Here is a 57,671-nt window from a genome sequence, read left to right as displayed (position 1 = left end):
AATTGCGTTAGATGAAGCATTAAGAATGGCAACGCTTTATCCAGCAAAAGCAATTGGCGTTGATAAACAACTTGGCACCATCACCGAAAATAAAATTGCCAACTTGGTTATTTTTGATCGTGATTTTTCAAACGTGAAAACGGTTGTTAATGGAGAGATGACCCGCTAGAATGTGAGATAGTTAATGAAAGTATTGAGATAAAATATGACCTTTAATTATCTACACCTAGTTGGTAATGCTGAACTAATCAAACAATTAAATTATGCAATGATTTACCGTTTGGTTGTTCAGCAAGCCCCTGTTTCACGCATTCAACTCGCCGAAATTAGTCAATTAGCACCAGCCAGTATCACCAAAATTACTCGCCAACTTCTTAAAAAAAACTTAATCAAAGAAGTTGATGCACAGCAATCAACTGGCGGACGACCTGCCGTTTCAATACAAGCAAAATTTGCTTACTATCAAACTATTGCTATCCAATTGAGTCGTTCGCATGTCACCATTGAACTTTATGATTTTGGCGCTAACAGTTTAGTTTCCGAAGTTTATCCATTAACCTCATTTACTCAGCAATCAGCCGAAGAGTATTTAATTGCGTTAATTGATCAATTCATAGAGCAAAACAACAAAAAAGTAAAACACCTTGTGGCGATATCAGTAGTATTACCTGGTTTGATTGACTCTGTACGCGGAATTATTCGTTATACCCCCCATATTCAGGTTAAAGCATGGCCTTTAGCTGATGTCTTGCGAGAAAAGTTCAAGGTTTCGATTTTTATTGGCAATGATATTCAAAGTTTAGCTTTAGCGGAAAGCTATTTCGGTTCAACTCAAGATGTTGATGATTCCATTTTGATTCGTGTGCATCGAGGTGTGGGTTCCGGTGTAATTGTTAACCAACAATTGCTAACTAACCATAACCAAAGTGCTTGCGAAGTTGGTCACATTCAAATTGATGCGTTAGGTGAACGTTGCCATTGTGGCAATTTTGGCTGTTTGGAAAATCGAGTAGTTAATAAAGCGATTGAGCTTCGAGCTAAACAGATGATTGAGCAGGGTTATCCAACTAAATTATGTTTGGATGACTGTAATATTGCCAATATTTGTAAATATGCTAATCAAGGTGATGAACTGGCAATTAAGTTGGTCAAAGATGCTGGTGAAAATTTGGGTAGAGCAGTTGCCATGATGGTCAATATTTTTAATCCACAACGAATTGTATTGGCTGGCGAATTAACTAAATCACCAGACGTATTGTTGAATGCGGTAAATAGCGCGTTAAATGCCCAAAGCTTAGAAGAGTTAAGAAATAATCTTACCATTAATTGTTCAGCACTTAATGACCGTTCAGCAATTGGGGCATTTGCCTTAGTACAACAAGCGTTATTTAACGGTTCACTGTTAATGACCTTGTTAGAAACAATCTAATAAAACGAGTTTCGTTTGATAATAAAAAATAAAAGCCCATCAACTGAAGTGACCCCCAATAGTTGGACACTTTGATTAAGCGGCTTGTAAGGCCTGATTTCGAAATTCAACCGGAGTCAGGCCTTTTAATTTGGCTTTAATCCGTTTGGTGTTGTAGTATTCTATATATTCTTCTATTTTTTCAATCAATTCATCTGCATCTTGAAAGCATTGTCCATGGTACATTTCTGATTTTAATAGACCAAAAAAGTTTTCAGCTACCGCATTATCTAAACAATTTCCTTTTCTGGACATACTTTGTTTGATGCCATTATTAGCTAGTAGCTTCTGATAATGGCAATTTCTATATTGCCAGCCTTGGTCACTATGTAGTAACGGTTTTTCACACTGTTTTAATCGTGATATCCCTTTTTTAAGCATATCTGTCACCAAGGTCAAACGTGCATTTTTAGCCACTTTATAAGCGATTACTTCTTGATTATATAAATCGATAATGGGCGATAGGTAAATTTTCTGTTCATTTACCTTAAATTCTGTGACATCCGTTACCCATTTTTCATTTGGTCTCGATGATTCAAAATCTCTTTTAAGATAATTAGCTACTGTTTTACCTGTCTCTCCACGATAAGAACGATATTTTTTAGGTCTTACTGTCGATTTGAGATTAAGCTGACCCATTAAGCGTTGTACCGTTTTATGATTGAGCTTAATTCCTTCATTTATCAACGTTAAATGAATTCGCCGATAACCATAACGCCCTTTATGTTCATGGTAAATCGATTCTATACGTTTTAACTCATTTTCATAAGCAGATGGGTTTTTCAACCTATTAACATGATAATAAAAAACACTTTTTGCCAGTTTTGTTGCTGATAGCAAATGTTTTAAAGAATACTGATATTTAAGAGCTAAAACAACTAACGTTTTTTCTTTGTTTGTTGTCGTTTTGCTTGCTTCAGCTCTTCTAACTTTTTTAGAACAGCATTTTCTGCTCGTAAATAAGCAATTTCCTCTTTTAATGCTTCAATTGTTTTTTCGTCATCACTGTGAGTGGGTTCAATACGGGGGTGCTTCATACAGGGTCTTCCTCTGGAACGATATTCAAGCCCTCGGAAACCTTTTTTATGATATCTATCAAGCCAAACAAATAGAAGCCCGGGGGAACTTAAATTAAGCATAGCACTAGTGTGCCCGAGAGACCAATTATTTGTCCACATTAATTTTAATGCTTGTAATCTTGCTTCGGCATGACGTAAATGAGGTGTTGGTTGAAAGGCGTTATCACCATGAATCGCAACCACTTGGGACCAATATCGAATCTGACGAGAAGATATCGCATATTTTTTTGAAAGAATTTTCGATGATTCACCTGATAAGAATTCACTAGCTATGATAATTTTTAAATCTCGACTATATTTTGACATAAAAAGACCCCCTGTAATTGGTTGTCCAACTATTGGGGGTCACTTCACAACTGGGCTTTTATTATTCATCATTAAGCTAAGATACGAAGCATTCTTCGTAATGGTTCGGCAGCACCCCATAATAGCTGATCGCCAACCGTAAAGGCAGATAAATAGTCTTTACCCATATTCAGTTTACGTAAGCGTCCTACAGGAGTAGTTAATGTACCTGTAACCGCTGCTGGAGTGAGTTCTCGCATTGAAAGCTCACGATCATTAGGAATAACTTTAACCCAATCATTATGTGCCGCCAGTAACTTTTCAACTTCCGCAACACTGATATCTTTTTTCAACTTAATCGTGAACGATTGACTATGACAACGTAATGCCCCAACTCGTACACAAAGTCCATCGACTGGAATAATTTGACTCGTTCCTAGAATTTTATTGGTTTCCGCTTGACCTTTCCACTCTTCACGACTTTGGCCATTATCAAGAGCCTTATCAATCCAAGGAATTAAGCTACCCGCTAATGGCACACCAAAATTATCAGTTGGTAAACTACCATCACGCATTTTTTGCGTGACTTTGCGTTCAATATCTAAGATAGAAGAGTTAGGATCTTGGAGTTCTTTAGCCACTTCGGCGTTTAACATTCCCATTTGAGTAAGTAACTCACGCATATGACGTGCACCACCACCGGAAGCCGCTTGATAAGTGGAAACCGAAATCCAATCAACTAAGTTTTCAGCAAACAATCCACCAAGTGACATCAACATTAAACTTACCGTACAGTTACCACCAACAAAGGTCTTTATTCCTTTGTCTAACGCGGTCTGGATATTCGCTTTATTGACTGGATCAAGAACGATGATTGCTTCATCTTCCATTCTCAAGGTTGAAGCCGCATCAATCCAATAACCTTGCCAGCCAGTTGCCCGCAATTTTTTATAAATATCAGAAGTATAATCACCACCTTGACAGGTCACAATAATATCTAATGCTTGCAGCGCATCAATATTATCTGCGCTTTGCAATGTTCCTGTTTTACCGCCAAAAGTAGGCGCAGCTTGACCTGCTTGTGATGTAGAAAAGAAAACAGGATTGATATAATCAAAATCATGTTCTTCAACCATTCGTTGCATAAGAACAGAACCAACCATTCCTCGCCAACCAACAAAACCAACATTTTTCATAGTTTATTTCCAAAGGTAGATGTTATATAAAGAAATATTTACTGACTATTAAAACAAAATATCATCATAAAACAAGTCAGATAAGAATTATTTTTGTAGTCGTGGATATGATAACGTGATGTTATATATAATTTTATAGACAAAACTGAAGGTGGCACAAAAACTAGCTCATCATAAACTAGTCACTAATATTTGTTTTCCACATAAAAAACACCATCATATCGACAAAATAATTAATAAAATGGCCATCTTCTTGGTTAGCTATAATAAAGACGTTTTCATTTTGAGAACGATTTATCTCACCGAGTCGGGCCGCAAATTTGGCACTCTGCCAAGGAGATACTCGTGCATCTTGTAAGCCAACTGAAAGCATCACTGGTGGGTAGTTAACACCTTCACGTAGATTAAGATAAGCATCGATAGTTTGCAGATTTTTAAATTCCTGTTTATTAAAAGGCGAACCAAATTCAGCAAAATTCACACTACCAATTGGTATTTGATCTAAACGGCTCATATTCAACATACCTGAGGTAATTGATGCGGCGGCAAAAAGTTGCGGATCTCTGGCTAATGCAGAGCCAATTACAATACCACCTGCACTCGCGCCACTTATAACTAGCTTGGATGAATTGGTGTAACGATGATCAATCAGGTATTTTGCGCATTTAATAAAATCATTGACTGAATTTATCTTATTTTTTCCTTTTCCATCAAGATGCCATTTAGGTCCTAGTTCTCCACCACCTCGAATATGGGCAATGGCAATAATTCCACCTTTCTCAAGCCAAATTAAACGAGCTGTATCATAATAATTAGGATAACTATTTTCGCCATAAGCGCCATAAGCCGTTAACCAAGTTGGATTATTGCCATCAAGTTTAATTCCTTTTCGATGAATAAGTGTAAGTGGAATCAGTTCGCCATCATTGGATTTAACCCATTTTTGCTCTGATTCATAATCTGCAAATAGTGATACGTCAGTTTTTATTATTTTAGAATCTTCAATTAACTGACTATCAGGGTCATATTGCCATATTTTTGGTGGTATATTCCAATTTTGTTGGGTAAATAAAATCTCTTTATGATCTGAACTAGAAAAAATAGCCGTTACCTCGTTACCATCACTAATAGGAATCGATTTGCTGTTATGCAGATCAGCAAAAGGAATAGCCACGAATTTATACTTTCCAGATTCATAATAAGCAAGATAAATAGCATCTTTACTGACTGTAAACCGAGTCAATTCGCCTTTTTTCCATTCAATTATTTTTTCTTCTGGAGAATCGATATGATTAAGATCTAATCGCGAAAGAGTATAACCTGAAAAGTTATTATATTTAGCCAAATAAAGCCAATTATCTCGCAGCAAAAAATTGGTTACTTTTTGTTTTCTATCGATGATTTTTTTCCAATGTTTGTTTTCCAGATTAAGAGAAGTAGAGTCGGTTAAATACAAATCTATGGTATCACCGGATATTGAAGATTCTACTGAAGCAACTGCCCAATTGGCAGATAGCGATAAGTAGGTATATTGGTCAATATTAGCTTGATAATTCTCAATATTAGCTTTACCAAAAATAGCCAAATCCTTGTCACTATTGGAGCCTAAACGATGAAGATAAAGTTCCTCCGTTCCTGACTTTCGATGACCGGAATCAGCAAAATTATTACGATGATAGAAAAAAGATAAATTATCATTCGCCCATACTAAATTTGAGACGGTTATGCCGGATAAGCTATCGGCTAGATGTGCTCTAGTTTTTACATTAATCACTTTGATTGATGAAATTTCAGAGTCATTTTCAGAAATCGCATAAGCAACATACTTACCATCATTTGAAGGGTACAAATTATATATATAGCCAACTGGTGGGTCGACTAATAATCTTTCTTTGCCGAATCGATCTTTAACAAACAACCGGTTATAAGGATGCTCGCTTGTCCGTTTCAAGTAAAAAGTATTATTGCCATTTAATTTAATACAGCAAATTATTGGTTCAGTTCCATAAGCTGTTAACTCTCTGTATCGTTTTTCAATAGAAGCTTTCCATGGCAGGGCATCAAGTATTTTTTCGCTTTCCTGTGAGTTTGCTAATAACCATTCATTGGTGCGTACTTGATCGGTTTCCATCCAACCATAATTGTCAACTGATGAATAAGAGTTGTTAGATACACAACTTATGCAGTTCACTAATGATAAAAAGACGATAATGATAAAAAAAGATTTTTTTAACCAGAACATTATTGATCTCCTTTCATCATGCTCTATAAAAAATAAAACCAGAATAATTATCTAGTTCTATCATTTATATCTTAATATATCAAATGATGATTATTCATTGGTATTGGCTTACGCTTCATCTAAAATAGAGATTATTATGGCAATTTAGATAATTGTTTTTTGATAAGACAAAGCCCGAATTATCGGGCTTATTTTAGTTTGGCGATCGGTCGATTCTAGAAATCTTCATCACTTGGTTGGTCTACAGCCATTACCGCCATATTATACCGCTCAATCCCTTGAGTGCCTGCTTGTATAATATCTGGTAACAATGTTGCTAGATTTACCTCACTGCGTTGCATAAAAGTTTCTAACAGCATAGGCACATTTACCCCAGTGACTATTTCTATATTAGGAAAATCAGCCATCAATCTAACTAAAGTGTTAAATGGTGTGCCACCTTTTAAATCAACAAAACAGACAATTTCTGAGCCAAAATCTTGTAACGCTTTTAGCTTTTGTTGCAGTTGCTGTTGAAAATCATCGGTTGATTGTCCCATAGCAAACGAAACAGCTTCACACTGAGATTGTTTACCACAAATCATTTCCGCCGTTTCAATTAAACCTTTCGCTGTTGAACCATGAGTACTGACTAATACAGAAATCATCGAGTTAAGTTCCTATTTTAGTAATCTAAACAACGATAATAACGACGGATTGTCATTGGATGACGATTGAGATGTTCAACATAAGCATCGATACGATTATTAATAGCTCGGAAGACAAATGGTGAAAGATTTCCACGATATTTTTCCGATATACCTGGTAATTCATAATCTTTAGTATCAATAATAGTGTAATTGCCACAGATTTGCGGTAAGAACTTAGCTACTCTTTCACTTAATGGCCGTTGGGTATCTTCACCAACATAAACAGTGACTGCTGTGTCACGGTCGATAACTTCTAACGTACCATGGAAAAACTCTGCTGATTCAATTGATTTTGATCGTAACCAGTGTTGCTCTTCCCAATAACACATAGCATGAGAATAAGTTGCTCCCCATTGATTACCCGCGCCAACAAAATAGTGCATTGAGTCATTATGATGTTTTTCAGCAACTTCTTGACCAAATTTATCGGCTTTTTTGGCAACAGCTACGATATTTTGGGCAAAATGTTGATCCATTTGTTGGTAAAATTCATCATAATCTGGGAATTCTCCGGCTAAAAACATTAAACGATCGGCTGTCATAAAGAATTTTAATTGTTCATTCATCGGGTAAACAACCTCATAATCGGCCATGTTGCCTAATGTGGTATCGGCTTTATCTATAAAAGCAAATACCGTTGAACCCACTTCTTTTTTAATTTTATCAATAGCAGCAACCACTTCCTGTGTCGTACCTGTCACTGATGAAATAATGATAAGCGTATCTTTAGTAATACGTTTATTGCCAGTGACTAAATATTCTGCCGCATGTTGCACAAAAGTTTCAATCGCTGTTTTTTCTTTCATATGGACAACTGCTTGCATTGATGATGCATAGGTACCACCAATACCTAACCAACAAACATTGCTATAACCACGCTCGTGGATTTTATCAATAAATTCATTAATTTTTGGTCTTAATGCTAACGCACCATTCATGCTGTCTAATTCTTTCTTTTCGTCATATTTTCTCATTTTTAAATCCTCTTAATTTTCGAGCTAGTTATTTCATCAAATTCTGGATAGGTTGATTTTTCAAGGTTATGACCTTTTAATTTTGAAACTTGGTAACTTAATAGATGAACGGGTATCGTCATAAATAGTGATGCGTACAGTTCATCTATATCAATATTAAGACACAAATCGTCTGGTTTAAGATTGCTACTGTTATTGGCATAAATAGTCGAAATATTTTTAACATGTTTAGTCAAAAATAATTTTAACAATTCAGCACGGTCAGATAATACGCCATGCGGCTCAAGGAAAACGATATTATCATCCTCATCTAATCCTAAATATGGGCCATGCATATACTCTTCGAGCTCTTTACCAAAAGCACTATTTCGTACAGTTTCCGTGAACTTGGTTTCACCTTCTCTGGCGGTGCCATAAGTTGCACCATAGCCAATAAATATGACCCGTTGCGAATGATTAAATTTGTGTTGACATTGATCTACCCACGTTTGGGATTGTTCGATAACTTTAGGTAGCAAGCGTGCAACTTTTCGAAGTTGATCGAAGTAACTGGCAAATTGTTGATCATCCATGCTGCCATTTTTTTGTGCAATGACTAAAGCAATTAAGATCAAATCAAGAATCGTAACGCTATAACCCGCACTGACATAAGGCATTTCCTCAATCGGAATACCCATAGATAACACATTATTACTAATTTTATATAATGGGCTATCAGGGTTACTGGTAAGCGTATAGATAGTTTGGTTGTTCCTAATAAACTCTTCAACTAAATGAATCGTTGAGTAGCTTTCGCCTCCTTGTGAAATAGCAAAATACAAGGTATTAGGATCGCTGTAATGTAAATAATTAGCAGCGATTGAAGGATCTTCAATATAAACGGGAACCTTTAAGATTTTACACATTAAAGGTCTTGCCCCATAAGCTGCGTTAGAACTTGAACCAGTAGCAAAAATAACTATTGAGTTAAATTGTTTAACTTGGCTTAAATCAATAGTATCAACAAACAATGTTTGATAATTGTCTAAAATACTTTGATAGTATTCAGGTTCTAATGCTACATAATCAGCAATACTTTTCATTACATATTCCTTTTTATAAACCGAGTAATCCACTCCAAGCACCAAAGATACCGATACCGGCAATCATTAATAAGATCCAAGGTGCTTTCAGACCTTTTCTATCTAATAAAAAGATAAATAGAGTAAATAGCAACGGTAGTATTTGTGGAACAATGCCATCAAAAATGGCTTGTAATGATGTTGCATCATCGCCAGATCCTATTGTTAATGGCATATTTAGTGTCACCATCGTCGCTACCATAGCGCCAACCACCGAGAGCCCCAAGATAGATGCTCCATAAGATAATTTATCCATCAAGCCAGTTTTTTGCACTTTTTCAATAAAAGATGCACCAATGTTATAACCAATAAATAGACCAAAATAACGAGCGATAATGGCTGGAATATTGAAAATTAATAAAAATAGCAGTGGGCCTAGGATATTCCCTTGCATCGCCAGTGAGGTCCCAATACCTGTGGCAATAACCCGTAATGTTCCCCAGAAGAATGAATCCCCCAAACCACTTAGTGGTCCCATTAAGGCAATTTTGACGTCATTTATTGAACTTTCATCAAAATCTTTATTTACGGCATTCTGCTCTTCCATGGCAATGGAAATACCTAATGGGAAAGTAATTAACCATGGCGTAACATTATAAAACTCTAAGTGTCTTTGATAGGCAGTGGTTAATTGTTCTGGTTTTTGGCTATAAATTTTTTCTAAAGCAGGACGAATCGCAAAAGAATAACCTAGATTCATTTGCCGTTCATAGTTCCATGACCACTCAGCAGTGAAAGAGCGCCAAAATGTTCGCATTAAATCCTTTTTAGTAATTAAATTAGAATTCTTCATCTTCATAATTGATCTCCTGTCCTACTAAAGCCTTGCCTGATTGATTATTAATTTCTTGATTGTCTGAGGTGGTAAATTTTTTGCCGGTAAATGAAGAGTAACCGGTAAGAATTAACGCCATACAAGCGCCAAAAACGGCAACACCAGTGACAGGTACTTTCATATATACTGCTACAGCGAAACCAAGAATAAAGAATGTTGCATTGGTTTTTTTGATCATAATCTTCATTAACATGGCAAAACCAAATGCCGGTAATAAACCTGTGGCAATTCCTAAACCGTTAATAACAAACTCAGGAATAACCTCAAGTAAGCTTTTTATCGCTTCACTACCAAATAAGTATGAAAAACCGACTACTAAGCCAATTGGTAAATTGATGGAAAAGAAACCGCCAAAAATATTCATGCGATCAACACCTTTACCATTACCTTCACTAGCATACTTATCGGCTTTATGCACAAAGTAAGGTAAAATAAATAAGAAACATAAGTTTTTAACGATTAAAACCAAAGAGGCAATTGGAATACCTAAAGTTAGAGCAACTGCGGTACTTTTACCGGCACCAATAGCAAAAGCGGTGCCTAATACACTACCTGAAATAATTTCTGGTGGTATAGACGCCCCAATAGAAAAAGAACCAACAAACGCTAACTCTAATGTTGCACCGATGATAATCCCTTGTGTAACATCGCCCATTACTAGCCCCGCTAAGGTACAAGTAACCAAAGGTCTTGATAACATTGATGAACCTAAAAAGTATTCACCATTGGCTAACATAGCTATCAAGGCCAAAATAATTGCTGTAATAACAATACTCATTTTGTATTCCTTTTGGTCTATTTTTCAAATTTTTGCCTAGATTCACTTGGGATCTGTTGTATATACACATCAACACCATCTTGTTGTAATCTAGCTAAAAGATCCGCTTCTAAATCGGTCAAATTAATTGTTTTAGAGTAATTTTTGGTTCCTTCACGTGGTTTAGTTCCTCCTAAATTAAGGCTAGTTATCTGTTCTTGAGTCCCCCGAATGAGTTTTTCTGCATCTTCTACCGATTCCACCACAATTAACATCTGATATTTATCTGTTACACCAGAATTAATAGCACCAATACTGTCATCAATTGACTTCATGACTAGTTTGGCATTTTCAGGTTTAGCTAATCGAATCGCTGATTTCCGAAATTCATCATTAGCGACCGCATCATTGGCAACTAAAATAGTATTAGCTCCAACATTATCGAACCATGAAACAACAACCTGACCATGCAATAAGCGGTGATCGACACGTAACAATTTAATCATTGGTTTTCTTCCTCCTAGGTGAAATCCACCACATATTTGGTATTACTAGCGAATTTGTATTCAATGGCAATCGGTTCGCTATTTATATCAAAATAGTGATTAGACACTTTAAATAACGGTTCATTGATTTGGCAGCGTAGTTGTTTGGCTAATTCAGCATTGGCGACAATAAGCTGTAAATCTTGTTCTAATTTATCGACTTTTTTCTTACCTGAATTGGTGATTTCAAGTGCAGACAGCACTTTTATTATTGAAACTTGAAAATCAGGAAAATGGTTAAGTGGTAAAATAAAAATTTCTTTCACGACACTATTTTTTGCTATTTCTAAAAAACTAATGTAATAAATCAATTCTGATGGTTTTATTTTCAGTAATTGACTGTAATAAAGACCCGCTTGTCTTAAATAAGCTTCTTTGATAATTTTTTTGTGATGTTGATAAATACCCGGTTTAATAATACCGGTCATCTCTAAAATATTTTGCGTAGAAAGCATTGGCGCAACAAATAAACCAACGCCTTTCTTTCGAACAACCATATTTTTTTCTACCAATAGATCAATGGCTTTGCGCACAGTTGTTCGGCTAACATCATAATCTTTCTGTAATTGGACTTCTGGAGGTAATTCCGAACCCACACCATATTGGCCGGTGTTAATTTTCTCGATTAAATGATCAGCTATTTTTTCAAACAATTTCATTATTTTTTTCTCCATAATTGAAGATATTTTTAGCCGATAGATGATATTTAAATCGATTGCCTACTAGATATTGTTCGGTATGTTCAAATGGTTGAAAATTATCATCAAAATTATTACTAGAAACTTTGTAAATGGGTGTGCCATCAATAACTTGTAAATATTTAGCCTTATCTTCAGCTGCTAACTCATAGGTTATTTCTTCACGGCCATGACTAGGTTTAACTGGATAATGATCTTTTAAAAATTGATAAAGAGAGACATTATTTAAATCGACTTGCTCTAAACCTTTGAACTTATTAGATGATAAATAGGTTATTTCGTAAGAAAGCGGGGTTTTGTTTAATATCCTTTGTCGAATAATTCTAATCAATTTTTCGTTTGAACCAAAAAAGGCTCTTAGTTCAGCCGGCATATTAATAATTTGATTGCTGAGAACTTTTATATTAATGTCAATATCATTTTCTTTTTTAACTTCTTCACTAAAAGAAGACATTTTTAACATGTTAATCTCAAAAACTTTATGCTGTTCCAAATCAGTCTCAGCTTGGAAAACATAACCTTCCATAGCTAAATCATTTAAAGCATTTCTTATTGTTGTACGACTTACACCAAAATGTTCTGCTAGTGCCCGTTCTGTCAATTTTTGACTGACAATAGTCGGATTAGCTTTAATTTGTTCTTCAACATAAGTTTTCGAAGCAATTTCACGATATTCCAAAAAATCATACTCCATGGTTGGACTTTTTTATAAAACAGATATACGTTAAACCAACGTAACTATTGTTAAAAAATAGTCAAAAAGATACATGTTGTCAATTTTAAGTACCAAAACTGTTGTGTAGATCACAATTTTTATTATTAACTTAATTAAATCAATAGAATAAATACCAATCTAGGGATTTTAGGGGGGAAGTAATTAATATCAGAATAAATATAGAGGTAAATATACTCAGAAAGTTGCTTTGTCTCGCGGTGCGAGATTTGTAGCAAATACCTAATTGCATTAATAAAAAAAAGTCTACTCAATAAGCAGACTTTTTTATAAACTTAGTCGACTAGAGGCGATTAACTGGCATCTTATGTTCATCTTGCTGATCGTTGTTAAAGTAAAAAGTAGTCTCGCTGCACTCATCGCAAACCGCAGAAAGGTTTTCATCGTCTTAGTTAGTAAAGTTTCACCATGAGAGACGATTTCTCATGGCTTTTTGGTAGTTTCCCGGTGTTACTCCGAAATTTCGTCGGAAAATAGCAATAAATCCACTAATATTGTCATAACCTAAATACAAAGATATTTCGGTGATTGGTTTTCCCGCAGCAAGTAATTCTAACGCTTTTAACATACGCAGTTTTTGACGCCACTGTGTGAAATTAAACCCAGTTTCATTGGTAAATCGACGGGTTAATGAGCGCCGGGAAATGCCAGCCCAAACGCCCCAGTCATTAAGATTTCTATCATCGCCAGGATTATCAGACAAAGCTAAAGCGATTTTTAACAGACGCATATCTTTTGGCATTGGAAGTGCTAGCTCGATTTGGGGCATGGTTCTAATCTCATCAAGGATTACGGCAATTAATCGCTGCTGTTCCGGTTCTAGTTCTGAATTATGCCATGACATGGTTCGGGTAATTGCTTCGCGCAATAAGCCAGATAACGCTAAAATGCATGGTTTGACAGGTAGTTCAATGCATGCGTTTTTTTGTATATAGATGCTCCATCCCTCGAAACCCCCATGTGATCCAAGAAGACTATGTTGTACATTTGGCGGTATCCAGACCGCATGAGTTGCCGGCACTACCCATTGACAACTTTCAGCTGCAATTGAAATTAAACCCTGTAATGTGCCGAGTAATTGCCCTCTCGAATGACCATGACGCTGAGTTACTCTTTGGGAAGAGTGGCTGACTGTCGATATGATCATCGGTTCACTATCAGAGGAAGCGAGCTGTGGAGAGATGAGTGGCGTATTCATTTATGTGGCCCCGATGGGATATTTTGTGGCTTAAATTGGCTAGTAAAAGGCTATTCTACTGGCTATCCTAAAGTCCTCTTAATTAAATTCAAGATAACAAGTTAGCAATAAATAGATAAGTTGTAAATGAGCCAAATAATCGTTTTTTATACGCATTAATGAGTAATTTGCAAATTTATTCATTGTTTAATAATCTGGTTTTGAGAAGGTAACAGAGGCATGAAAGGAAAACATAAAAATTATAAAGAAGTGATGCCAACAACCTTTAATGGCATATATACACGCGGCGCAACTAAATATCGTTTAGAGAGAGTTTGTCATGAAACAAACCCTTGAGCTGACAGCCACCGAAAGAAAGTTAGTGTTTGCTATGACGCTATCTAGCGTGTTGCCATTATTAGATAATAGCATTGTTAATGTTATTTTATCCGCAATTTCCAATGACATTAATACCTCTTATACTTTCATACAATGGGCGATGACTGTATATATGCTGGCCTGTGCTATGGGTATATTACTATCTCCTTATATACATGAAAATTTTGGACTCAAAAAAGCATGGCTATACTCAATTATCATTTTTCTTGTTGGCTCTGTATTGGTTGGCTTCTCATATAATCTAGTGTCTTTGCTCTTATTCAGAGGTATCCAAGGTCTTGGTGCGGGGATTTTAATTCCAATTACTCAATCAATAATAGCGACTTATTTTGGTAAACAGAGACTAAAATCAATTATGGCATTAGTGGCTATTCCGTCAGTCTTTGCTCCTGCACTAGGACCAATTTTTGGCGCGATTATTTCTGAACAGTTAAATTGGAGAATGGCCTTTTTTATTAACGTACCCTTAGTGCTTCTGGCTATTTTCTTTGGTAGGACGACAGTACCTGATAATAAAACGTCTAAATACAATATGAATATTTATGTATTTATGACATTTCTAATCGCTTTAATATTATTTTTTATCTCGATTAAAAATATCGCTTCTGGCCATTTTTTTGATATGCCTAATATTATTATGCTGGTTTTAGGGATTGGCTTGATGATAGTTTCGCTTCTTGTTAATAGTAGGTCGGCTATTAAACTGGTCGACTTAAGTCCCTTTAGTTGCGCTCAATATTCACTGGCAATAATTATGGGATTTCTGACGTCGCTTATCTTTTTTGGTTTCATGATTTTTTTTCCTTTAATCCAAGCTATAAATGATAATGTTGCTATCACGTATATTGGTTTGCTACTTGCTTTACAGGGTGTAGGTGCCTGGTTAGCTAGAAAATTTATTTATCAAAGTTTAAGTGAGATAAATTCATTTTTAATTATTGGCATTGGATTAATATTCTCTGCCATAAGTATATTAATAATTCAAATCGGCGGAAACTTATCAGAAATTATTGGTTTTATTATCCGAGGTTCAGGGTTGGGTATTGCGACGATTGCGGTTCTCTCTTCTCCATTCGAATTTTGCGATAAAAATCAAATCAAGGACACGAGTGCTATCACGCGTGTTGTACAGCAGATTGGCGGGGCATTTGGGGGTGTATTATCAGGAATGCTTATCTATCTGACGCAAGCTCAACTAATTTCAATTAACAATGGTTACTATATCATGTTTTTGCTCTCTCTTGTTTTCGGTGTTATTGCCGTTATTGCCTATATTTTCTTTGGTCGAGAGAATAAAATTGCCTCCTAATGTAAGAGTTGATTGATTTATATGAATTTTGCGAGCCAGTTAACGAACCTGTTGCCGTGCAACTAGTGCACAGATTAACTAAAAACGCCGCCATCTTGCCAACTAATCGTCTGTTAATGTTATTGCTAAATCACATTGTGGCAAAATGGACTTAGCAATTTGTCAGCTATAAATTTACCTTGCTTTGTATCAAGAGAAGACACTGCATCAAACCAATCAAAGTTTTAGTCTTTACCAAACCAGATGAATGTAAAAATGACCCTAAGATTTTTTTACCTTTGCTCAAGTCTCAGGGTAATCCTCCATAAAATTTAGAAAACGGCAGCAATCCTTATGCCAATCGAATATACCAAAGGGTTCGTTAAAACATGACCGTGGACGAGCGTCGAAACATATCGGCTGTAATTTTTTCACAATCTATCAATAAGCTAAAAAAATTTTCTAATATAGTACAGTTAATGTGCTGCTTAAGAAATATATTGCTAAGCCAGATCAATCTGATAATTGCTACCCACATCACAGGAAGACCTTATCATGTTAATCATTACTATTCATATAAATCATATAAAAATATCTAATAAAAACAAAGAAATGCTTACCATAGACAAATGATAATAGTTATCATTATACTTGATTGTACTTTTTTTGAAGATTTTGTACACCAGCATTATCCAATTTCTATTTTAGAATGGGTTTTTGGCTCCAAAAAAGTAACAGTGGCTAATAATTGATGAAAAAAACTTTGTACTTTTGTGGTATTTTTATATTTAATGGTGGCGTTCTTTTGAAACTTATATTTGCAATTGGCTCATTTTATTTTGTTCAAACATTAATCGGTGGTATTGTCTTTCAAGCGATACCGGCTTGGCTACGGAGTCATAATGTGGATTTGTACACTATTGGTTTAGTGTCACTTGCTATGATTCCTTGGACACTTCGAGTACTCTGGGCGGGTGGCGTTGAGCGTTATAGAGTCACTGCATCCGGAAAAATCCGCAGCAAACAAATTGTCATTGCCGGACAAGTGGCTCTGGCGATGATATTAATTGGCCTATCATTCATACATGAAAATATGTTCATCACACTAATCTCACTATTAATTTTATTATCATTAGTTTGTTGCACGAGTGAGATTGCTTGTGATGCTTATATGATTGAGAATTTAAATTCAAAATCATACGGTATCGGCAATGGATTACGGATTGGATGTGGTTATTTAGGAATGGCAGTAGGCGGTGGCGGGTTAATTTATCTATATGATAAATGGGGATGGCAATCCTCCTTACTTGTTTATAGTGGATTACTACTCTTTTTATTGCTACCTTTGTTATTAGCGCCGAGTATCAATCAGCTTCCTGTTACAGAAAAAAGCGATCAGAGACCATCTCTTATTAAAACACTAAAGCAACCAATGATGCTAAAGGCGATCGTTTTAGTCTTTTTCTTTGAGATTAGTGGTCGTTTAATTTCATCTATGCTATCTCCTTTTGCGATTGACGCTGGGCTTTCTCTAGAGAATTTAGGCAAAGTAACCAGTTTTGGCGGTGCTGCTTGTGGGATGCTAGGCACTTTATCAGGTATGCTCTTTATCCGAATTATAGGCTATCGCTGGGCACTCTTATTGGCGACCCTATTTAAATGCTTGTCAATCAGCTGCTTTATCATATTAAGTCTTCAGCCTGATATAAATCCACTATGGCTTATTGTTAGCTATCTGTTTTTTAACTACACTTTTTCTGTGGGCTTAGTTTGTCTTTACTCGTTCCTAACCACACAAGCATCGTTGAAGCAAGCTGGATTAGATTTTACACTATTTCAATGCGGAGCAGCGCTTGCTACCGGATGTTCTGGTTATATCGGTGGTATCGTTGCTTATTATATGGGTTACGTTACACTCTTCAATCTTACTTTAGGCTGTGCTTTATTCGTACTTATTTTTTTGTATCGAAGCTCAATTTTAAAAGCAGTATAGATTTTGGATTAATTGCAACGATAAGCATGAGGTGTGACACCAAACACCTCAACAAATCGTCTGGAGAGATGACCAGCACAGGTAAAGCCACATCGAATTGCAATGTCACTAACGGTTAATGTGCTTTCATTAAGTAATTTTGTCACCTGTTGCAAGCGATAGTTGATAATATAGCGGTGTATACCAACATCGAACACCTTTTTAAAGTCTCTATTCAATTTAGACTCACTCACACCAATAACTTTAGCGATATCTTTTATGATTAAATGAGTTTGGAAGTGCTCGTGTATAAATAATTGTGCATTGATTACATTTTTGCGATCACGACCAGTTAAGCTGCTCTTTATTGGTTCGCCATCTGTCGATGAGGAGTACTTTAACTGCTCTAATGTTAACCACAGCGCGTTAAGGCTTAATCGCTGTATATTGAGCTGCGATAAAGCATCAGAAGATCTTCTGGCGGTTTGCAATCGTTGTGCTATATCTTTGAGCACCGGTGTAAGTGTTAACCGCCAAATACAGAAATTTGGTGAAGAAAATTGCATATTCGCCCGATAGCTATTTAGTGGGCACTCATTGAATATCTTTAATAGCTCGTCCGGACGGAATTGTAACAATATGATGTTATAACTGTAATTAGCAGGGAAAAAATCGGTGCCATATATCGTATCGTGTGAGTAAGAGAGATAAACCTTATTGGGTTGATAAGACACGACTGATTTGGAGCCATGTATATGATGATGCACAGCGCCATTGAGCATAAATACGAGCGATAAATGCTTACCAACCTTTGTATTCTTTCGAATATCTTGTAACGGCGCCATTTCTACGAAACCAGCATTAAGCAACCCTTGTATGTTAAACCATTCAGTACTTTCAAATAGTTTTTTGTCTTTGGTTGCCAGTTTGCGAGTATCTTTACTATAGCGAATGGTTTTCATCCATCACCTCTCTATCCATAACGAAATGATAATAATTATCATTATACTTAATTATACTTTTTTTGAAGATTTTGTACACCAGCATTATCCAATTTCTATTTTAGAATGAGTTTTTAGCTCAAAATAAAAGTAACAGTGGATAATAATCGATGAAAAAAAAACTTATATTTTTGTGTATATTAGGCTTGTTATATAATGAAGAATTGCTGGCAGAATCAATAGCTAAACAAAGCGATCAGAAAACTGACTTTGATACTATTATTGTAACTGCAAGTAAACAATCTAATAAAGCAGCCTCTTCACGCAATGTATCTTCTAATACCATTTCCCAGGCTAAACTCGAAGCCGCGGGGGTAGATGATACGAAAAAACTCTCTCGGGTATTGCCCGGTTTGAATATACAAAACAGTGGTAATTTACTATTTCCTGCAATATCACTAAGGGGGATCTCTTCTGCTCAGGATCTTTATTCGCCGGCAATCACATTTTATGTTGATGGTGTACCACAACTGTCGACTAATTTAGTCCAGTCTTTGATCGACGTAGATCATATTTCCATGATGAAAGGCCCGCAAGCCACTCTTTATGGTCGCAGCGCGCAGGGTGGTATAGTTAATATTAGCACTGCAAAGCCTAATAACCTATTTCATGGTTATATTGATGGTGGTGGTGCTAGCCGAAAAGGTTACCATAGCCGTTTGAATCTCAGTGGTCCACTAGTAGAGGATGTATTCTATGGTAGCGTCACATTGTTGCGCCAATCACAACCAGGTGCATTCAATAACCCATCCACTGGTTCGCACAGATTGGGGGGATCAAATGAAAATACCGGTAATATTAAATTCAGGTTAGCGCCAATAACCACACCTTGGGAAGTCAATTTTAGTGCAACAGAAGATAGAACTCACTCAACTCAGGATACGTATTTAGACTATAAAAATACCCACAGCCGCAAACTATTAACGTCTGCGGGTAGTATAGATCCGCGTATGCATCGTCGTACACATAGTCAAACTCTAAATGGAAGTTATGATTTCGGCGATTGGTTACTGACTGCTAGTAGTGCCTGGCAACAACTGAAATATGAACGTCGTTTTCCTTATGGTCCTTACTCAGCCCAATCCTCAGAGCATTGGGATCAAAATACCCAGGAAATTCGCGCAGCAACACAAGGAGATGACCGTTTATGGGATGGAGTATTTGGCTTATACCGACTGGATATTGATGAAAGTCGCCAAACGAGTACAACCGATTCCTCAGTCACCTCGCAATCATTAGCCATGTATATGGATGGAACCTTACATGTTTCCCAATTTGATCTGGGAGCTGGTTTACGTGCTTCTCATGATAAAGCGAAGACGCATTATGGTAATAATCGAGCCTGGTCCGCCGGGAATAATAGTGATAATCAGGTATTAGGTCAGTTTTCAGTTGGTTATCGTTTAACACCGGATTGGCGTATCTATACGCGCGTTGCACAAGGATATAAGGCTGCTGGCTTTACTATTACACCACAAGCTGGTACCCGAGCGGAACCTTTTTCTGCTGAAAAATCGATTAACTATGAGGTTGGCTCACGCTATGAAATCAACGATTTTCAGCTTCAAAGTGCTGTCTACTATACCCATACTAACAATATGCAGCTTTACTCTGGTCCTATGGGGTTTCAAACATTGAAAAACGCAGGTAGTGCAAATGCCGTTGGTATTGAGGCTGATGCAAAATGGTTATTTACCCCCGGATGGGCTGCAACCCTAAATGGCAATTTAACTCACTCTAAGTTTGCCAGTAATGTAACTGCTGATGATTATGCTAATAATCGAGTTCCGTTTATTCCTAAGTATGGTGCTGGGTTTAGCGTAGATGGCTTGGTTGCAACGTCAATGGGCGCTCTAATGCTTAGAATAGCGGTGAATATGACTGGTCCTCTTTACTTTGATGGTAGTAATCAACTACGTCAAGGTAGTTACAGTACAACTGATATAAGTCTTGGCTGGCAAACCAATGAACGGATTACTGTGACTGGTTATATCAACAATATTTTTGATAAACGCTACCGCACATACGCTTACGCTCGTGGTAATAATGCTTTTGCGCAATTTAACGAAGGCCTAACTGCCGGCGTTAACATAAAAGTTGAGTTATTTTAAGTTTAGCTTAGATAAGTTCGAGGAAGGTTATGAACATTTCTGAACCACTTCGTTTTATTCTATTAGTAAAGTTAATGGGTAAGGCTTTTTGGATATCAATACTAACAGCAATCATCTCAACCATTATGACGCTAGTACCCATTTGGATACTTTACCTCATGGTAGAAGAACTGACTGTTGCCACATTGTCTCTTGAACTTATCTATTCATGCTTGGCAGTGGCATTCATTGCAATGTTGCTTCGCTGGGGATTAATTGTGATTAGTCACGTTAGTGCTCATCATGGCGCATTAAAGCTAGCTTATCATTTAAAGTTGCATTTAACCAACAAACTGGGATTAGCTCCCTTATCGTTTTTCAGCTCTCATACAGCAAGTGATTTACGTAAAGTAATTAATGATGATATCGCCGCATTAGAAGCCTTTCTGGCGCATTTTTTGCCCGATGTTGCTTCAGCTCTTACTCTGCCAATTGTTGGATTATCATTGTTACTTTATATAGATGTACAGATGGCGTTTGTTGCTATTCTATTATTGCCAATCGCGTTTTGGTGCCAATGGTTATCTATGCGACACAGTGCCGAACAATCGCGTCAGTGGGGAGAATTACAGCTCAATATAGCCCAAAAAGTAAGTGAATACATCCGAGGCATTGCAGTAATTAAAAGTTTTGGACTGAGAGCTGATTCTTTTCGTCAACTCAGTCAGACAATCCGTAATGTCGCACCTTGGATAGAAAACTACTGTAAAAAGAATATGTTTGGCTGGAATTGTTTTAATTGTTTACTTTCAAGCAATTTAATCTTGGTGGCGCCTATTGGAGCCTGGCGCTGTTTTCATGAAGATTTAGCGCCAGTTGATTGGTTACTGTGTTTATTGGTTGCTCCAGTAATAGTTCAACCATTTTCACGCCTTGTATTTGCGTTATCGGAACAAGCCCAACGGCAAGGGTCGTTAGATCGTCTTAACCAGATAGTTAATGCATCACAGATGACAGTATCTCATGAGATTGATAAAGAAAGTTTACCAACGGGAAACCTTGTACTGTCATTTTCTGGCGTTTCTTACCGTTACGATCAGCAAAAAACAGCTCTTCAAGAGGTAACCTTTAATACATTGCCACATGGATTAACAGCGATTGTTGGACCCAGTGGCGCGGGGAAAACAACGATTGCCCGTTTAGCAACACGATTACTTGACTGTGATCGCGGTGAAATCACCTTGGGTGGGCTCAATATCCAGCATTGGCCCTTAGAAGAGTTGTTTAAACAGATATCCATGGTATCTCAGAATGTATATCTTTTTAATGGCACGGTTATAGAAAATTTATTACTCGGCCGACCGGATGCCAATATTGATCAGGTAATTGCAGCAACACAGGCAGCTTGTGCTCATGAATTTATTCTCTCTCTACCACAAGGATATGACACTCAAATTGGTGAAAATGGCACTCGCTTATCGGGAGGTGAACGCCAACGACTTTCCATTGCCAGAGCACTATTAAGGGATGCCCCTCTTTTAATTCTAGATGAAGCAACTGCCTATGCAGATAGTGAAAACGAGTGGCTTATTCAACAAGCTATCGCCAATCTTTGCAATGGGCGAAGTGTGCTAATGATTGCCCATCGCCTCAAAACGATTATCCATGCAGATCAAATAATCGTTGTCGATCAAGCAAAAGTGGTTGGTCAGGGACGTCATGACGAACTGCTTCTGAATTGTCCCTGTTATTGTCAACTCTGGCAAGATATCGAGTTGGATGGAGAGAAAATATATGCTCATTAAATTTATGCGCGCCGGTTATCAGTTGGCTGGTTATCAAGATCGTCGGTTAACCAAAGGATTATTTCTGGCGACACTTGATGGTTGCTTATTGACAGTAAGTTATTACATTGTTGCACAACTTATCCTGTCCGTTTTCAATAAAACTATTTCGTTACCGATAATCCTATTAAGCGTGGTCGGTTTATTGTCCTGCCTGTTGGGGCGAATTTATTCAAGTAATTTGGCATTAAGCCACGTTTTTGGTGGGACTTATGCCATGATGGCTGAAACTAGAATTCGAATTATTAACCATTTACACGCTTTACCACTAGGTTGGTTTTCAGCAAAACGAACGGGGGATTTAAGCGTTCGTTTAACATCCGATCTTGAGCTAATCGAATGGCTGTGGTCGCATTTTTTAGCTGTCTTTACCAGTACAATAGTCACGATGTTATTAATATTGGCACTTCTATGCTGGATTGATCTCTTTTTAGCTTTGCTAGTCATTATAACTATTCCCTTTTCATTTTGGGTTATGACATTAACGCAGCGTGTCATTAGTCGTTATGATGAAAAAATGTTGGATACTGCCAGTGATGCACAAGCAGAGTTATATGATTATATACAGGGCATTAACGTTATTCGCTGCTTTGGCCAGTTTGGTACAGCCTGGAAGCGTCTTTCTAATGCATTATTTCAACAATATCAAGCGCAGCTGAAGTTGGAAACTAAACCCTCTGCATTAGTCGCACTATTTGGTTTTGTCAGTGAGTTCAGTTTTCTACTATTACTTGTATCAGGCGGATATTTGTTGTTTCAGGAACGTTTAGATATTCAGCACTTTATCCTACTCAATTTTTTCTCACTGATTGTCTATCGGCAATTACAAACACTTGGAGATGGGTTAATAAAACTTCGATTTAGCTCACGCGCCATGGAACGTATCAAAAAACTACTGAGTGAAACATCGGTGGCCACATATAATGATGGGAACGCCTCTATAATCTCTAGCTCAAATGAAATTACTGTAAAGCAGCTCAGTTTTACCTATCCTGAGCAATCCTGTCCAGCCTTACAAAATATTGACTGCCACATTCATGCTAATGCGATAACGGCTATTGTTGGCCCAAACGGTTCAGGAAAAAGCACTTTGTTGCAACTGATTGCGCAAATGTGGACACCAGACTCTGGTCAAATTCTTTGGGGTGAATATGAGACTAAAATAATCGCTAGTGAGATCTTAGATCGCAATATTGCCATGGTATTTCAAGATGTGGTTTTGTTTTCGGCATCAGTATTTGACAATATTTTGATGGGTAATCAAAGCGCAACTGCTGAGGAAGTTATTCAGGCAGCTAAATTAGCTCAAGCTGATGAATTTATTCAAAAGTTACCGGATGGTTATCAAACAATTCTTGGTGATAATGGTTACTCATTATCAGGCGGAGAACGGCAACGACTTTCAATTGCCAGAGCATTATTAAAAAAAGCCCCTATCATCCTATTGGATGAAGCGACTGCCAGTGTTGATGCGTCTACCGAAGTGGCAATACACCGAGTATTAGAAAACTTATCCCAGCATTGTACTGTTGTAGTTGTTGCTCATCGTTTAAACACAATACAAAAAGCGCAGAAAATACTTGTTATGCACACTGGATGTTTGCTGGAACAAGGGGATCATGACACCCTGCTTCGCCAAAATGGTCTTTACGCTCAATTGTGGCAACGTCAACAGCAATCGCTTTCATGGCAGCTTACCCCCAACAAACAAGGAATGACAACGTGATGGCTACTTCAACACAGGCAAAATTAAACAATTTTACACAATGTGATTATTATATCAGCCGGCACAATAGGCGCCCCAAGATTAATTCAGCCAACACATTCTGATTATGCTCATTTTTCGATGACCGCTGCAACAGTATACTGGTATGAAGACAGTGTGTATCTTGCCGTATTGCCATATTGCCGTATTGCCGTATTGACACAATTTTATATTAGGTTCTCTGGATATATTAAGGACACTTTCTGTTGATGGTTGTGCGGTATTGGTGTTTGTCTCGTGGTACTCGGCTCGTACCTCTTATCGCATCGAATTAAATATAGAGTAGTAATAATAAAAAAGCCCACTCAAATGAGTAGGCTTTTCTATTAAATTGGTCGGCGAGAGAGGATTCGAACCTCCGACCCACTGGTCCCAAACCAGTTGCGCTACCAAGCTGCGCTACTCGCCGTTAGAGTTGCTTCATCTATACGATATAAAATGGGGTGGCTAATGGGATTCGAACCCACGACAACTGGAATCACAATCCAGGGCTCTACCAACTGAGCTATAGCCACCATAGAAGCAGGACGGAATATTACGCATAAAAAATAATATTGTCCAGCATATTTTTTAAAAAAAATACTGATTGATTATATTAACAGCGTTAAAAGCTTAATATTTTACCACTTTGGGTGAAATTAAGCTTTATGCGACATGATATCTATTATCTGAGTGTCGGTGGCTTTCATGCTATTACTGACAATCGCCCCTAGATTATTAATGGTGGTTTCAACACTATCACAGACAATACCTTCATTACCCGTGACTCGAATTCGATTTACCGCCATCAATACCGCTTTAAATCCTGATGAAACTGATGTTGAAACTTTCATTGCACAGCTATTCGACGCTCCATCACAGATTATTCCCGATAAATCACCAATCATATTACATATTGCCATATCCACCGGTTCATATTGACCTTTACCTAGCAACCATGCCATACCTGCTGCCGATCCCATTGCAGCGGTGGTTACGGCACAAAGTGCCGATAACGGAGGAAATTTACTATGTATATAAATGGCAATAGTATGAGATAAAATCAGTGCTCTTGCTAATTGTTCAGGCGTAGCCTCTAAATAATCAGCAACCACCACCACTGGCATAGTTGCAGTTATCCCCTGATTGCCTGAACCTGAATTACTCATTGCCGGTAATGTCGCACCGCCCATTCGAGCATCTGATGCCGCAGTGGTGCGAATAATCACTTTGGATAATAGATCGTCAGCCAACAATCCTGTTTTTGTTTGTTGATGTAATGTAGCGGCTATACTTAATCCATACTCTCGTCGTAATCCCTCTTGAGATAATGCGTCATTTAATTCTGCAGAGTGTAATATAAATTCGATATCTTCAAAATTAGCTTGAGTTGCAAAATCATATATCTGTTTGACTGACATATGGTTTATGATCGATTCATTGTTAGACTCATCTTGTATTTTGCTATCGGCTTTAAAAATATTTTCGCCATTTTTTTCGATCAAAATTACATTAGTGTGTGAATTTTCAATGCAGACCCTGACATGATCGCTACTCGTATAAACATTGGCTTCAGAATAAATCGCCTTATCGTTATCCGCAATTTGTACATTAACTTTGTGTTCACTAAGAAGCGTTTTAGCTTGGTTAATTTGTTTTGGTGTGATGTTTTTTAAGACTTCAAGACCAGCCTGAGCATCACCACCAATTGCGCCAATTGCCGCTGCAATAGGCAATCCCACCATACCTGTACCAGGAACAGTAACCCCCATGCCGTTTTTCATAAGATTGGGTGAAACGTAAGCCTCAATACGATTAATCTTATTTTTATTAAGATATTTACTGGCAATAGCCGCCGCTAAAGCAAGCGAGATAGGTTCGGTACAACCAAGAGCCGGTAAAACCTCATGTTTCACCAATTTAATTAATTGTTGCCACATTACTTGTTGTTCCATTTTTTATCTCCATATAGCTAACAATAAATAGTGAAACTTTCAGTTAATTAATAAAACAGCTATTTTATTCTATTTAACTTGAAAACTGAATGTACCGTTCACATATTAGATTAAACGTTAGGTAAATAATATTAATCAAACACTGATGTTATTAATAAATTACACTACGACTAACAGCTCCTTATTTAATCGTTTTTTGATTGAAATGCACACTGTGAAAATAGCGTAAATCTAAAATTTCTATACTTGGTTGCATAGTAAATAAATTAATCAGGAATAGAGCAAAATATGTAATATTTTAGTAAATCCACCTGACTTTTTTTTTATTATTGCAATAATAAAACTATCTAAAATTAAATAATAATGGCGACATATGATAAATATTTTATTAATTGATGATGATGTAGAATTATCACAAATGCTTAGCGAATATTTAACCAATGAAGGTTTTAATATTAAAAGTGTTTACTTAGGTAAAGATGGTATTGATGAAGCTCTATCAGGTAAATATCGTGCAGCAATTTTAGATGTAATGTTACCTGATATTAATGGAATTGATGTCCTTAAAAGCATTCGTCAACAATGTAATATGCCAGTTATTATGCTAACTGCCAAAGGTGATAATATTGATCGCGTGTTGGGGTTAGAATTAGGCGCTGATGATTACATTCCTAAACCTTGTTATCCTCGTGAATTATTAGCCAGATTGCGTGCCGTTTTACGTCGTTTTGATGAACGTTCAGTCGAATTAGTCGATGATAAAAAATATCATTTTAATGGTTTAACTTTAGATATCCCTCAACGGCTATGTACTTGGAATGGTCAACCTATTGATTTAACTTCTACCGAATTTAACTTGTTAGTTCTATTGGTTAAACATAGTGAACGAGTGGTGACTAAAGAAGAATTATCTGAAATAGGTCTTGGTCGGGCACGTGAACTTTATGATCGCAGCGTCGACGTCCATATCAGCAATATCCGCCAAAAATTACATCAAGTGGCACAAAATGATGTAACCATTGAAACGATAAGAGCTGTTGGTTACCGCATTCGTTAACCATTCTGTAGGTTTGATTTAATATGAATCGTCGATTATTTTGGAAAATACTGATTATATTTTGGATAATCTTTTATCTTACCTTCCAATTAACTTGGATTGCGTTCTCTTATTATATTGAGAATAAAAATCAACGATTCTTAAATCATATGCCAACTAAAGTGGATATGATTGCGCAATTATTACATGTTGCCGGTGAAGATGAGACGCTCAATTTTATCGCCCATTTACCCGAACGTGAGCGGGTTTTATTGTCGATAAAATTGGTCTCTCCGCAAAATGATCAAGTCAATATCATTACCGATGAACTTGAACCGACCACTTATATCTACCAAAGAATGGCGGTTGCACCAGATGGTACGCTTTACTCGGTATCATTTAAAGATGATAAAACCGATCACAGCAACAACACTAAAAAAACCCTGTTTACAATGCCAACACCCATTGTACTAATGGGGATCTGTGTTGGCTTAGTGTTCAGTCTATTTTTAGCTTGGAACTTAACCAGACCGATGAAGTTACTAAGAGAAGGATTTTTCCGCGTCTCGCAAGGCGATCTGTCGGTTCGGTTATTTAAAAAGTTAAAACCTCGTCGTGATGAACTGAGTGAATTAGGTAAAGATTTTGATATGATGGTTGAGCAACTCAACATCTTAATATCTGATCGTCAAGCGCTACTTCATGATGTTTCCCATGAACTGAGAACCCCTCTAGCACGCTTACAACTGGCAATCGGCCTTGCGCAACAAAATAAACAAAATATCGATACTTCATTAGCTAGAATCGAGTTAGAATCGCAACGGTTAGACCAACTAATTGGGGAAATATTGAATTATTCACGGGCTGAAATGAATAATCGAACCGATGAATATTTTGACTTAAAAGAGTTAATTGGTGTGGTGGTTAATGATGCTAACTATGAAGCCAATCACCAATCGATAGAGGTAGAATTTAACTTATCATCTATCAGCCACTCTATTGTTAAAGGTAATTCCGAACAGATACGCCGGGCGATTGAAAATATCATTCGTAATGCTATCCGCTTCTCTAAAGCAGGCCAAACGGTTGAAGTATCATTAAAAGAAGCAGGAAAATATTTGCAAATCGAAGTTAAAGACCGTGGGCCGGGTGTCGATGCGAGTAAATTATCGAGTATTTTTGAGCCTTTTGTCCGTATTCAATCAGCACAGTTAGGTAAAGGCTATGGCCTAGGTTTAGCCATTGCCAGAAAGACCGTTATTATGCATAACGGTACTATTCAAGCTAATAATCGTGATGGTGGTGGTTTAGTGGTGACAATAAAACTACCTTATTGGCGAAAACACTAATAACACTCGGAATTAACGGTTAATACATACTCTTTTACTAAGCTTTCTAGGGTAATTTTATCAGAGCCAGTAAAATTCAAATTTTGCAGAATCGTTTGTGGATTGGTTTCGAGTATCGTCTTGTATTGGACTAAATATTGTTTGGCAATTGGTTTATATGACCAGTGCCATTCTTCGGGCAAATACCCGCCATTTCGCCCGTCATTAAATGGTTGGCAAAAACCATATTTTGGTAAGTTTTCACGTAGCCATTGATACAAAATAATACCCTGTTTATCATTTTGAAAATATTCCGATGACAGACTAGTAATATCAATATCGGTTCCCCAATGATGTCTTGATGTACCGGGCATTGAAGATAATTTTAAAATTTCCTTGGCAATTTTTTGTGGCTCTACCAATTTAGGTACCAAGGCATCCCATTTACGTTGCCAGATACCATTTTGATAAGTGTAATTACGCGTAGCACTTACCACAATAAACGGAATATCGGGATAAGATTTTTTAAAATCATTATAAGCTTTAATTAACTGCTGGGCAGGCTCCTTTTGAAGATACATGCCCTTTTTATTTACCGGTAATATTGTTGAATCAAGAGCAATAAAATCGCTATCATTTTTTTCATTAAATTGCCCAGTAAGTTTATTTAGCGGAATAGATTGTGCCATAGTAAATGTTGAACATAAAAGTAGAGTTAAAGTTTGGGTAAAATTGATAATTGTTTTTAATTTTATTATTTTTTTCATCATTGACACTGTAATTAAGATTATATTAGCCAGACAAGCTGAAAAACAGTATAATCCTTTCCCTAAAAATTGAAATAGCCATAATGTGTAAAAACGAGGCCATATGTTAACACCAGCTACACAAAAATCGTCTGGCAATTGTTCAGATGTGACAACTAATCAAAATACCACAACGCCAACCAATGAAAAAATTAATTTGCTTAACTTTACTAGACAACAGTTAAGAGAGTTTTTTATTTCATTAGGAGAAAAACCATTTAGAGCGGATCAGGTGATGAAATGGATCTATCATTTTGGGATAGATGATTTTGATCTAATGACCGACATCAACAAAAAACTTCGTGAACAACTAAAAACCTTAGCGGAAATTAAAGCCCCTAAAATTGCCATCGAGCAGCGTTCATCTGATGGTACGATTAAATGGGCATTAGATGTTGGTAATAACCAGATGATTGAATCTGTGTATATTCCTGAGCGAGACCGTGCTACATTGTGTGTTTCATCACAGGTTGGTTGTGCACTGGAATGTAAATTCTGTTCAACTGCTCAACAAGGTTTTAATCGCAATTTAACCGTTTCGGAAATTATTGGCCAAGTTTGGCGTGCATCAAATGCCATTGGTGTCACCGGCAAATTAGCCGACAGACCTATCACTAATGTGGTTATGATGGGGATGGGTGAGCCCTTACTTAACTTATCTAATGTCGCCCCTGCAATGGAAATTATGTTGGATGATTTTGGTTATGGTTTATCCAAAAGACGCGTTACCCTCTCTACCTCAGGCGTTGTCCCGGCTTTGGACAAACTGGCGGGAATGATTGACGTTGCTTTAGCTATTTCTCTTCATGCACCAAATGATGAAATACGCAGCGAAATCATGCCAATCAACCAAAAATATAATATGGCGATGCTACGTGATTCAATTTTACGTTATCTTTCAACTTCAAATGCTAATCACGGCAAAGTGACTATCGAATATGTGTTACTCAATCAAATCAATGATGGTGTTGAACATGCCCATGAGCTGGCGAAGTTTCTAAAAAATGTGCCGAGTAAAATCAATTTAATTCCATGGAATCCATTCCCTGGTGCTCCTTATTCACGATGTTCAAATACCCGAATTGATCGGTTTATGAAAACATTAATGGGCTATGGATTTACGGTAATTGTTCGTAAAACACGTGGTGATGATATTGATGCAGCTTGTGGCCAACTGGCGGGTGAAGTTGTCGATCGTACTAAACGAACACTTTATAAAAAGCAAAACCTTATTCAACAAACAGCATAAAAGAGAAAAGGAGTTGTGGATGAAAGGTGCATTAATAGTATTAAGTAGTTTGGTTATACTCATGCTAGCAGGTTGCCAGACGAGCGCCCGTGAAGAGTTTGATCCGGAAGCTGCTGCATTAGCCAGAATGCGATTGGGGTTAGGTTATTTAGCTAAGGCCAATGAATCTGAAGAGAACGTTAAAGCCGCGCATTATAATCTAAAATTAGCCGCGCAATATTCACCTAAAAATCCACAGGTGATGCTAGCAATGGCGATGTTTGATCAACATGTTGGTGAATACAATGAAGCGGAAATGATTTACCAACGTATCACCTTAATGCAACCAGGTAATGGCCTATTTCATGTTCACTACGGCTCCTTTTTATGTGGCAGAAATCGCTATCAAGAGGCCAAAGAACAATTTAATAAAAGCCTTGAGCTCGATCGCCATCGCTGGAAAGCTGATGCCTATGAGCAATATGGTTATTGTGCTATCCAAAATGGCGATAAGAAAACCGCAGATCTTATGTTCAAACAACTTTTTGCATATGATTCAAGCCGCCGAAGCAATGTGATAAAAGCAGCAGAACTTTATAAAAATAAAGGCGATAAAAAGATAGCTAACTATCTATTTTTAATATCAAAAAAATAAATCATAAAATTAAAAGAAATATCATTCATTAGAAGCAAGAGTAAATATCATGAGTTTTTTGGCTATTTTATTATTAGCATTAGCCATGTCTACTGATGCATTTGCGGTAGCGATTTGTCGAGGTGTTTCACTCAAATCGACACCATTTCTAGGTGCATTAAAAGTGGGGATCTTATTTGGTTTTGTTGAAGCCATTACCCCCATATTAGGCTGGTTAATTGGTTATATTGCACTTCAATATATTGAAAAATGGGATCACTGGATTGTTTTTGCTGTGATGTTATTGTTAGGTATTAACATGATTTATCACAGTTTTAAAGAAGAAAACAGTGAAAATGACGATCAAAAAACTATTCCCTCAACCAAAAAATCATTTTTACTATTGGTTCTTACGGCAATTTCGACCAGTATCGATGCATTTGCAGTTGGTGTCGGATTAGCCCTAGCCAGTGTCAATATTTATCTTGCATCGACAATGATCGGCTTAGCAACCTGTATTATGGTTACACTTGGACTATTGTTAGGGAAAAAACTCGGCTGTTTAATTGGCAAACAAGCCTCATTTATTGGCGGTATCGTGCTGATTATTATTGGTTCAATAACGCTCTACCAACATTTGTAAGCTAATATTTTAATAATCGCTTTAGATATAAAAAAACCCCCTGTAATTGGTTGTCCAACTATTGGGGGTCACTTCATTTGAGTGGTTTTTTATTTTTATTAGCTAAATAGGGGAATTACATCATTCCGCCCATTCCACCCATGCCGCCCATACCACCGGCAGCACCTAAATCAGCTTTATCATCTTTAGGTAAATCAGTAACCATACATTCAGTGGTGATCATAAGACCTGCTACTGATGCAGCATATTGTAATGCACTACGAGTTACTTTAGTTGGATCTAAAATACCCATGGCAATCATATCACCATACTCTTCAGTTGAGGCATTGTAACCATAGTTATCTTTACCGCCTTTAACCGCATTAACCACAACAGAAGCTTCTTCACCGCAGTTAGTCACGATTTGACGTAATGGCGCTTCCATCGCACGAAGCGCAACTTTAATACCAACGTTTTGATCTTCGTTTGCACCTTTAAGGTCTAAAATTGCAGAAGCAGCACGAACTAACGCAACACCACCACCAGCAACAACACCTTCTTCAACTGCTGCGCGAGTCGCATGTAATGCATCTTCAACACGTGCTTTTTTCTCTTTCATTTCAACTTCAGTTGCTGCACCAACTTTAATTACTGCAACACCGCCAGCTAATTTAGCTACACGTTCTTGAAGTTTTTCTTTATCATAATCAGAAGTTGATTCTTCGATTTGTTTACGAATTTGTTCAACACGTGCATTAATTAATGATTCTTCACCAACACCGTCGATGATAGTTGTGTTATCTTTATTGATAACCACACGTTTAGCTTGACCTAAATCTTCAAGTGTTGCTTTTTCAAGCTCTAAACCAATTTCTTCAGAAATTACAGTACCAGCAGTTAAGATTGCAATATCTTGTAACATTGCTTTACGACGATCACCAAAACCAGGTGCTTTAACCGCAGCAACTTTAACAATACCACGCATAGTATTCACAACTAAAGTTGCTAATGCTTCGCCTTCAACATCTTCAGCGATAATTAATAAAGATTTACCTGCTTTAGCTACTGCTTCTAATACTGGTAATAACTCACGGATATTAGAGATTTTTTTGTCTGCTAATAAAATATATGGGCTATCTAATTCAACCGTTGCTGTTTCTGGTTTGTTGATGAAATATGGTGATAAATAACCACGGTCAAACTGCATACCTTCAACAACATCTAATTCGTCTTGTAAACCAGTACCATCTTCAACAGTGATAACACCTTCTTTACCAACTTTTTCCATTGCTTCAGCAATTAAAGTACCAACAGTTTCATCAGAGTTTGCTGAAATAGTACCAACTTGGGCAATCGCTTTAAAATCAGCACATGGTGAAGATAATTTTTTAAGCTCTTCAACTGCTGCAACAACTGCTTTATCAATACCACGTTTTAAATCCATAGGATTCATGCCCGCAGCAACTGCTTTTAAACCTTCGTTAACGATAGCTTGAGCAAGTACAGTTGCAGTAGTGGTACCGTCACCAGCTGCATCGTTTGCTTTTGAAGCTACTTCTTTAACCATTTGCGCACCCATATTTTCGAATTTATCTTCTAATTCGATTTCACGAGCAACTGACACACCATCTTTAGTGATAGTTGGCGCACCAAATGATTTATCTAAAACTACATTACGTCCTTTTGGACCTAAAGTTACTTTAACTGCATCAGCTAATACATTAACGCCTTTAAGCATTTTAACGCGAGCGTCATTTCCAAATTTTACATCTTTAGCTGCCATCTTCGTATTTCTCCTAAATTCTGTATATAAGTTAAATTATCTGCCAGTTATGCTTCAACAATGGCTAAAATATCGGTTTCTGATAGGATAAGCACTTCTTCGTTATCGATTTTTTCTGTCTTAACGCCATATCCTTCATTAAAAATCACAATATCACCAACTTTAACATCTAGTGGCTGAACTTGACCATTTTCTAAAATGCGACCATTACCAACAGCTAAAACTTCACCACGTGTTGATTTACCAGCAGCTGAACCAGTTAAAACAATACCACCAGCTGATTTTGATTCTACTTCTTTGCGTTTGATGATCACACGATCATGCAATGGACGAATTTTCATTAGTTATCTCCTAGCACTAATTTTTACTTAAATGATGATTAAGAACAAATCATACCATTATGATTTATATAATATAGTCCACATTAAATGGGGATTATTTTAGATTCTTCAAGCGTATAAAATTAAAAAAAGTTTAATTGATTATTTATTGGTCATCTTTACGCTCAAATTCCCCCTCAATAACATCATTAACTTGTACACTGCGGCTAGAAGAAAATGAACGAACTTTAAAAGGCAATTTGCCAACAATAAAGCGAACAATATACTCTTGAACAACTGGAATTAATAAAATCGCTCCCAAAATATCCGTTAAAAACCCAGGAATCAGCAATAAAAAGCCTGAGAAGAGTAAAGATACACTCTTAATGATTTCATCTTTAGGGCTTTGATGATTAGCAATTTTTTGTTGCATAATGCTTAAGTTTTTTAAACCTTGCTTTGTAATTAAATACAGCCCAATAACCGAACTAGCAATAATGGCGATTAAAGCAAGAAAAACACCTATTGAATCTGCAACTTTTATGAACAGACTCAGTTCCAAATAAGCATAAATAAAAAGTATAATAAAACCAAAAACTCGCATATAAAAATTCCTCTAAAAATAGAGTGATATTAGTCTAATTAGCCACTAATATAGTGACAATTAGTTAAATTTCAACCAATCAGCATATTTTTTTCAAATTTTTTTACAAAAGGGATTGACGGATGATCGCTAATCGTGTTTAATACAGCTCCATTGTTGCCCGGATAGCTCAGTCGGTAGAGCAGGGGATTGAAAATCCCCGTGTCCGTGGTTCGATTCCGCGTCCGGGCACCAATCACCAAATTTTAAGACCTGCTTCTAGCAGGTTTTTTTGTGTCTAAAGCCTTTTCCAAGCTACCTTTCAAGCGATTTTCTTTGTCAACCGATGTCAACTACCCTCATATTAAATTAACAATAGATTTAACCATTTGGACTTTTTAGAGATATTTTTAATTCATCCGATAAATTAATAGCTAATTCCAAGTATTATCAATCTTATAAGAAAGTAACCATAATTTATCATTATGTTAATAAAATTATTTGGCATAAAAACCTGAAGAGTTAAATTATGCTAAATTAGAAATTTATGAAGCAGTTATTGATGTTGGAGACTATGTTAATTCTATTACTGACTTAATTAATTTATCTGATAACTTAGATTGCTTTCAATCCTTGTCCAATATTTCTGATGAATATGATTTAGGTTTTTATTGGATTGCAGAAAGTGGCTGTTATAGTTTAAAAGAGCTAGGCAATTTAAGTAACTACTTTGATTATGAACGCTACGGTCATGATATTACACTCGAACAAAATGGCACATTTCATTCGGGTAATTACATCTATTATACAGGCGAAAGTTTTAGTTCCGATTACGATGGTAAAAGTATTCCTGAAGAGTATTGTGTTTTGACAGAACCAAATGATTTTGATGATTAGTTAATACCCCAATAAAGCTTATTTAAAGCTTTATTGGGGTAATTTATTTGATTCACTTCATTTTTTAACTATTTCAATCTTATTTTCTCCCGAGTTTATGCATTGATTAAAAAGGACTTTATAAATAAGATTTACTCTTTGAGTGTTCGCTTTTTTCATTACCATATCGTCTTTTATATCTTTTGAAACTTTATTCAAAATAGATAAATAATCTTCCAGTTTTAGTTGCTTATGGAGCTCTGAACTGAATTTGTATTGAATAGTGAAACGACCTGACATTGTCTTATTTTGGCCAACTTTCCACTTACCTTTAAAGCACCATCTCTTCCACCATCATGGGATCTAAAAATTCTTGAATAGGGTATTTAAGAATTTCAGAGAAAATTGTAATACATAAATGCTGAAAAGATTTCTAGCCTAATGTATGTAATTCGTAGTTAACTTCTGAAGATTGTATTTTTGAATACATTTTTATTTTATAATATAAAAGTTAAGTAATTAATAATAAACAATATCAACAAAATCTCTTTTTTTCTCTCGTTCAATTTCTTGTTCTTTGTGAGAAATTAATTCTTCAATATAGGCTTTGTGATTAAGCAACGTTATTTTATTTAAATAAGGTAATATTTTAAGTAAGAATTGCTTTTCCTTTTCTAAATGCGGTACTAAACTACCTGACCAACTTTGAGGTAACCGACTAAACCGTATTTTTTTAAATAATTTAATACTCTGATTATATTCTAGTAATACCAATAAAATATTTAATTTTTCATCTTCAGATAAGCAATCAAGTACTCCTATAATAAATAAGATATATTCGTCATTATCAATATTATTTATGATCGTTTGCGTTATAAAATTGTGTTGTTTTTTTGCAAGATTATCAGTTTTTTCATTTTTATTATGAATAAATAATTTGTGAAATATTCCACCAAAATAGGATTGATCTTTTTGGTAAATATATAAAGCATATTGTTCAATATCCTGAATATAGTTATCTTTATCCCAAAGGAACTTTAAACATGGTATTTTAGTATCATATGATAATCGGGTCGGTTTTTGTAAAATGGAATCAAGAACTGTATAAAAAAATGCGGGATTATTTTCTAACAAGTTTTTTAATAGTTGCCCATCGTCATCAAAATAGGAGTTATAATTAAGTATTGCAAGATAACATTGATAAATAATCTCTGAGTCATTTTTATAATATACTAATAATTGGTTATAAATCTTATTTTGATGAAATAACCGAGCAACGGGTTCTAAGAAACGCATATCTTGTTTTGATTTAGCATATAAATATTTAGTTATAATTAAATACAAGTCTGTATGAAATGGTTGATATTTATCTAACAGGTTGAGATCATTGGGAACTGCAGTTATTTGTGTTAATTGACTGATATGGTCTAGTAATTGTGCAACTACTTTTTCATTAATATTTTCTGCAGGATAATGTTCAAAATAAGTGGTAAGCCAAGCTTCTTTATTTTTATGTTCAAGAGTATCAATAAAATCTTTCGTTTCTATAACACCACATATTTTAAACAATGTGGTGATAATATAATAAGGATGGATAGAAAATAATTCATCATATTGAAGATAAGTATAAATGATTCTCGGATAATGGTGAGGATGACTTGTTATCATATTTGATAAGCATGATGATATGATCTCCCTTAATTGATATTGTTTATGCTGTTTCGAGACAACACTAAGGTGTTCGCATTGCTGTAGAAAATAATTGAGCTCATTTATTGTTATTGTACCAGTATATTTTTGAATTTTATTTCTACGATACTTTTGATAATCTTCGTAACTCAATTTTCTTTCGGCTCTTTCTTGGTTAGGGTCGATTAATAATTGAACAATTGCAGGGATGTTGTCAATCAATTGCGTAGAAAGTAGGTGCATATTACGTAATTGATCCTGGTAATTTTTTATTAATAAACAATGGGCAATATTATTTTTTTCAAAATATGAAGATATTAAGTCACGCATGTAGGGCATATCCAGTTGCACTATTTCTACACCGTTAAATTGCATTTTAGCAATATAATCACTTAGTAATGTGAAGGATTCCACTTGATAGCCCGCATGATTTACTAATGTTGTTAATTGCTTAAATATTTTTCCTCTTATTTCCTTTAGCGGTTGATTTGTAGGGAAGCGGAAGCGCATAACATTGACCATTTTCCCTTCAGCATTAAATTCAGAAAATTCTGCCTCAAGATAATAGGCTGCAATAATAAAAAATAGTTTGGTATATAAGTAGTTATCACCTTGATGTGTCCGAGATAATATACTATCTAATATGATATTCTGTACAACATATCCTATCTCATGATCATTGTGTTTAAACGAAAGAGTATGAATAAACTCATATACAGCAGGTTTAATAAAATCATCTGAGGTCGCTAATAAATCTAATGATAAATTGATAGCAAGTTGTAATTCATCTTTATTGGAGTGTCTAAATTTGCTCAACAATGAAAATATCAGATTTCCCTGACCATTTGAGGTATTAAAATCAAAGTCGACATTGTGCCAATTTATGTCAATTTTTTCTTGTTTATCAAGAATATCTTTAATAAACATCAAGCATTGAGTAGGAATTGCAAACCAAAATTTGTTTAAATAAAGTAGAATATCTTCCTGTGAGTGCTGATTAGATAATATTTTTGTGTAATAAGATTTTATATCTGGCTGAATTTGATTAAGAATACTTTTATGATCAAAGGCATTAATAATAGGAACGATTGCATCATTTAATAACCCTATTTTTTGAGGATTAGAAAAATATTCTAATAGAATAGGAAATGGCAGTACCTTTTGTACAAAAATAGCATGATAAAGTAAATAAGTAGCTAAGACTTGATCTGCTATTTTAATGATTTCATTTTCGAATACGTCAATCAGTTCATTGTGAGTCAGTATTGAAATATTATCTCGAAACTCATCTAAAGTAATGTTAAATATCTGTTGAATACTTTGTATTTGTTGTTCATTTTTAAAATCAATTACTCTAAAAAGAGAAATTATCCCAGATGTTAGTATGTTTTTTTTATTGTCTAATATTATTTGAACATGGTCATAGTGACTAAAATAGCTGTCGTAAAGAGATGCTATATTATACAAAGCAGAAAGATCTTGTTCTGTGAGCACAATTTTAGCGGCCATTACAGCTAAACGAGGATTACCTTTAGTTATTTCCCAAATTCTTTGTAAATAATCAACATGATTTATGTTAAATATTTTTTTTAGCAATGTGGAGAGTTGTTCTTTATTCAGTTTAGCTAAAGTTATCTCTTGGTAAGTCGTAATTTGTTTTATTTTACTAATAAATGAGGTTTTAGCATAATTTCTGATTGTTGCAATAATTTTAAATGTGCGTTTATCATCATTTTCGACAAGATAATGAAGTAAATAATCCAGATTACTATTAAGGCGATTTATATCATCAATAAAGATAAGATAGTCTCCTGGCTCACTAAAATAGGCTGTTATCTCATCAAGAAAGCTTTCACCTTTATTAAAAATACAGTATATTTTTTTATCTGGGTGGCTCGTTTGCAGTTTTTTTAATAAGCTAAGGCTATATTGTGTTTTACCTATACCAGCTTCCCCGGATATAAGTAAAAATTGTTGGTTAAGAAGAGCCTCTATTCCTTGGTGAAAATATTCATCTAAAAAAAGAGGTGAATCAATAATAGGAGTTGAGAATTTATTATAATTATATTTTTTTATGAAATCCTCAATACTTAGAATTTGCCCTGTATCTAACGGTAAAGAAAGATACTCTTTTGCCAATACCGGGTAACTATTTTGAATACTTAATGCTATTGCATCAATATTAAATAAACTAAGAATAATATTCTGCTTAATACATTTTTCGTTCAATATATAAATATCTTCGGGAGTTAAGGTTCCTAGATAACATATAATAATTTCAGAAATATTTTCTAATGGAATTCCTGTTTTCTGGGGATTAAGGCATTTATCTATATCTGTTTCTAATTTTTTTCTGGAAGTTAGTTGTTGTGTTGTGTATTCAACAAAAATATATTTACCATTATTTTGTATTATCAATGTATCAGGAGTGCCTGTTTTTGTTTTATTACTTATCTGAGTCATTCCGATAGCATTTAAATTTTCATACCCTCTCTTATGCAACCAATGATCGCCAAGCCGTTGAAATGCGCCACCTTCAAGCTCAAGTAATTTTGCCTTAATTTGATTAATAGCTGCCATTTCAGTGACCATTTTTATTTAAAAAGATATAATATAAAAATATACCATTTTAGATAGGTTTAGAATATTTCTTTTACTATATTCCATATATTTAAATTAACCATTTTCAAGTTAAAAATATTTTTAATAATTCAATCTACCTGCAATAATTTACTTCTCGCTTAAAAGATCAAGGACAAAACAACAATTATGACAGAAAGAAAACAAGAACGGATGATGCAATTACAGGTAGCATTTCAAGCAATAGTGAATCATAGTCTATCAAAAAGCTTTAATGATTTAATAGAAAAGAATATAAATATTTTCAAAGGTCTTAAGATTATTTATTCAACCGAAAATATGGAATCTCAATTATTAGATCACCCTTTGAAAACAATAGAAGAGCAATTTCCTTACTTAAAAAAATTTTTTTATGGACAAGGACTTCTTTTTTATACTGATGAAATTTATCAACAGACAAAAGAAGGTCAAGCTGAAATAAAATTAGATTATTCTATTAGCTTTGACTCTAACATCACCGAAAAGTTTAGAATTTGGGAAAATGGTGGTTCTTTAGACAAGGATAGTCTGCGGTTTGGCGAATTAATTCAATTCGTTAAAAATAAAGGTGGTATGAATTTTGATTATTCTTTTTTTGTTATTGAAAACTATTTTGATAGCCTTGATGAAAAGAATAATCGTCCATTTAATTCAATAAGAGCATTAAAACGTTTTGAGAGTTTAATCTATAATCAGAATAATTTTAATATCTATCATCCGATTTTTACCGAAAACAGAGAATCAGCAGGGAAAAGAGCGTGTGAAGTTTTTTCAACTTATTATGATAATAGAGAGATGGTTTTAGAACTTCATACAAATAGAAAATTATTATATTCAGTATTGCTAAAATCTATCTTATTAAAGAAAAATGAAAATATTGATATCAAAGATAAATTAAGATTACTTATAGAATTTTCATTAAAAAAGTTAGGATTTTTTGCTAAAACAGAAATTTATTTTGGATGGAAATTTTTAAAATATAACGCTAGTCTTAATTTTTTCGATCCGATACGAACATTAGGTAAAAACTCTTTAAAGAAAATCAGAGGAATGTCATGGGATCTTTTCTCTGTAAGGTATTTAGAAAAACTTATTGGTATGAACACAGGCGCAGATTTTTATATTCCTTTTTTTGTCTCTTTTGATAATCGGTTTATTAATTTACTAAAAGTTTGTCCAATTCGTGCAGTAATTATAGATGAGAAAATACAAAGAGGGTCAACAGTTTATCTTGATGAATTAGAATTTATGGAAGACATAAATAATTCAATTACTGAAGAATTAAATTTAGAACTTAATGATCCAAGTAAAAAGATAAAGAGAATGTTTAAACAAATAGACTGTAAAGTTTTAGAGATAGAAATCTCTAAGCTTGAAGAAGAGCTGAATATCGTTATTAGTAAGGCTTTAGAAAAATAAACTACTATCAAGTATTGAACTAATACATAAAATATATAGGAAAATAGGCTAGCTTCATGCGACACATTTTCCTATTAAAATCTTTAAATAAACGGCATTGATAATGTCATGGTCTAGCTAAACCTTAGCTATCTGAATTTTCACTTTTTCTAACATATTAAATACCTTCTATTCAGAAGGAATATCACCATAAAAAATTTCTTTTAAACAGTTGTATTCAGATTTTATGTCAGACCAAAATTGAGTATGATTTGCAGACAATTTCACATTTTTAATGACGAATGTTAGAACGAAGATTTATAGTTGAGTTATTCTGACAGATTGCTCTTACTAGCGACATTATTTTTCTGCTTAGGTAAACATTTATTGTAATTTTGTTGCTTATCTTGAATATTCGCTTATAACAGATAAAACTAAAATATTCATTATAGCGAATAAAATTTATTTTAATAAGCTAAAACCCAACCAATCCCACTACGGATACAACACCGGATACATTCCCTCACCTAAAATCCCTCAATCCAGTTCCGCCAATACTTTAAGCTGTCTCTTCGATTCCGCGTCCGGGCACCAATCACCAAATTTTAAGACCTGCTGCTAGCAGGTTTTTTTATGTCTAAAGCTTTTTCAAAGTTACCTTTCAAGGGATTTTGTTTGTCAACCGACATCAACTGAGATTACCCCATATCAAGTGCAAAATCGGATACCAACCCGGATACATTTGGTTCGATAATGGCGTGTATCCATAAAATGGTTTTAAAGCCAGTATTTTCAATGGCTATAGCCAATTATTTAATCGCTATCATTTAGAATTAATATTTTTTTCACAACAACTCAAAATTTCGTAAGATAGATCACAAAAATAATATGATATTGGTAATATTTTTCTCCTTTATTACCTTTAATTTGAATATTAATGGATTTTAAACAATTACAACAAAAAGTCATTAAGATCAATATTTGGAAAATAATGGTTTTACTCTGATTGCCATTGGGAAACTATTATGTGGCATCAAAACTGCCACAATGGCTACAAGTCCATAACACGAAAAGCTTGTTTGCAGCACAAAACAGTTAGAAATGATTGAATAGTATTTATTGATTACAAAACAACAGAAAACTTTATGCCTTCCAACTTAAGAAGTTATTAACATATCTATCTTTATCACATTAAGCTAATTTTAAAATTATTATAATAGTTAAACAACCAAAGATATATTAGTACTCAACATTAAGTTATAATTATTATTACAAAATAGATTACGGGGTATCTATTGTGTTGAAAGGAAATAAATTGCCAGTACCTATAAAAATTATTTCGACTGGCATTGCTTTACCGCCAGATAAAATAGAGGCGGTAGATTTAGATAAAAAACTAAATAAACCAAATGGTTACTCACTTAAACGTTCAGGCATACTTTACCGTTATCATGCCGATACGCAATTACAACAAGCCGATTTAGCTGCAAACGCTATTAGTGATGCTCTTACCCGTTGTAATATTGACGGAGAATCTATTGATTTATTAATATCTGCATGTGCTCTTCCTGTTCAAGCGCTTCCTTACACTGCTGCGCATATTCTAAAAGCAAGCTCATTACCCCAAACGATTAATTGCTTTGATGTTAATGCTAGCTGTGTGAGCTTTATCAGTGCGTTACAAGTAGCAGCAGGTTTATTAAATACCGGTATTTATAAACGTATAGCGATTGTCTCTGCCGATTTAGCATCACGTGGTTTAGATTGGCAAGATGAGGAATCTTCTTTAATTTTTGGTGATGGTGCAGCTTGTGCAATTGTTGAACAAGGTGATGGAAAGAGTGGCATCCTTTCATGCTTATTAGAAACCCATACTAATGGTATTGATTTGTGTGAAATTCGCGGAGGCGGTTCTCGTCGAAATATAAAAACCGGTATCGAAGAGCATGATTTCTTATTCCACATGCAAGGAAAACCGCTGTTTAAATTAGCATCATCGCTAATTGAGCCCTATTTAACCCGATTATTAAACCAAGCCGGTTTAACACTTTCTGATATAGCGACTGTCATCCCTCATCAAGCTAGCCATTTATCATTAGAACACATGCGTAAGCGACTTAATATTTCTAACGAAAGCCTAATTGATATTTACCGTTTTCGAGGCAATCAAGTATCGGCTTCAATTCCTAGTGCATTGCATGAGGCCGTAATAACTCAGCGCTTTAATCCGGGTAAACCGGCTATGTTAATCGGTACGGCAGCAGGGTTAACGTTAGGGGGAATGATTCTATTACCATGAGAATTTTAGTGACGGGTGCAACAAGTGGTTTAGGTCGCAATGCTGTAGAGTGGTTACTTACACAAGGTCATCAAGTTCATGCCACGGGTCGTAATCAAACTGTTGGAAAGCAACTTAGCGCGCTTGGAGCAAAATTTACTGCACTAGATTTAATTACCGCAACAGATGCGGATTACCAGCAAATGCTTGTTGATTGTGATACGGTTTGGCATTGTGCCGCATTGTCTTCCCCTTGGGGAAAATATGATTGGTTTTACCAAGCGAATGTCGTAGTCACATCACGTTTAGCACAGTTTGCCGGTAAACTTGGTATTAAGCGTTTTATCCATATATCAACACCATCGATATATTTTGATTTTCAATCGCACCTTAATATCACGGAAGACTACCTAGCTAAAAAGTTTGCTAACCATTACGCGAACACCAAATATCAAGCAGAAAAATGTATACAAGAATGTGTCGCGCATTACCCTAATACAATTTATTTAATATTAAGACCTAGAGGAATTTTTGGTCCTCATGATCGCGTGATTATTCCTCGGATGCTAGCATTATTGAAACGTACTGGCGGTACATTATATCTGCCGAAAGGCGGACATGCTTTTCTTGATCTTACATTTGTGCTTAATGTTGTTTATGCCATATTTACGGCATCGAATAATCCTCATCTTCGCTCAGGTGATGTCTTTAATATTACTAACCAACAACCAAGCCAACTTATTGACTTACTTAATTTATTATTAAGAGAACATTTAGCGCTTGATTATAAAGTTCGATCACTACCGTATCAACTTCTATATGGGGTAGCGACCTTACTAGAAGGTATCGCATCATTAACACATAAAGAGCCTACTTTAACACGTTATAGCGTTGGTACGTTATATTATGATATGACGCTAAGTCAGGAGAAAGCCATAGCCTGTTTAGGTTATCAACCGCTGTATAGCTTAAGTGAAAGTGTTGAACTGACCGCAAATTGGTTAAAGCAACAAAGGTTAGTATAAGATGGCAAAAATTATACCCTTTAAAGCCGGATATTGTACCCATATTGCCTGCATGGCAATGCGGGGAGCGGGGTTTAATGTCTGTCAATTTCCTGCACGAGCTTGGCTGATTGAGGTAGATGGCTATCGTTGGCTTTGGGACACCGGCTATGCAGATTATTTTAAACAATATACCCAAAAAGGCATATTTAAGCTGTATCAAAAAACGACCCCAGTTTACCTTAATCAGGGAGAATCGCTTAAAGAACAATTTAATGTATTGGGAATCGATCTGGCTAGTATACAGCACGTTATTATCTCACATTTCCATGGTGATCATATTGCGGGATTAAGAGATTTTACGCATAGTCGATTTATTTGTTCTCAACTCGGCTGGCAAACAGTAAAACCATTACGTGGTTTTTTTGCGCTTAAACAAGGTTTTGTGCCCAGCCTGATTCCTACTGATTTTGAACAACGGGTAAGTTTCATTGAACAGTTTGAACGTTGTACGCTCGCACCGGAATTATCACCTTTTACATATGGCTATATTTTACCTAATAGCAAAAAACAGGTAATTCTAGTCCCCTTACCGGGACATGCTGCCGGTCATATTGGCGCATTCATTCTGACCGATAATGGTTGGACGTTACTAGCAAGTGACGCAGCATGGGTGAAAGCAAATTATAAAGAACTAAAAAAACCATCACGACTAGCTAATTTAATTATGTCAGATTCTCAAGCTTATTATTTAACCCTTAATCAGCTTCATCAACTCTCTTATCATCCTGATGTTACCATTTATTTAAGCCATGAGGGGGAAGAATGAGGTTACTAAAAATACTGTGGTATTATTGGCGCACCAAACATCTAACATTTAAAAATCGCGCTGCACTTCAAACCTATCAACTAAAACAATTACAAAAATTTAAACAACGCGTTTTAACTCGAAGCCCCTATTTCAGCCAATTTATCCAACAACCATTCGAAATCTGGCCATTAATGAATAAAAAAATAATGATGGAAAATTTCGATCAAATGAATACCGAACATCTTACCTGCCATTCCTTATTGGCATTGGCTCAACAAAGTGAACAACAACGTGACTTTAGTGCCAAAATGGGGAAATTTAGTGTCGGCTTATCATCAGGCACATCTGGGCAACGAGGTCTTTTTGTTGTGAGTCCGAAAGAGCAACAAATGTGGGCGGGTGTCATATTAGCAAAAATGTTGCCACGCGGATTACTAACCAAGGAACGTGTAGCCTTATTTTTAAGAGCGGATAATCACCTTTACCATAGTACAAACAGCCATCGACTAACATTTCGCTTTTATGGTCTTTATGATAATTTTCAACAGCAACTTGAATCGCTAAATGACTATCAACCAACGATTATTGTAGCGCCAGCACAAGTACTACGAGCCCTTGCCTTAGAAAAACTTGATAACAAATTAAAAGTGAATCCAATTTTAGTCATATCCGCAGCTGAAGTACTAGAAGAACAAGATAAAGCGTTAATCAAACAAGCCTTTCAGCAAGTAGGTGAAGTCTATCAAGCGACAGAAGGATTTCTGGCTGCCACTTGTCCATTGGGTACACTTCATTTGAATGAAGAATTTCTCTATATTGAACCACAATGGATAGATGAAGATCGCTTTATACCAATTATTACTGATTTTACTCGCGAAACGCAGCCTATCGTGCGTTATCAGTTAGATGACATTTTGGTACGACGGTCAACACCTTGCCCTTGTGGCCTGCAAGGAATGGCGATCACACATATTGAAGGTCGGTGTGATGATCAGTTACTTTTGACCGATCAACAAGCAAAGCCATTAACCATTTTTGCCGATTATTGTAGTCGAATAATAGCTAATCATTTACCGTTAACTTGTGACTATCGTTTAATTCAACATACAAAACATCATGTTGAGTTAATCGGCTGCTGCTCACCAGCATATTTAAGTCAATGCCAACAGGCATTAACGGCTCATTTTATACAACAAGGTGCTAATGTTGATGAATTAGTATGGACATTGACGGCAGTCGATACGTTATCGAAACAATTTGCCCAGAAAAGACGGCGGATCATTCGTCAACGAGGTAGCCAATGAAACCCTTCTTCAAGCGTTTAGCCTATTTAATCATTGGCTGGGGCATGGTGGGAGTCTGCTACCACAGTGCCGCTACACTACAGCGCGAACCATATTTACTGCAGGTTTCTTTCATTGACCAATGGATAACATTTACTCCTCATGCTGTTTGGTTTTATCTTTCGTTTTTCCTGATCGTACCTATCTGTTTTTACGTCGCACCTTATAAGCATGTACGTTGGATGTCGATCTGTTTTATGATCAGTAGTTTTTTAGCTGCATTGTGTTATCTTATTTTTCCTACCACAATGGTTTTCCCGATCGATCAGGGTACTTCGGCCAGTTCTTGGTTGCTGAGCAAACTGATTGATATTGATGTACCCGTTAACTGTTTTCCCTCACTGCATGTCGATCTAACATTACTGGCTATTTGGGGGACTTTAGATAAGCATCATCCCGTACGTAATACTGTATTAGTATTATGGGGAATCATGATTGCCTTATCCATTATTCAACTTCGGCGACATCTCTTTATTGATTTTGTCGGAGGTGTAGTTCTAGCTCTCACTGTTGGGTGGAGTGTGCGTTTTGTATTTAGTCGTTTGGTCAATCAATCTTTAGAATAGTGATAATAATTATGATGGAATTAATTTTACCCCTAATAATCATGTTAATCATGATCATGGCTGAAGCTTTTATTTTACAATTCATTAAAAAAGTAACAATTAACTGGTCCGATGTTGTTTTCAATCTCAACTCTGGACTTTTAATGCTCTGGTTATTCCGCGGGCTTGAGTTAGTTTGTTATCATTTCATGTATACACATTTTAGTTTCAATTTATTTGTGCATGTTCCTATTATAATAACGTGGCTATTTACCATACTCGCGTGGGATTTTGGCTTTTATTGGGAACATCGATTACACCATAAAATCCCCATGTTATGGGCAATTCATATGGTCCATCATCAAGGCGAACACTTTAATTTATCGTTAGCTATCCGTAACTCTTGGTATTCATCACTAACCTCAATCCCATTTTTTGCATTACTGGCTATCGCCGGCGTTCCAACCTCGATTTTTATTACGGTATCCATTTTCCATTACTCTATCCAATTCTTTAATCATAATGCAATCACGCCTAAATTAGGGATATTAGAACGGATTTTAGTAACACCAACGCATCATAAAGTTCATCATCTTAAAGACCAGTATTATGCTAACAGTAACTTTTCTGGTTCATTTATCATGTGGGATAAGCTCTTTGGTACCTTTGAAACCACTCCCAAAGACAAATCAATTAACTACGGTAGTCAAGGTCTGATCTCGCAAAACCCTTTTTGGGCGAGTATGTTACCTTTTATGCACTTATTGAAAATTCCATTTAAGCCTACTCAAGGCTTTTATCGTTTGCCAACGATTTTATTGGTCAGTGGTTGTTTATTTCTATTCAGCCTAGCGATCTGTTATGTATATGATTATGGCTACGGTTATCAAGATCCCAATGTCATCCAATACTCATTATTTAGTTGCTTAGTTTTAGCCAGTATCGCATTAGGGGGTATTGCAGAAGGAAAACATTGGGCAATCATCAGTTGGTTTATATTGTGCTGGTTTATTCCCCTATTTTTTATTATTTTCCTGCAATGGTCAGCTTTATATTGGTTACTATTTATGGGAATGATAGCTTTACATGGTTCTATTACACTCATTATATGGCTGAAAAAGAAATATCATGTCAACTAAGCCACTACCCAAGCTAGACTATTCTAATTATGCCGAGACAGCCTTTCATCAAAGGCTGATGAGTGAAGCCGAGGCTTATTTAACCCCTAAAGGCGATCACCGTTACGCCAATAGCACGTTAATTTGCAGAAATATATTACTGTTAGTGCTTTGTGGTTTGTGCTACTTGTTAAGTTTACAACAAGTAAACGTATGGCTATTTGCGCTTTATTATTTTGGTTTTGTTATGCTAGCAATGCTAGTTAATATTAATGCCCAACATAAAGCCTGCCATAACGTGCTTTTTCGAATGCCATTAGCTAACCGCATTTTTGGGCGTTTAGTTACTTTGCGTTTAGTTACTTTGCCTTTAGGCGTTGATCCTCATTATTGGCGAGTCAGGCATGTCGATTATCATCACATCTATCCTAATATGGAAAACTATGATCTAGATATGGAAGAAAATGGCGTCTTTCGCCAACCCCCTTTCCAAAAATGGTATCCTCATATGCGTTACCAAACTTATTACTGGCCGTTCATTGCTGGCTTATCATTGCCTTATATTGCTTGGGTATTTGATGATCAGTTAGGAAAAACATCACTAGCAGCAGATAACAAAACGTTAACGGGTATCAAAGGTTGGGGATTATTTTTAGCAAGCAAAATTTTGCATTTCACAATCGCTTTAATCGTACCCATGCATATCCTCGCGAGCGTGGGAATAAGTTGGTATTTGGTGCTATTAGTTTATCTACTAACACCAATGCTCTCCTCTTTATTTGTTGTCTGTTTATTATTAGGCACACATTGGGTTGACCCGGCCTTCTATACGGCGCCTAAGAATAATCAAATCGAACATGGAGGGTATCATCAACAATTTACTCCATGTTGTGATTGGTATTCCTCCCCCAAGATATTGAACGAATCATTAGGTAGACTTAATTTATATTTGACTCATCACTTGCTTTCGGGTTGGAGTCACCATCATTACTCGGCTTTAATGTTGATTGTTGAACGGTTTGCAAAAGGATATCAATTGCCTTATCGGCGATTAAGCTATCCTGAACTGCTCACTTCACAACTGAAATTTATTAGTAAAATGGATCAAAAACCGGAATTATGATTTTTCATATAAAAGAGAAGCAAAAAATGCAACAGCCTCAACCAATACTACATTTTACCGCTGAACAAGATGCATCATTACGCAGTGCATTAAACGCCGCTGCTAAAAATTATTTATGTTCCACCAATGAACATCGTTATGCAGATACGGGAATGTTTATAAAATTAGGCTTACTTTCTGCTTTGTGCTTACTCTTTTACTTTATGGCACTTTGTCAGCAATCGGCATGTGTATTCTTTGTATGTTATTTTCTATTTATTACACTTGCTTTATTATTAGCGATAAATGTTGTTCATGATGCATCACATAATGTCTTTTTTAAATCAAGTAAAGCCAATGTTTGGCTTAATCGCATTATAACCATACCTTTAGGCATTGATCCTGAATGCTGGCGTATTCGCCATGTTATCCAACACCACCCGTTTACCAATATAGAATATTACGATCTTGATATTGAATATAATGGTGTACTTAGGCAAACACCTTTTCAAGTTCATCATTGGTTTATGCGTTATCAGCAATACTACTGGCCATTAGTGGCTGGAATGACCTTCCCTACTATTATTTGGTGTTTCGATTGGCAGGATCGATTGGGTCTAAAATTTGATAAAAACAAATTTACTTATAACGGCATCATTGGTTGGACAGCCTTTTTAATTATCAAATTCCTACACATAATTTTAGCTATCGTTCTACCTTATGTTATTTGTTCAGAATTTAGTATCTGGTTTATTTTACTCACCTACTGCTTAAGTCAGTTTTTTGCCTCACTGATTTTTGTTATCCTCATCTTAGGAACTCACTGGGCAAAAGCAACCTTTTATCAAGCACCTGACAATGGAATGATGCCACATGGACCAATCCAACATGTATTTAATACCACTCTAAATTGGCGTCTTAAATCGCCGACGATGGAATACTGGTTAGGCGGACTGAATTTACACTTAACACATCATATCTTTCCTGGTTTTAGCCATCGCCATTACCAACATTTAACCAAAATAATTCAACAGATCACCGAACAATATCAAATTGATTATCACGAAATTACCCTCTTAGAATTATTCAAACAACAACAGCTTTTTTTAAAACAGATGGGGAAACGTGGTGATTGATAGGTTTAATTTATTTGATTACCAAGAAGGTAATTTAAAATTAAAGCTTTTTTTAATATGCTTTTTATCTAGTTATTAATTAAATTTTTATATAAACATTATAATTAATTATTTACTCAATAAAATGATATTCAGTTTCTATAGATAAACAATCTATCATTTTTTCTATATTTAATGATTTATTTAATCCCAATTTAAAGGTTGTATTAGAACAATAGAACAATAGAACAATAGAACAATAGAACAATAAAATAAATCATAGTGATTTAAAGGATGTAACTTTCCATTCGTTCTTACAGGATCATAATCATAACGAATATAATCGTCTTCATAAGTAAATAAATTAATTATTAAAATTTTTAACAAATATGATTGATAATATAATTCCTCAAAAAAGATTTCTGAAACAAATGTTTTATTTGAAAATAGCACTAATACATCAGAAGTAATTTTATTATCAATTTTTACTTCATCAAAGCTAGAATAGAGTTCTAACGTATTTCCATTAGCAATGACTTTAAACGGCAAACCGATAGTAAAATATTTATCTTTTTTTACCTAAAAAACGTGATATTTTTGATAAAATTAAATGCATGTGACTCAATGGTTCCCTTATTGGAGTTTATATCACCAATAAGCATTAATTTGATACTGTTCATTAAAAGTATAATTACATCCTACTTAGATCTTATTGGTTTGAAAAAATCATCTATTTGATAATTATCTAATATAAATTCTTTTTCATAATTATTTATTATCATTTATAAAACCATAATTTTATCTATTTTTTGCATAATTAATTTACGATCAAATTTTTTCCTACAAGGGCTTTTATAACATTAAACAAATTAGATCTAAAATTTTGTAAAATATTAAATTTATTCAAATATATTATATGTATACATCATAAAATGAAACCTATGTCTCATTATGGTTGAATGCTGTAACAATGTTTTTTTCATCTTCTGTAGGTGGAGTAATTAATAATGTTGATGTTTCATTGATGTTCTTTAACCCTTGTTGAAGAGTTTTTGCTAATCCAAACCTTTGAATCAATATTAATAATCTGCGCCGATTGTTTTTCATGATTTACTGTAATATCGATTGCTTCTACATTATCAAACCGACTTTGCCACTCCTGTGATGTTCGATTGTTAAAACAAATTTCACCGTTTATTGAACCAAAACCTAATGAGGCAATTTCTGGCGCCCGTGCCGGTTTTAATAAGGCATTAACATTGACATAGTGCTTAGGATAGGGGTTAGATGCTACATCACCCAGCTCAGGCACTTCACCAGCCCGAACAACCACACCACCAGAGTAAGGATAAAAACGGATCTCGTTATCATCATTACGCTCTTTCAACGTCTCAAGATTGCCTAATTTATCTGTTATAAGTTGGTCATTTAGTATAGTTAACCAGTTGATACATTTAAAACCTTCTCTAAGGTGCTCATCATCTTCATCGTTAGAGATATCTAAACCCAGAAACTGATGTGCCAATTCATACTCTAAATATTGATAATCGTAATATTCGTGACTATGTTGTATGCCTAAACCAAAAAATCCATGCATTGGCTGTAATATTTCACTGATTTGTTGATTTAACTCTATTAATTGCTCCACACCAAACTCTTTAAGTTCCGATATAGGTAAATAGAGCTGAACATAACTTATGTCCTGATGTAATTTTTCATACCATTCTGCTCTTGAATAGACGTGGCATAAATATTCTGGAACAAATTCTAAATTACCAACATTACCCCAATAAAAGCATATATTATCTGTTCCAGCTAGATTAATTTGATTAATTTTTTCATGTAATGTTGTTTGTGTATAAGAATTTAGATTATTGGGTTCACCGTCAATATATCCAAACTTTAGCTTATCACCCCAATATTTATCATATAGTGCCAAAACCTCACCTATGGCTTGACGCTTTTCAGGTAGATAACCTTGATCTAAGTAATAACACCCCACCAAGCCTGTTTTTATTGCATCTTCAATATTATCGGGATCCAAATAATGTCCATATGTAAATCTGTTATAGTTTTTCTGATATTCATCTAACAATTGCTGTAATTTATTTTGCATAGCATATCCTATAATTTATGATGCATGGTATTTGTCGGTCGGCTACTTGCCTAGAATAAAATTGTTGTCGATAAAGATAGTAATAAGTTTTACAATTATTTTTATCAGTTCAAGCTCTGTTTTTATTTTATTTAGTTACGGCAGAAACAACTTCATATCCCAAAATATTGTTTATTTTATTCAGGTGAACACTATCTAATATTTTGGTGGGATCATTGTATACATTTGAAAATCAAACTTATTTACACACATTCATCTCTTTCCCATCTTTAAAAAGATAATGACATTTAATAGATTCTAGTAATTTAAATTTGCCATTATTTTCTATTGAATATTTACCCCAAAAATTTAGTGTTTGCCCTTCTTCTAATATATTAGAACTTAATACATAGATATGATTATTAATAAAATAATATTGTGATTTTGCACTATAACTATCCATATCATACTCATTAGAGTAAATGATTAGCTGATCAATTACTTTATCATTCATTTCTGTATATATTTTAACCTCATCATCTAATAAGTTATCCGGATAATTTGGTTCTTTTGTTTTTTTTAAAAATAAATTGATACCGTTTATAGGTGTTAAATATATTTTCTCATTTAATTTCATGTTATCAACTATATTTTCATAATCAAAAGTCATCTTAGAAAAAATACATTTTTTTCTCTCTTCATTGATTTCTTTATCAATTCCTTCATATGGTTGAGCCACGGTACAAGATAAATCTATTTTTTTAGCAAACTCTTTTTTACTTATAAGTTCATCACCTATGTAGTTCTTGGAATCGAGAATTAATTTTGATTTTATACTGGTATCTTTTATCTCTGCATTAAGATTAAAGAAGAAAAAACAAAGCAACATTATAAATAATTTTTCTTTCATAAATTATAATTCTTAAACATGATTAATCATTAGGATAATTTAATCTCTTTTACTTTAGTATTATCAAAATCACCTGAGTGTAAATGAGTATTATAAAGTGCATATTATTGATTAGTATTATTTTTTATCCTCTATTATCTCACATTTATATATTGTATCCATAAATATATCATTTATATGATGCAAACTAAAAAAAATCTCGCTTCGACTGTTAACCGCTAATCCTCTCTTTATTTTTTAATAAGTTGCGTGTAAAAATCACAACTTTTTCTATGTAATCACCTAACTTTTTTATTATATTTATTCTGCCAAAACCAACTTTCTGACTAGTGAGCGAGTTGTTTTTCAATATCGGTTATTTCTTGTTTATTATTTTGAATTAAACAAAACGTTAGATAAATAAGGAAGTATGATATGTCAGATGAATTACCTTTACTATTTGATAAACTCTTTCAGCTTTGTTTGACCGGTGGTTATGGTTTTTCATCTGCTTATACCTTAGCTCAGCAACATAAAGCCAATTTTCCCCTACATTCAGATAATCTAAATAATCAACATCAGTTAATTAAAATAGGAACCCTTTTTATGGGGACAATTAACTCTGTGGAAATCCATCACTGAGAAATAATTAAGCAAGTACTTAAGTATAATGCAGTAGCTGTTATTTTTGTCCATAATCATCCATCAGGCAAATCGTAATCTAGTAATGCAGATCGTAATATCAATCAAAAGTTAACAAATATTAAATATCGTTGATATCCGAATATTAGATCAGATCGTGATGGTATTTTTCTTTTTCTGAACAAGTAAAAGGGTAATTTTTGAAAATTTATTTAAGATTTATTGATCGTTTTTAACGATATGACTTTAGAGGTCAGGGCTAAGTGGTTGCCCTTACAATCTAATTTTTAGCCAAAAAGCGCTACGTGTTGAACTGTGGTTAAGTAAAAGCTCCACAGACGAAAATAAATTTCTTTTTGATTCTTTATTTAAGATGAAAAATGAAATAGAAAATACATTTGGAGCTCCACTTGAATGGATGCGCTTGGATGATAAAAAGGCTTGCCGAATTCAATTTTCACATACAGTCGATGGTTATAATATGGAAGAATGGCATCAATATACACAATGGCATTTGGAGTATATGAGTAGGTTTGAACGTGCTTTTAAAGCACCATTAAAAAAAGCAGGTAATGCACTTAAACAAGATAGCAAAAATATAGTTTAGTTATGTGATGGTCTTGGCATCTTATAAAAGGATTTTAACATGAGTACCGCACAACTTTTTATCAAGCTTGGTTAGAGGTTATTAGTAGTAATAATCAAGAACGGACTATATTCAGTTTTCTATTTTAGAAAAAACCTGTCTATATCTGAAAGCAGTAGTTATATCTTTTATAGTAGATTGAAACTCAATAAGCAAAAACATTTAGATCGCATGGTTGATTAGGTATTGGAGAATTATGCAGAGGCCGTAAATCCATGATATTTTTGTTTATGAGAATAAGTAATTCCTATTATTAATATATTGAATTGATTGATATCACAATCCTTAATTCCTAAAGCGACTGTCAAATTAATTTTCAGTAATGAATTTTAATTTGGCAATTAATCTATAATTCTGAATTTCAGACATAGTTTAGATAATATAATCCCATTCTTTAAATCAATGTTAAACTAAAAAGAGTAAAGTTTTAGCTGAACATAAATATCTAAATATCAAGTTATTATGCTTAAGGATATAAACTTAGATACATTTCCTCACCTAAAATCCCTCAATCCAATTAAAGTTTATTATCTATACCGTATACGGGAATAGATAAAATAAAGTATCTCTTAATATAGAAAACTTCTTTTAAAAATCAGGGATCTTTTCAGCTTGTTTTGCAAGGCCATTAAAAGTTGCATTACTGATAGGGAAAGGGTGATGGTTTGGTAAGTGAGGTTTGATCTGTGAAATAACACTAGGCATGAGCGATTTAAAATTAATAAACATTCCTTTAGCCAGATTTTCATCTAGTCCAACGCGTTTATCCATCGTAATAAAATATTGATGGTTACAATAAAGCCCATTCACAATGAAATATAATTAACCTATAAAATACTTAGTAAATTTTTAAATTCATGGAATGTATAAGCTTTTAATAATTGTTTTGTCATGGCTTTATCATCAATTAAATTTAATATTAGATCATATAAATTATCTGTAATTTCATTATCAGTTTTCGATATTGCAAGTAAAAATATAAAATTACATTTTTTATCTTTCTCCCATTGTATCCCATTCGGAAATATAGCAACTGATACTCTTGATCTGTTTGCACTCATTGTCATAGAGTGAGGTATAGCAATGACATCATTAATCAATGTTGTCTGTAAGCTCTCTCTTTCTAACACACTAGACACAAAATCCGCTGAGACAATATTTTGTTTTTCTAGATCACCTGTCATTTTTACTAATAAGTCTTTTTTAGATAATTTATCAGTGTCAAAGTAATAAAAATTTTCAGGATTAAAAAGTTGCATAACATTATTATTAATTTGATCATCGATTAGATAATATTTTAAATCATCAATTGCTTTATCTATATTTGACATATCAATGTAAGCAGTGGGAGTATTTTCTTGAGTAAATGGAAGTGTGGTAATTGTTAGATCTATGTCACTTATATTTGCTAATTGAAATTCCGCATAGGAGTATGTTTTTTTTATATTAAATTTATTAGGGAATTTTTTATTTATTTTTGATTCTATAATTTTACTCATCGCAAAGCCACCACCACAGACGATAATCACATTAAGCTGTTGAGTTTTTGCTTTATGCCTTTCAATAGCGCCAGCTATGTGTAGTGCTATATATCCGACTTCATCTTCAGAAAAAAAGATGTTGTATTTTTTACCAATTACGCCTAGATGGGTTAAACTTAAACTATAGGCAAATGGGAAAGAATTTATTATTGTACTGAGTATTGGATTTTTTCTTTCTTTATCTATTGAACTAATTTTAATAAAATTCTCAATATGGTTAACTAAATCTTCAAATAAGATCTTATCTTTAGTCCAATCAAGATTAGATGTCTCATATATTGATGTTAATAATTCATCAACGATGATCGACGATTCAGATGGGTGATTTTTAGGGTTTTTGATTAATCTAGGTACATTAATGGATAAAGTTAGAATAAAATAGTTGATTTCATTAATGGGTAATGTGATTGAGAATGCGTTTTCTACTTCCTTAAGAAATGAATATATTGCATCTAATGCATGATCCATTAACTTTGGAACTTCAATGGATATTTCATTAATTGTTAACCCTTCTTTTACTCTAGCTATCGCCAATGCAATAGTCGATATTATATTTTTATGATAAAAATCAGAGTTCAATAATTGTAGAGAATATAAGTGTTTTGATTCTAATGTATTTAATAAATCTAAATCAATATTTGACAAAAATAACTTTTCTAAGTCAGTGAATCCAACCAAATAAGATTGTAAATCGTTAATCAAAAATAAATCTAATATAGCTTTTCGTTTATCGTATTCTGTGCCAATAACTTTAAACCCAGTATTTGTATTATTAATTAGTTTTAAATTATAGTTTGATAATGTTTTACGTATATTTTTCAAGTACATATATAATGTATTTTTGCTTATACATAAATGTTCCATTAATTCATAAACGGAATAATATTTTAGCTCATTCAATAATAAAGCGAATAAATAATTCTGACGTTCTTCTAAAGAGCCTAATAAACTATAACCTTCAGTTTTATTAAAATTACCCCACCAGTCGATGATTTTTTTTTCATCTTCACAATCTAAGATATAACCTTTTTGTCTTATTAATTTTATTTTGGCATTTTTATCAATTAAATAATCATTTAGGTTAGAAATGTCCGTGCGAATAGTTCGTTCAGACACATTAATTGTCGACGCAATATCTTTAATTAAGATGGGCTCTTTTTTAAGTAAAAAAAAATCAAATAAATCATCTAACCGTTGGTACGAAAATTTACTCATAGTAATAAGAGGCCTCATTTAAAAAATCACTATCAATATGATATTACTTCTAGAAAAAAAGATAGTACATTAATTTTCCAAAATAAAATGAAAATGTATGGATATGCTTTTTTATAACATCTCTTATTATATTAATTAATCCATTTTATTTAATTAAAGGTACTAAAGTAATGAATCTTTCAGAAAATAATATTTTTTTGAATTTAAACGTAGAAAGTAGAGATGAGTTATTTGATTTTTTATCAAGTAATGCTTTTAAACATAATTACGTCAATGATATTAAAAAAACTATGGAAGCATTTATCGATAGAGA

At 34.6% G+C, this 57,671-nt stretch carries 49 protein-coding genes, 3 tRNA genes and 2 pseudogenes (2 of these 54 running past the window's edge); 27 read left to right on the top strand and 27 right to left on the bottom strand.

Annotated features, from left to right (window positions below):
• Nucleotides 1-169, top strand: the 3' portion of a protein-coding gene (gene nagA, locus AC5LXV_RS02765; RefSeq protein ID WP_493445717.1) for an N-acetylglucosamine-6-phosphate deacetylase. It extends 974 nt beyond the left edge of the window; only the last 169 of its 1,143 coding nucleotides appear in the window; the start codon falls outside the window, past its left edge; it ends in the stop codon at nucleotides 167-169.
• Between the two features lie 36 nt (nucleotides 170-205).
• On the top strand, nucleotides 206-1,429 hold the full coding sequence (locus AC5LXV_RS02760; protein ID WP_493467325.1) for an ROK family protein: 1,224 nt from the start codon (nucleotides 206-208) through the stop codon (nucleotides 1,427-1,429).
• A gap of 75 nt (nucleotides 1,430-1,504) precedes the next feature.
• Here AC5LXV_RS02760 and AC5LXV_RS02755 read toward each other — a convergent pair whose 3' ends face one another.
• The 13 genes from AC5LXV_RS02755 to AC5LXV_RS02695 all read right to left on the bottom strand — a co-directional run bounded on the left by AC5LXV_RS02755 (nucleotide 1,505) and on the right by AC5LXV_RS02695 (nucleotide 13,820).
• The gene (locus AC5LXV_RS02755) at nucleotides 1,505-2,449 is read right to left on the bottom strand and encodes an IS3 family transposase (RefSeq protein WP_493467962.1); all 945 of its coding nucleotides are present in this window, start codon (nucleotides 2,447-2,449) and stop codon (nucleotides 1,505-1,507) included.
• Nucleotides 2,347-2,853 carry a helix-turn-helix domain-containing protein gene (locus AC5LXV_RS02750; protein WP_493467324.1) on the bottom strand — a complete coding sequence of 169 codons (507 nt, stop codon included), beginning with the start codon at nucleotides 2,851-2,853 and terminating at the stop codon, nucleotides 2,347-2,349. The genes AC5LXV_RS02755 and AC5LXV_RS02750 overlap by 103 nt, the downstream gene beginning before the upstream one ends.
• A gap of 71 nt (nucleotides 2,854-2,924) precedes the next feature.
• Complete coding sequence (asd, locus tag AC5LXV_RS02745) at nucleotides 2,925-4,028, bottom strand: aspartate-semialdehyde dehydrogenase (RefSeq protein WP_110424512.1); 1,104 nt, start codon at nucleotides 4,026-4,028, stop codon at nucleotides 2,925-2,927.
• A gap of 178 nt (nucleotides 4,029-4,206) precedes the next feature.
• A complete protein-coding gene (locus tag AC5LXV_RS02740; protein WP_493467323.1) occupies nucleotides 4,207-6,270 on the bottom strand; it encodes a prolyl oligopeptidase family serine peptidase in 2,064 nt (687 codons plus the stop codon).
• 215 nt (nucleotides 6,271-6,485) lie between these two features.
• Nucleotides 6,486-6,917, bottom strand: coding sequence for a PTS sugar transporter subunit IIA (locus AC5LXV_RS02735; protein WP_493467322.1), 432 nt, complete (start codon nucleotides 6,915-6,917; stop codon nucleotides 6,486-6,488).
• 17 nt (nucleotides 6,918-6,934) lie between these two features.
• The gene (locus tag AC5LXV_RS02730; RefSeq protein WP_110434771.1) at nucleotides 6,935-7,933 is read right to left on the bottom strand and encodes an SIS domain-containing protein; all 999 of its coding nucleotides are present in this window, start codon (nucleotides 7,931-7,933) and stop codon (nucleotides 6,935-6,937) included.
• A 2-nt stretch (nucleotides 7,934-7,935) separates the two neighbouring features.
• Complete coding sequence (locus tag AC5LXV_RS02725) at nucleotides 7,936-9,015, bottom strand: SIS domain-containing protein (RefSeq protein WP_144190135.1); 1,080 nt, start codon at nucleotides 9,013-9,015, stop codon at nucleotides 7,936-7,938.
• 13 nt (nucleotides 9,016-9,028) lie between these two features.
• On the bottom strand, nucleotides 9,029-9,853 hold the full coding sequence (locus tag AC5LXV_RS02720; protein WP_493445712.1) for a PTS system mannose/fructose/sorbose family transporter subunit IID: 825 nt from the start codon (nucleotides 9,851-9,853) through the stop codon (nucleotides 9,029-9,031).
• The gene (locus AC5LXV_RS02715) at nucleotides 9,834-10,667 is read right to left on the bottom strand and encodes a PTS mannose/fructose/sorbose/N-acetylgalactosamine transporter subunit IIC (RefSeq protein WP_493445711.1); all 834 of its coding nucleotides are present in this window, start codon (nucleotides 10,665-10,667) and stop codon (nucleotides 9,834-9,836) included. The genes AC5LXV_RS02720 and AC5LXV_RS02715 overlap by 20 nt, the downstream gene beginning before the upstream one ends.
• 17 nt (nucleotides 10,668-10,684) lie before the next feature.
• Nucleotides 10,685-11,152: a PTS sugar transporter subunit IIB gene (locus tag AC5LXV_RS02710; protein ID WP_493467321.1), complete on the bottom strand. Its 468-nt coding sequence runs from the start codon at nucleotides 11,150-11,152 to the stop codon at nucleotides 10,685-10,687.
• Between the two features lie 14 nt (nucleotides 11,153-11,166).
• Nucleotides 11,167-11,850: a GntR family transcriptional regulator gene (locus AC5LXV_RS02705; protein WP_181416028.1), complete on the bottom strand. Its 684-nt coding sequence runs from the start codon at nucleotides 11,848-11,850 to the stop codon at nucleotides 11,167-11,169.
• A complete protein-coding gene (locus AC5LXV_RS02700) occupies nucleotides 11,837-12,568 on the bottom strand; it encodes a GntR family transcriptional regulator (protein ID WP_493467320.1) in 732 nt (243 codons plus the stop codon). Before AC5LXV_RS02700 ends, AC5LXV_RS02705 begins: the two co-directional genes overlap by 14 nt.
• Before the next feature lie 457 nt (nucleotides 12,569-13,025).
• A complete protein-coding gene (locus AC5LXV_RS02695; protein WP_493467319.1) occupies nucleotides 13,026-13,820 on the bottom strand; it encodes an AraC family transcriptional regulator in 795 nt (264 codons plus the stop codon).
• A 319-nt stretch (nucleotides 13,821-14,139) separates the two neighbouring features.
• Here AC5LXV_RS02695 and AC5LXV_RS02690 point away from each other — a divergent pair, with 319 nt between their 5' ends.
• Together AC5LXV_RS02690 and AC5LXV_RS02685 are read left to right on the top strand one after the other, a co-directional pair.
• Complete coding sequence (locus AC5LXV_RS02690) at nucleotides 14,140-15,507, top strand: MFS transporter (RefSeq protein ID WP_493467318.1); 1,368 nt, start codon at nucleotides 14,140-14,142, stop codon at nucleotides 15,505-15,507.
• A gap of 730 nt (nucleotides 15,508-16,237) precedes the next feature.
• The gene (locus AC5LXV_RS02685; RefSeq protein ID WP_493467317.1) at nucleotides 16,238-17,479 is read left to right on the top strand and encodes an MFS transporter; all 1,242 of its coding nucleotides are present in this window, start codon (nucleotides 16,238-16,240) and stop codon (nucleotides 17,477-17,479) included.
• A gap of 8 nt (nucleotides 17,480-17,487) precedes the next feature.
• Here the strand turns inward: AC5LXV_RS02685 and AC5LXV_RS02680 are convergent, their stop codons facing one another.
• Nucleotides 17,488-18,420: an AraC family transcriptional regulator gene (locus AC5LXV_RS02680; RefSeq protein ID WP_493467316.1), complete on the bottom strand. Its 933-nt coding sequence runs from the start codon at nucleotides 18,418-18,420 to the stop codon at nucleotides 17,488-17,490.
• Nucleotides 18,421-18,569: 149 nt separating this feature from the next.
• Here AC5LXV_RS02680 and AC5LXV_RS02675 point away from each other — a divergent pair, with 149 nt between their 5' ends.
• Genes AC5LXV_RS02675 through AC5LXV_RS02665 form a run of 3 tightly spaced genes read left to right on the top strand, consistent with a single transcriptional unit; the run spans nucleotide 18,570 to nucleotide 24,119 of the window.
• Nucleotides 18,570-20,570 (top strand): TonB-dependent receptor, encoded by a 2,001-nt coding sequence (locus AC5LXV_RS02675; RefSeq protein ID WP_493467315.1) that lies wholly within the window; start codon nucleotides 18,570-18,572, stop codon nucleotides 20,568-20,570.
• Nucleotides 20,571-20,599: 29 nt separating this feature from the next.
• Nucleotides 20,600-22,354 carry an ABC transporter ATP-binding protein gene (locus AC5LXV_RS02670; RefSeq protein ID WP_493467314.1) on the top strand — a complete coding sequence of 585 codons (1,755 nt, stop codon included), beginning with the start codon at nucleotides 20,600-20,602 and terminating at the stop codon, nucleotides 22,352-22,354.
• Nucleotides 22,344-24,119 (top strand): ABC transporter ATP-binding protein, encoded by a 1,776-nt coding sequence (locus tag AC5LXV_RS02665; RefSeq protein WP_493467313.1) that lies wholly within the window; start codon nucleotides 22,344-22,346, stop codon nucleotides 24,117-24,119. Before AC5LXV_RS02670 ends, AC5LXV_RS02665 begins: the two co-directional genes overlap by 11 nt.
• A 371-nt stretch (nucleotides 24,120-24,490) precedes the next feature.
• On the opposite strand, the gene AC5LXV_RS02660 is transcribed toward AC5LXV_RS02665, so the two are convergent.
• From AC5LXV_RS02660 to AC5LXV_RS02650, 3 genes are all read right to left on the bottom strand, one after another.
• Nucleotides 24,491-24,567 (bottom strand) — tRNA-Pro (locus AC5LXV_RS02660).
• Nucleotides 24,568-24,597: 30 nt separating this feature from the next.
• Nucleotides 24,598-24,673, bottom strand: a tRNA-His gene (locus AC5LXV_RS02655).
• 123 nt (nucleotides 24,674-24,796) lie between these two features.
• Nucleotides 24,797-26,092, bottom strand: a complete 1,296-nt coding sequence (locus AC5LXV_RS02650; protein WP_493467312.1) for an L-cysteine desulfidase family protein — start codon at nucleotides 26,090-26,092, stop codon at nucleotides 24,797-24,799.
• A 376-nt stretch (nucleotides 26,093-26,468) separates the two neighbouring features.
• On the opposite strand from AC5LXV_RS02650, the gene AC5LXV_RS02645 reads away from it, so the two are divergent.
• A complete protein-coding gene (locus AC5LXV_RS02645; protein ID WP_110424620.1) occupies nucleotides 26,469-27,149 on the top strand; it encodes a response regulator transcription factor in 681 nt (226 codons plus the stop codon).
• Between the two features lie 23 nt (nucleotides 27,150-27,172).
• Entirely contained in the window at nucleotides 27,173-28,477 is a 1,305-nt protein-coding gene (locus AC5LXV_RS02640; protein WP_110434786.1) for an ATP-binding protein, read from the top strand.
• Here the strand turns inward: AC5LXV_RS02640 and AC5LXV_RS02635 are convergent.
• The gene (locus AC5LXV_RS02635) at nucleotides 28,474-29,223 is read right to left on the bottom strand and encodes a M15 family metallopeptidase (RefSeq protein ID WP_493445703.1); all 750 of its coding nucleotides are present in this window, start codon (nucleotides 29,221-29,223) and stop codon (nucleotides 28,474-28,476) included. The two genes, AC5LXV_RS02640 and AC5LXV_RS02635, sit on opposite strands and share 4 nt — an antisense overlap.
• A 103-nt stretch (nucleotides 29,224-29,326) precedes the next feature.
• Between AC5LXV_RS02635 and rlmN the strand changes: the two genes are divergently transcribed.
• From rlmN to AC5LXV_RS02620, 3 genes are read left to right on the top strand one after another with little or no spacing between them, the layout of a single operon-like run.
• Complete coding sequence (gene rlmN / locus AC5LXV_RS02630; protein ID WP_110424529.1) at nucleotides 29,327-30,511, top strand: dual-specificity RNA methyltransferase RlmN; 1,185 nt, start codon at nucleotides 29,327-29,329, stop codon at nucleotides 30,509-30,511.
• 19 nt (nucleotides 30,512-30,530) lie between these two features.
• Nucleotides 30,531-31,145 carry a hypothetical protein gene (locus tag AC5LXV_RS02625; protein WP_493445702.1) on the top strand — a complete coding sequence of 205 codons (615 nt, stop codon included), beginning with the start codon at nucleotides 30,531-30,533 and terminating at the stop codon, nucleotides 31,143-31,145.
• A 49-nt stretch (nucleotides 31,146-31,194) separates the two neighbouring features.
• The gene (locus AC5LXV_RS02620; RefSeq protein WP_493460541.1) at nucleotides 31,195-31,767 is read left to right on the top strand and encodes a manganese efflux pump MntP; all 573 of its coding nucleotides are present in this window, start codon (nucleotides 31,195-31,197) and stop codon (nucleotides 31,765-31,767) included.
• A gap of 115 nt (nucleotides 31,768-31,882) precedes the next feature.
• Here AC5LXV_RS02620 and groL read toward each other — a convergent pair whose 3' ends face one another.
• The 3 genes from groL to AC5LXV_RS02605 all read right to left on the bottom strand — a co-directional run bounded on the left by groL (nucleotide 31,883) and on the right by AC5LXV_RS02605 (nucleotide 34,453).
• Nucleotides 31,883-33,529 carry a chaperonin GroEL gene (gene groL / locus AC5LXV_RS02615; RefSeq protein ID WP_110434790.1) on the bottom strand — a complete coding sequence of 549 codons (1,647 nt, stop codon included), beginning with the start codon at nucleotides 33,527-33,529 and terminating at the stop codon, nucleotides 31,883-31,885.
• A 47-nt stretch (nucleotides 33,530-33,576) separates the two neighbouring features.
• A complete protein-coding gene (locus AC5LXV_RS02610; RefSeq protein ID WP_034884480.1) occupies nucleotides 33,577-33,870 on the bottom strand; it encodes a co-chaperone GroES in 294 nt (97 codons plus the stop codon).
• 145 nt (nucleotides 33,871-34,015) lie between these two features.
• On the bottom strand, nucleotides 34,016-34,453 hold the full coding sequence (locus AC5LXV_RS02605; RefSeq protein WP_493445701.1) for an FxsA family protein: 438 nt from the start codon (nucleotides 34,451-34,453) through the stop codon (nucleotides 34,016-34,018).
• A gap of 158 nt (nucleotides 34,454-34,611) precedes the next feature.
• Here AC5LXV_RS02605 and AC5LXV_RS02600 point away from each other — a divergent pair.
• Both AC5LXV_RS02600 and AC5LXV_RS02595 read left to right on the top strand, forming a co-directional pair.
• Nucleotides 34,612-34,687: transfer RNA gene (locus AC5LXV_RS02600), tRNA-Phe, on the top strand.
• A 288-nt stretch (nucleotides 34,688-34,975) separates the two neighbouring features.
• Nucleotides 34,976-35,329, top strand: a complete 354-nt coding sequence (locus AC5LXV_RS02595; RefSeq protein ID WP_493467961.1) for an antirestriction protein ArdA — start codon at nucleotides 34,976-34,978, stop codon at nucleotides 35,327-35,329.
• A 498-nt stretch (nucleotides 35,330-35,827) separates the two neighbouring features.
• On the opposite strand, the gene AC5LXV_RS02590 is transcribed toward AC5LXV_RS02595, so the two are convergent.
• Nucleotides 35,828-39,589 carry a hypothetical protein gene (locus AC5LXV_RS02590; protein WP_493467311.1) on the bottom strand — a complete coding sequence of 1,254 codons (3,762 nt, stop codon included), beginning with the start codon at nucleotides 39,587-39,589 and terminating at the stop codon, nucleotides 35,828-35,830.
• Nucleotides 39,590-39,766: 177 nt separating this feature from the next.
• On the opposite strand from AC5LXV_RS02590, the gene AC5LXV_RS02585 reads away from it, so the two are divergent.
• From AC5LXV_RS02585 to AC5LXV_RS02545, 9 genes are all read left to right on the top strand, one after another.
• The gene (locus AC5LXV_RS02585; RefSeq protein WP_493467310.1) at nucleotides 39,767-41,035 is read left to right on the top strand and encodes a hypothetical protein; all 1,269 of its coding nucleotides are present in this window, start codon (nucleotides 39,767-39,769) and stop codon (nucleotides 41,033-41,035) included.
• Between the two features lie 1,276 nt (nucleotides 41,036-42,311).
• Complete coding sequence (locus AC5LXV_RS02580; protein ID WP_493467309.1) at nucleotides 42,312-43,313, top strand: 3-oxoacyl-[acyl-carrier-protein] synthase III C-terminal domain-containing protein; 1,002 nt, start codon at nucleotides 42,312-42,314, stop codon at nucleotides 43,311-43,313.
• Nucleotides 43,310-44,317, top strand: coding sequence for an NAD-dependent epimerase/dehydratase family protein (locus tag AC5LXV_RS02575; protein WP_493467308.1), 1,008 nt, complete (start codon nucleotides 43,310-43,312; stop codon nucleotides 44,315-44,317). Before AC5LXV_RS02580 ends, AC5LXV_RS02575 begins: the two co-directional genes overlap by 4 nt.
• A 1-nt stretch (nucleotide 44,318) precedes the next feature.
• The gene (locus AC5LXV_RS02570; RefSeq protein ID WP_493460543.1) at nucleotides 44,319-45,125 is read left to right on the top strand and encodes an MBL fold metallo-hydrolase; all 807 of its coding nucleotides are present in this window, start codon (nucleotides 44,319-44,321) and stop codon (nucleotides 45,123-45,125) included.
• The gene (locus AC5LXV_RS02565; protein ID WP_493467307.1) at nucleotides 45,122-46,411 is read left to right on the top strand and encodes a F390 synthetase-related protein; all 1,290 of its coding nucleotides are present in this window, start codon (nucleotides 45,122-45,124) and stop codon (nucleotides 46,409-46,411) included. The genes AC5LXV_RS02570 and AC5LXV_RS02565 overlap by 4 nt, the downstream gene beginning before the upstream one ends.
• Nucleotides 46,408-47,016, top strand: coding sequence for a phosphatase PAP2 family protein (locus tag AC5LXV_RS02560; protein WP_493467306.1), 609 nt, complete (start codon nucleotides 46,408-46,410; stop codon nucleotides 47,014-47,016). Before AC5LXV_RS02565 ends, AC5LXV_RS02560 begins: the two co-directional genes overlap by 4 nt.
• Before the next feature lie 11 nt (nucleotides 47,017-47,027).
• The gene (locus tag AC5LXV_RS02555) at nucleotides 47,028-48,134 is read left to right on the top strand and encodes a sterol desaturase family protein (RefSeq protein WP_493467305.1); all 1,107 of its coding nucleotides are present in this window, start codon (nucleotides 47,028-47,030) and stop codon (nucleotides 48,132-48,134) included.
• Nucleotides 48,124-49,236 (top strand): fatty acid desaturase family protein, encoded by a 1,113-nt coding sequence (locus AC5LXV_RS02550; protein WP_493467304.1) that lies wholly within the window; start codon nucleotides 48,124-48,126, stop codon nucleotides 49,234-49,236. Before AC5LXV_RS02555 ends, AC5LXV_RS02550 begins: the two co-directional genes overlap by 11 nt.
• Nucleotides 49,237-49,262: 26 nt before the next feature.
• Entirely contained in the window at nucleotides 49,263-50,351 is a 1,089-nt protein-coding gene (locus AC5LXV_RS02545; protein ID WP_493467303.1) for a fatty acid desaturase family protein, read from the top strand.
• A 183-nt stretch (nucleotides 50,352-50,534) separates the two neighbouring features.
• Here the strand turns inward: AC5LXV_RS02545 and AC5LXV_RS02540 are convergent.
• The 3 genes and pseudogenes from AC5LXV_RS02540 to AC5LXV_RS02530 form a co-directional block, all read right to left on the bottom strand.
• Nucleotides 50,535-50,894 (bottom strand): annotated as a pseudogene (locus tag AC5LXV_RS02540) (STM2766 family helicase-associated protein); the annotation flags it as partial.
• 454 nt (nucleotides 50,895-51,348) lie between these two features.
• Nucleotides 51,349-52,446: a type VI immunity family protein gene (locus tag AC5LXV_RS02535; RefSeq protein ID WP_493467302.1), complete on the bottom strand. Its 1,098-nt coding sequence runs from the start codon at nucleotides 52,444-52,446 to the stop codon at nucleotides 51,349-51,351.
• Between the two features lie 238 nt (nucleotides 52,447-52,684).
• The gene (locus tag AC5LXV_RS02530) at nucleotides 52,685-53,335 is read right to left on the bottom strand and encodes a hypothetical protein (protein ID WP_493452666.1); all 651 of its coding nucleotides are present in this window, start codon (nucleotides 53,333-53,335) and stop codon (nucleotides 52,685-52,687) included.
• 414 nt (nucleotides 53,336-53,749) lie between these two features.
• On the opposite strand from AC5LXV_RS02530, the gene AC5LXV_RS02525 reads away from it, so the two are divergent.
• From AC5LXV_RS02525 to AC5LXV_RS02515, 3 genes and pseudogenes are all read left to right on the top strand, one after another.
• A complete protein-coding gene (locus AC5LXV_RS02525; protein ID WP_493467301.1) occupies nucleotides 53,750-53,956 on the top strand; it encodes a hypothetical protein in 207 nt (68 codons plus the stop codon).
• 3 nt (nucleotides 53,957-53,959) lie between these two features.
• Nucleotides 53,960-54,034, top strand: a complete 75-nt coding sequence (locus tag AC5LXV_RS02520) for a JAB domain-containing protein (protein WP_081300876.1) — start codon at nucleotides 53,960-53,962, stop codon at nucleotides 54,032-54,034.
• 175 nt (nucleotides 54,035-54,209) lie between these two features.
• Nucleotides 54,210-54,563 (top strand): annotated as a pseudogene (locus AC5LXV_RS02515) (DUF4268 domain-containing protein); the annotation flags it as partial.
• Between the two features lie 627 nt (nucleotides 54,564-55,190).
• Here the strand turns inward: AC5LXV_RS02515 and AC5LXV_RS02510 are convergent.
• Together AC5LXV_RS02510 and AC5LXV_RS02505 are read right to left on the bottom strand one after the other, a co-directional pair.
• Nucleotides 55,191-55,373, bottom strand: coding sequence for a hypothetical protein (locus AC5LXV_RS02510; RefSeq protein WP_493452665.1), 183 nt, complete (start codon nucleotides 55,371-55,373; stop codon nucleotides 55,191-55,193).
• A gap of 56 nt (nucleotides 55,374-55,429) precedes the next feature.
• Complete coding sequence (locus tag AC5LXV_RS02505) at nucleotides 55,430-57,358, bottom strand: BglG family transcription antiterminator (RefSeq protein WP_493467300.1); 1,929 nt, start codon at nucleotides 57,356-57,358, stop codon at nucleotides 55,430-55,432.
• Nucleotides 57,359-57,528: 170 nt separating this feature from the next.
• Between AC5LXV_RS02505 and AC5LXV_RS02500 the strand changes: the two genes are divergently transcribed.
• On the top strand, nucleotides 57,529-57,671 hold the start of the coding sequence (locus tag AC5LXV_RS02500) for a PTS sugar transporter subunit IIA (RefSeq protein ID WP_025316765.1). Its footprint extends 319 nt past the window's final position; only the first 143 of its 462 coding nucleotides appear in the window; it begins with the start codon at nucleotides 57,529-57,531; the stop codon falls past the right edge of the window.

Source organism: Gilliamella sp. LMG 34359 (genome assembly GCF_984569085.1).
The sequence above is the reverse complement of the archived record's forward strand: the minus strand, read 5'-3'. Positions and strand labels throughout refer to the sequence as shown.

Bases quoted from the DNA above. Each gene is read 5' to 3' on its own strand.
- AC5LXV_RS02620 (WP_493460541.1), top strand. From the start codon at position 31,195: ATGAGTTTTTTGGCTATTTTATTATTAGCATTAGCCATGTCTACTGAT.
- AC5LXV_RS02560 (WP_493467306.1), top strand. From the start codon at position 46,408: ATGAAACCCTTCTTCAAGCGTTTAGCCTATTTAATCATTGGCTGGGGC.
- AC5LXV_RS02740 (WP_493467323.1), bottom strand. From the start codon at position 6,270: ATGTTCTGGTTAAAAAAATCTTTTTTTATCATTATCGTCTTTTTATCA.
- AC5LXV_RS02525 (WP_493467301.1), top strand. From the start codon at position 53,750: ATGTCAGATGAATTACCTTTACTATTTGATAAACTCTTTCAGCTTTGT.
- AC5LXV_RS02635 (WP_493445703.1), bottom strand. From the start codon at position 29,223: ATGAAAAAAATAATAAAATTAAAAACAATTATCAATTTTACCCAAACT.
- asd (WP_110424512.1), bottom strand. From the start codon at position 4,028: ATGAAAAATGTTGGTTTTGTTGGTTGGCGAGGAATGGTTGGTTCTGTT.
- AC5LXV_RS02640 (WP_110434786.1), top strand. From the start codon at position 27,173: ATGAATCGTCGATTATTTTGGAAAATACTGATTATATTTTGGATAATC.
- AC5LXV_RS02545 (WP_493467303.1), top strand. From the start codon at position 49,263: ATGCAACAGCCTCAACCAATACTACATTTTACCGCTGAACAAGATGCA.
- AC5LXV_RS02725 (WP_144190135.1), bottom strand. From the start codon at position 9,015: ATGAAAAGTATTGCTGATTATGTAGCATTAGAACCTGAATACTATCAA.
- AC5LXV_RS02665 (WP_493467313.1), top strand. From the start codon at position 22,344: ATGCTCATTAAATTTATGCGCGCCGGTTATCAGTTGGCTGGTTATCAA.
- rlmN (WP_110424529.1), top strand. From the start codon at position 29,327: ATGTTAACACCAGCTACACAAAAATCGTCTGGCAATTGTTCAGATGTG.
- AC5LXV_RS02510 (WP_493452665.1), bottom strand. From the start codon at position 55,373: ATGGATAAACGCGTTGGACTAGATGAAAATCTGGCTAAAGGAATGTTT.
- AC5LXV_RS02750 (WP_493467324.1), bottom strand. From the start codon at position 2,853: ATGTCAAAATATAGTCGAGATTTAAAAATTATCATAGCTAGTGAATTC.
- AC5LXV_RS02535 (WP_493467302.1), bottom strand. From the start codon at position 52,446: ATGCAAAATAAATTACAGCAATTGTTAGATGAATATCAGAAAAACTAT.
- AC5LXV_RS02720 (WP_493445712.1), bottom strand. From the start codon at position 9,853: ATGAAGATGAAGAATTCTAATTTAATTACTAAAAAGGATTTAATGCGA.
- AC5LXV_RS02605 (WP_493445701.1), bottom strand. From the start codon at position 34,453: ATGCGAGTTTTTGGTTTTATTATACTTTTTATTTATGCTTATTTGGAA.
- AC5LXV_RS02565 (WP_493467307.1), top strand. From the start codon at position 45,122: ATGAGGTTACTAAAAATACTGTGGTATTATTGGCGCACCAAACATCTA.
- AC5LXV_RS02570 (WP_493460543.1), top strand. From the start codon at position 44,319: ATGGCAAAAATTATACCCTTTAAAGCCGGATATTGTACCCATATTGCC.
- AC5LXV_RS02730 (WP_110434771.1), bottom strand. From the start codon at position 7,933: ATGAGAAAATATGACGAAAAGAAAGAATTAGACAGCATGAATGGTGCG.
- AC5LXV_RS02575 (WP_493467308.1), top strand. From the start codon at position 43,310: ATGAGAATTTTAGTGACGGGTGCAACAAGTGGTTTAGGTCGCAATGCT.
- AC5LXV_RS02695 (WP_493467319.1), bottom strand. From the start codon at position 13,820: ATGAATACGCCACTCATCTCTCCACAGCTCGCTTCCTCTGATAGTGAA.
- AC5LXV_RS02650 (WP_493467312.1), bottom strand. From the start codon at position 26,092: ATGGAACAACAAGTAATGTGGCAACAATTAATTAAATTGGTGAAACAT.
- AC5LXV_RS02555 (WP_493467305.1), top strand. From the start codon at position 47,028: ATGATGGAATTAATTTTACCCCTAATAATCATGTTAATCATGATCATG.
- groL (WP_110434790.1), bottom strand. From the start codon at position 33,529: ATGGCAGCTAAAGATGTAAAATTTGGAAATGACGCTCGCGTTAAAATG.
- AC5LXV_RS02670 (WP_493467314.1), top strand. From the start codon at position 20,600: ATGAACATTTCTGAACCACTTCGTTTTATTCTATTAGTAAAGTTAATG.
- AC5LXV_RS02550 (WP_493467304.1), top strand. From the start codon at position 48,124: ATGTCAACTAAGCCACTACCCAAGCTAGACTATTCTAATTATGCCGAG.
- AC5LXV_RS02585 (WP_493467310.1), top strand. From the start codon at position 39,767: ATGACAGAAAGAAAACAAGAACGGATGATGCAATTACAGGTAGCATTT.
- AC5LXV_RS02680 (WP_493467316.1), bottom strand. From the start codon at position 18,420: ATGAAAACCATTCGCTATAGTAAAGATACTCGCAAACTGGCAACCAAA.
- AC5LXV_RS02690 (WP_493467318.1), top strand. From the start codon at position 14,140: ATGAAACAAACCCTTGAGCTGACAGCCACCGAAAGAAAGTTAGTGTTT.
- AC5LXV_RS02505 (WP_493467300.1), bottom strand. From the start codon at position 57,358: ATGAGTAAATTTTCGTACCAACGGTTAGATGATTTATTTGATTTTTTT.
- AC5LXV_RS02685 (WP_493467317.1), top strand. From the start codon at position 16,238: ATGAAAAAAACTTTGTACTTTTGTGGTATTTTTATATTTAATGGTGGC.
- AC5LXV_RS02675 (WP_493467315.1), top strand. From the start codon at position 18,570: ATGAAAAAAAAACTTATATTTTTGTGTATATTAGGCTTGTTATATAAT.
- AC5LXV_RS02735 (WP_493467322.1), bottom strand. From the start codon at position 6,917: ATGATTTCTGTATTAGTCAGTACTCATGGTTCAACAGCGAAAGGTTTA.
- AC5LXV_RS02705 (WP_181416028.1), bottom strand. From the start codon at position 11,850: ATGAAATTGTTTGAAAAAATAGCTGATCATTTAATCGAGAAAATTAAC.
- AC5LXV_RS02715 (WP_493445711.1), bottom strand. From the start codon at position 10,667: ATGAGTATTGTTATTACAGCAATTATTTTGGCCTTGATAGCTATGTTA.
- AC5LXV_RS02610 (WP_034884480.1), bottom strand. From the start codon at position 33,870: ATGAAAATTCGTCCATTGCATGATCGTGTGATCATCAAACGCAAAGAA.
- AC5LXV_RS02590 (WP_493467311.1), bottom strand. From the start codon at position 39,589: ATGGTCACTGAAATGGCAGCTATTAATCAAATTAAGGCAAAATTACTT.
- AC5LXV_RS02625 (WP_493445702.1), top strand. From the start codon at position 30,531: ATGAAAGGTGCATTAATAGTATTAAGTAGTTTGGTTATACTCATGCTA.
- AC5LXV_RS02530 (WP_493452666.1), bottom strand. From the start codon at position 53,335: ATGAAAGAAAAATTATTTATAATGTTGCTTTGTTTTTTCTTCTTTAAT.
- AC5LXV_RS02760 (WP_493467325.1), top strand. From the start codon at position 206: ATGACCTTTAATTATCTACACCTAGTTGGTAATGCTGAACTAATCAAA.
- AC5LXV_RS02710 (WP_493467321.1), bottom strand. From the start codon at position 11,152: ATGATTAAATTGTTACGTGTCGATCACCGCTTATTGCATGGTCAGGTT.